At 41.3% G+C, this 57,407-nt stretch carries 63 protein-coding genes and 1 riboswitch (1 of these 64 cut by a window edge); of the genes, 36 read left to right on the top strand and 27 right to left on the bottom strand.

The genetic code is table 11. From position 1 onward, the window contains the following. The 8 genes from OCV27_RS16815 to OCV27_RS16780 all read right to left on the bottom strand — a co-directional run. Positions 1–117, bottom strand: the 5' portion of a protein-coding gene (locus tag OCV27_RS16815) for a lysophospholipid acyltransferase family protein (RefSeq protein WP_125323108.1). The gene continues 1,659 nt to the left of window position 1, outside the view; only the first 117 of its 1,776 coding nucleotides appear in the window; it begins with the start codon at positions 115–117; the stop codon falls past the left edge of the window. A 1-nt stretch (position 118) separates the two neighbouring features. Then, positions 119–571, bottom strand: coding sequence for a hypothetical protein (locus OCV27_RS16810; protein WP_125323116.1), 453 nt, complete (start codon positions 569–571; stop codon positions 119–121). A gap of 12 nt (positions 572–583) precedes the next feature. After that, positions 584–1,021 carry a YHS domain-containing (seleno)protein gene (locus tag OCV27_RS16805; RefSeq protein WP_125323107.1) on the bottom strand — a complete coding sequence of 146 codons (438 nt, stop codon included), beginning with the start codon at positions 1,019–1,021 and terminating at the stop codon, positions 584–586. Further along, on the bottom strand, positions 1,018–1,752 hold the full coding sequence (locus OCV27_RS16800; protein WP_125323106.1) for an NRDE family protein: 735 nt from the start codon (positions 1,750–1,752) through the stop codon (positions 1,018–1,020). The genes OCV27_RS16805 and OCV27_RS16800 overlap by 4 nt, the downstream gene beginning before the upstream one ends. Positions 1,753–1,755: 3 nt before the next feature. Next, positions 1,756–2,304, bottom strand: coding sequence for a DinB family protein (locus OCV27_RS16795; RefSeq protein ID WP_125323105.1), 549 nt, complete (start codon positions 2,302–2,304; stop codon positions 1,756–1,758). Positions 2,305–2,325: 21 nt separating this feature from the next. Next, positions 2,326–3,456, bottom strand: a complete 1,131-nt coding sequence (locus OCV27_RS16790; RefSeq protein ID WP_125323104.1) for a D-alanine--D-alanine ligase — start codon at positions 3,454–3,456, stop codon at positions 2,326–2,328. After that, entirely contained in the window at positions 3,440–4,039 is a 600-nt protein-coding gene (locus OCV27_RS16785) for a DedA family protein (RefSeq protein ID WP_125323103.1), read from the bottom strand. The genes OCV27_RS16790 and OCV27_RS16785 overlap by 17 nt, the downstream gene beginning before the upstream one ends. A 203-nt stretch (positions 4,040–4,242) precedes the next feature. Beyond that, a complete protein-coding gene (locus tag OCV27_RS16780) occupies positions 4,243–6,099 on the bottom strand; it encodes a hypothetical protein (RefSeq protein WP_185759837.1) in 1,857 nt (618 codons plus the stop codon). A 555-nt stretch (positions 6,100–6,654) separates the two neighbouring features. On the opposite strand from OCV27_RS16780, the gene OCV27_RS16775 reads away from it, so the two are divergent. Beyond that, complete coding sequence (locus tag OCV27_RS16775; RefSeq protein ID WP_125322447.1) at positions 6,655–7,929, top strand: dicarboxylate/amino acid:cation symporter; 1,275 nt, start codon at positions 6,655–6,657, stop codon at positions 7,927–7,929. Positions 7,930–8,054: 125 nt separating this feature from the next. Here the strand turns inward: OCV27_RS16775 and glgB are convergent, their stop codons facing one another. The 3 genes from glgB to OCV27_RS16760 form a co-directional block, all read right to left on the bottom strand. Beyond that, positions 8,055–10,202, bottom strand: a complete 2,148-nt coding sequence (glgB, locus tag OCV27_RS16770) for a 1,4-alpha-glucan branching protein GlgB (RefSeq protein WP_245986800.1) — start codon at positions 10,200–10,202, stop codon at positions 8,055–8,057. Positions 10,203–10,461: 259 nt separating this feature from the next. Next, positions 10,462–12,642: a 4-alpha-glucanotransferase gene (gene malQ / locus OCV27_RS16765; protein ID WP_125322449.1), complete on the bottom strand. Its 2,181-nt coding sequence runs from the start codon at positions 12,640–12,642 to the stop codon at positions 10,462–10,464. A 92-nt stretch (positions 12,643–12,734) separates the two neighbouring features. Further along, positions 12,735–15,188, bottom strand: a complete 2,454-nt coding sequence (locus OCV27_RS16760; RefSeq protein ID WP_125322450.1) for a glycogen/starch/alpha-glucan phosphorylase — start codon at positions 15,186–15,188, stop codon at positions 12,735–12,737. A 532-nt stretch (positions 15,189–15,720) separates the two neighbouring features. Here OCV27_RS16760 and malT point away from each other — a divergent pair. Further along, on the top strand, positions 15,721–18,429 hold the full coding sequence (gene malT / locus OCV27_RS16755; RefSeq protein ID WP_125322451.1) for an HTH-type transcriptional regulator MalT: 2,709 nt from the start codon (positions 15,721–15,723) through the stop codon (positions 18,427–18,429). An 89-nt stretch (positions 18,430–18,518) separates the two neighbouring features. Here malT and OCV27_RS16750 read toward each other — a convergent pair whose 3' ends face one another. Further along, positions 18,519–19,412, bottom strand: a complete 894-nt coding sequence (locus tag OCV27_RS16750) for a LysR family transcriptional regulator (RefSeq protein WP_125322452.1) — start codon at positions 19,410–19,412, stop codon at positions 18,519–18,521. Between the two features lie 182 nt (positions 19,413–19,594). On the opposite strand from OCV27_RS16750, the gene OCV27_RS16745 reads away from it, so the two are divergent. Continuing rightward, complete coding sequence (locus OCV27_RS16745) at positions 19,595–19,951, top strand: MaoP family protein (protein ID WP_125322453.1); 357 nt, start codon at positions 19,595–19,597, stop codon at positions 19,949–19,951. Positions 19,952–19,985: 34 nt separating this feature from the next. Here the strand turns inward: OCV27_RS16745 and OCV27_RS16740 are convergent, their stop codons facing one another. The 4 genes from OCV27_RS16740 to OCV27_RS16725 form a co-directional block, all read right to left on the bottom strand. Then, entirely contained in the window at positions 19,986–20,237 is a 252-nt protein-coding gene (locus tag OCV27_RS16740; RefSeq protein ID WP_125322454.1) for a DUF3081 domain-containing protein, read from the bottom strand. A 123-nt stretch (positions 20,238–20,360) separates the two neighbouring features. Continuing rightward, entirely contained in the window at positions 20,361–21,749 is a 1,389-nt protein-coding gene (locus OCV27_RS16735; RefSeq protein ID WP_125322455.1) for an SLC13 family permease, read from the bottom strand. A gap of 180 nt (positions 21,750–21,929) precedes the next feature. After that, positions 21,930–22,316 (bottom strand): MAPEG family protein, encoded by a 387-nt coding sequence (locus tag OCV27_RS16730; protein ID WP_125322456.1) that lies wholly within the window; start codon positions 22,314–22,316, stop codon positions 21,930–21,932. 30 nt (positions 22,317–22,346) lie between these two features. After that, entirely contained in the window at positions 22,347–22,640 is a 294-nt protein-coding gene (locus tag OCV27_RS16725; protein WP_125322457.1) for an ArsR/SmtB family transcription factor, read from the bottom strand. Positions 22,641–22,825: 185 nt separating this feature from the next. On the opposite strand from OCV27_RS16725, the gene OCV27_RS16720 reads away from it, so the two are divergent. Then, entirely contained in the window at positions 22,826–22,957 is a 132-nt protein-coding gene (locus tag OCV27_RS16720) for an entericidin EcnAB (protein WP_125322458.1), read from the top strand. Between the two features lie 391 nt (positions 22,958–23,348). On the opposite strand, the gene OCV27_RS16715 is transcribed toward OCV27_RS16720, so the two are convergent. Continuing rightward, entirely contained in the window at positions 23,349–23,621 is a 273-nt protein-coding gene (locus OCV27_RS16715) for a hypothetical protein (protein WP_125322459.1), read from the bottom strand. Between the two features lie 315 nt (positions 23,622–23,936). Between OCV27_RS16715 and OCV27_RS16710 the strand changes: the two genes are divergently transcribed. The 22 genes from OCV27_RS16710 to OCV27_RS16605 all read left to right on the top strand — a co-directional run bounded on the left by OCV27_RS16710 (position 23,937) and on the right by OCV27_RS16605 (position 36,324). Next, entirely contained in the window at positions 23,937–24,584 is a 648-nt protein-coding gene (locus OCV27_RS16710; RefSeq protein ID WP_125322460.1) for a hypothetical protein, read from the top strand. A gap of 509 nt (positions 24,585–25,093) precedes the next feature. Continuing rightward, complete coding sequence (locus tag OCV27_RS16705; protein WP_125322461.1) at positions 25,094–25,375, top strand: hypothetical protein; 282 nt, start codon at positions 25,094–25,096, stop codon at positions 25,373–25,375. Between the two features lie 262 nt (positions 25,376–25,637). Further along, complete coding sequence (locus OCV27_RS16700) at positions 25,638–25,841, top strand: hypothetical protein (protein ID WP_125322462.1); 204 nt, start codon at positions 25,638–25,640, stop codon at positions 25,839–25,841. Between the two features lie 3 nt (positions 25,842–25,844). Next, positions 25,845–26,453: an ABC-three component system protein gene (locus OCV27_RS16695; protein ID WP_125322463.1), complete on the top strand. Its 609-nt coding sequence runs from the start codon at positions 25,845–25,847 to the stop codon at positions 26,451–26,453. Then, a complete protein-coding gene (locus OCV27_RS16690; RefSeq protein WP_337969467.1) occupies positions 26,450–26,953 on the top strand; it encodes an ABC-three component system middle component 5 in 504 nt (167 codons plus the stop codon). The genes OCV27_RS16695 and OCV27_RS16690 overlap by 4 nt, the downstream gene beginning before the upstream one ends. Next, positions 26,940–28,820, top strand: coding sequence for an AAA family ATPase (locus tag OCV27_RS16685; protein ID WP_125322465.1), 1,881 nt, complete (start codon positions 26,940–26,942; stop codon positions 28,818–28,820). The genes OCV27_RS16690 and OCV27_RS16685 overlap by 14 nt, the downstream gene beginning before the upstream one ends. 555 nt (positions 28,821–29,375) lie before the next feature. Next, positions 29,376–29,555 carry a hypothetical protein gene (locus OCV27_RS16680; protein ID WP_125322424.1) on the top strand — a complete coding sequence of 60 codons (180 nt, stop codon included), beginning with the start codon at positions 29,376–29,378 and terminating at the stop codon, positions 29,553–29,555. Beyond that, on the top strand, positions 29,555–29,920 hold the full coding sequence (locus OCV27_RS16675; RefSeq protein ID WP_337969466.1) for a hypothetical protein: 366 nt from the start codon (positions 29,555–29,557) through the stop codon (positions 29,918–29,920). Before OCV27_RS16680 ends, OCV27_RS16675 begins: the two co-directional genes overlap by 1 nt. Next, on the top strand, positions 29,920–30,405 hold the full coding sequence (locus OCV27_RS16670; RefSeq protein WP_337969465.1) for a hypothetical protein: 486 nt from the start codon (positions 29,920–29,922) through the stop codon (positions 30,403–30,405). Before OCV27_RS16675 ends, OCV27_RS16670 begins: the two co-directional genes overlap by 1 nt. Beyond that, positions 30,406–31,065 carry a P-loop NTPase family protein gene (locus tag OCV27_RS16665; protein WP_337969464.1) on the top strand — a complete coding sequence of 220 codons (660 nt, stop codon included), beginning with the start codon at positions 30,406–30,408 and terminating at the stop codon, positions 31,063–31,065. A gap of 246 nt (positions 31,066–31,311) precedes the next feature. Beyond that, positions 31,312–32,118, top strand: coding sequence for a major capsid protein P2 (locus OCV27_RS16660; RefSeq protein WP_125323489.1), 807 nt, complete (start codon positions 31,312–31,314; stop codon positions 32,116–32,118). A 9-nt stretch (positions 32,119–32,127) separates the two neighbouring features. Next, positions 32,128–32,397 carry a hypothetical protein gene (locus OCV27_RS16655; protein WP_337969463.1) on the top strand — a complete coding sequence of 90 codons (270 nt, stop codon included), beginning with the start codon at positions 32,128–32,130 and terminating at the stop codon, positions 32,395–32,397. A 12-nt stretch (positions 32,398–32,409) separates the two neighbouring features. Further along, positions 32,410–32,559, top strand: a complete 150-nt coding sequence (locus OCV27_RS16650; RefSeq protein WP_185759874.1) for a hypothetical protein — start codon at positions 32,410–32,412, stop codon at positions 32,557–32,559. Continuing rightward, positions 32,556–32,771: a hypothetical protein gene (locus tag OCV27_RS16645; protein ID WP_337969034.1), complete on the top strand. Its 216-nt coding sequence runs from the start codon at positions 32,556–32,558 to the stop codon at positions 32,769–32,771. The genes OCV27_RS16650 and OCV27_RS16645 overlap by 4 nt, the downstream gene beginning before the upstream one ends. Continuing rightward, on the top strand, positions 32,768–33,184 hold the full coding sequence (locus OCV27_RS16640; protein ID WP_337969462.1) for a hypothetical protein: 417 nt from the start codon (positions 32,768–32,770) through the stop codon (positions 33,182–33,184). The genes OCV27_RS16645 and OCV27_RS16640 overlap by 4 nt, the downstream gene beginning before the upstream one ends. Continuing rightward, complete coding sequence (locus OCV27_RS16635; RefSeq protein ID WP_125323349.1) at positions 33,184–33,690, top strand: hypothetical protein; 507 nt, start codon at positions 33,184–33,186, stop codon at positions 33,688–33,690. Before OCV27_RS16640 ends, OCV27_RS16635 begins: the two co-directional genes overlap by 1 nt. Next, positions 33,690–34,298, top strand: coding sequence for a hypothetical protein (locus OCV27_RS16630; protein ID WP_125323350.1), 609 nt, complete (start codon positions 33,690–33,692; stop codon positions 34,296–34,298). Before OCV27_RS16635 ends, OCV27_RS16630 begins: the two co-directional genes overlap by 1 nt. Beyond that, positions 34,298–35,203, top strand: a complete 906-nt coding sequence (locus OCV27_RS16625) for a hypothetical protein (protein WP_125323351.1) — start codon at positions 34,298–34,300, stop codon at positions 35,201–35,203. The genes OCV27_RS16630 and OCV27_RS16625 overlap by 1 nt, the downstream gene beginning before the upstream one ends. A 12-nt stretch (positions 35,204–35,215) precedes the next feature. Continuing rightward, the gene (locus OCV27_RS16620; protein ID WP_185759850.1) at positions 35,216–35,392 is read left to right on the top strand and encodes a hypothetical protein; all 177 of its coding nucleotides are present in this window, start codon (positions 35,216–35,218) and stop codon (positions 35,390–35,392) included. A gap of 53 nt (positions 35,393–35,445) precedes the next feature. After that, a complete protein-coding gene (locus OCV27_RS16615; RefSeq protein ID WP_125323354.1) occupies positions 35,446–35,865 on the top strand; it encodes a virion protein in 420 nt (139 codons plus the stop codon). Positions 35,866–35,956: 91 nt separating this feature from the next. Next, complete coding sequence (locus OCV27_RS16610; RefSeq protein WP_125323352.1) at positions 35,957–36,175, top strand: hypothetical protein; 219 nt, start codon at positions 35,957–35,959, stop codon at positions 36,173–36,175. After that, on the top strand, positions 36,175–36,324 hold the full coding sequence (locus OCV27_RS16605; RefSeq protein ID WP_185759851.1) for a hypothetical protein: 150 nt from the start codon (positions 36,175–36,177) through the stop codon (positions 36,322–36,324). The genes OCV27_RS16610 and OCV27_RS16605 overlap by 1 nt, the downstream gene beginning before the upstream one ends. A 195-nt stretch (positions 36,325–36,519) precedes the next feature. On the opposite strand, the gene OCV27_RS16600 is transcribed toward OCV27_RS16605, so the two are convergent. After that, positions 36,520–36,939 (bottom strand): DUF3653 domain-containing protein, encoded by a 420-nt coding sequence (locus tag OCV27_RS16600; RefSeq protein WP_337969461.1) that lies wholly within the window; start codon positions 36,937–36,939, stop codon positions 36,520–36,522. Between the two features lie 370 nt (positions 36,940–37,309). Here OCV27_RS16600 and OCV27_RS16595 point away from each other — a divergent pair, with 370 nt between their 5' ends. From OCV27_RS16595 to OCV27_RS16580, 4 genes are all read left to right on the top strand, one after another. Then, positions 37,310–38,023: a ribonuclease T2 family protein gene (locus OCV27_RS16595; protein ID WP_245986902.1), complete on the top strand. Its 714-nt coding sequence runs from the start codon at positions 37,310–37,312 to the stop codon at positions 38,021–38,023. 887 nt (positions 38,024–38,910) lie between these two features. After that, positions 38,911–39,174 (top strand): hypothetical protein, encoded by a 264-nt coding sequence (locus OCV27_RS16590; RefSeq protein ID WP_125323498.1) that lies wholly within the window; start codon positions 38,911–38,913, stop codon positions 39,172–39,174. Between the two features lie 25 nt (positions 39,175–39,199). Beyond that, positions 39,200–39,382, top strand: a complete 183-nt coding sequence (locus OCV27_RS16585; RefSeq protein ID WP_185759871.1) for a hypothetical protein — start codon at positions 39,200–39,202, stop codon at positions 39,380–39,382. Then, positions 39,379–40,017: an ankyrin repeat domain-containing protein gene (locus OCV27_RS16580; RefSeq protein ID WP_337969460.1), complete on the top strand. Its 639-nt coding sequence runs from the start codon at positions 39,379–39,381 to the stop codon at positions 40,015–40,017. Before OCV27_RS16585 ends, OCV27_RS16580 begins: the two co-directional genes overlap by 4 nt. A 125-nt stretch (positions 40,018–40,142) precedes the next feature. On the opposite strand, the gene OCV27_RS16575 is transcribed toward OCV27_RS16580, so the two are convergent. After that, a complete protein-coding gene (locus OCV27_RS16575) occupies positions 40,143–40,514 on the bottom strand; it encodes a YybH family protein (RefSeq protein WP_125322138.1) in 372 nt (123 codons plus the stop codon). 100 nt (positions 40,515–40,614) lie between these two features. Here OCV27_RS16575 and OCV27_RS16570 point away from each other — a divergent pair, with 100 nt between their 5' ends. Both OCV27_RS16570 and OCV27_RS16565 read left to right on the top strand, forming a co-directional pair. Continuing rightward, positions 40,615–41,481 (top strand): LysR family transcriptional regulator, encoded by an 867-nt coding sequence (locus tag OCV27_RS16570; RefSeq protein WP_125322139.1) that lies wholly within the window; start codon positions 40,615–40,617, stop codon positions 41,479–41,481. Between the two features lie 103 nt (positions 41,482–41,584). Then, positions 41,585–41,875: a hypothetical protein gene (locus OCV27_RS16565; protein ID WP_125322140.1), complete on the top strand. Its 291-nt coding sequence runs from the start codon at positions 41,585–41,587 to the stop codon at positions 41,873–41,875. A gap of 52 nt (positions 41,876–41,927) precedes the next feature. Here OCV27_RS16565 and OCV27_RS16560 read toward each other — a convergent pair whose 3' ends face one another. Together OCV27_RS16560 and thiD are read right to left on the bottom strand one after the other, a co-directional pair. Then, on the bottom strand, positions 41,928–42,680 hold the full coding sequence (locus OCV27_RS16560) for a phosphatase PAP2 family protein (RefSeq protein WP_420919495.1): 753 nt from the start codon (positions 42,678–42,680) through the stop codon (positions 41,928–41,930). Between the two features lie 252 nt (positions 42,681–42,932). Further along, on the bottom strand, positions 42,933–43,766 hold the full coding sequence (thiD, locus tag OCV27_RS16555) for a bifunctional hydroxymethylpyrimidine kinase/phosphomethylpyrimidine kinase (protein ID WP_125322141.1): 834 nt from the start codon (positions 43,764–43,766) through the stop codon (positions 42,933–42,935). A 98-nt stretch (positions 43,767–43,864) separates the two neighbouring features. Beyond that, positions 43,865–43,979: riboswitch (TPP riboswitch) on the bottom strand. Between the two features lie 139 nt (positions 43,980–44,118). Between thiD and OCV27_RS16550 the strand changes: the two genes are divergently transcribed. Next, positions 44,119–44,949, top strand: coding sequence for an HDOD domain-containing protein (locus tag OCV27_RS16550; RefSeq protein ID WP_125322142.1), 831 nt, complete (start codon positions 44,119–44,121; stop codon positions 44,947–44,949). Between the two features lie 7 nt (positions 44,950–44,956). Here OCV27_RS16550 and OCV27_RS16545 read toward each other — a convergent pair whose 3' ends face one another. Further along, positions 44,957–45,415, bottom strand: a complete 459-nt coding sequence (locus OCV27_RS16545) for a VCBS domain-containing protein (RefSeq protein WP_245986774.1) — start codon at positions 45,413–45,415, stop codon at positions 44,957–44,959. 278 nt (positions 45,416–45,693) lie between these two features. On the opposite strand from OCV27_RS16545, the gene OCV27_RS16540 reads away from it, so the two are divergent. Then, complete coding sequence (locus OCV27_RS16540) at positions 45,694–46,797, top strand: DSD1 family PLP-dependent enzyme (protein WP_125322143.1); 1,104 nt, start codon at positions 45,694–45,696, stop codon at positions 46,795–46,797. Positions 46,798–46,887: 90 nt separating this feature from the next. On the opposite strand, the gene OCV27_RS16535 is transcribed toward OCV27_RS16540, so the two are convergent. Continuing rightward, positions 46,888–48,765 carry a PhoX family protein gene (locus OCV27_RS16535; protein WP_125322144.1) on the bottom strand — a complete coding sequence of 626 codons (1,878 nt, stop codon included), beginning with the start codon at positions 48,763–48,765 and terminating at the stop codon, positions 46,888–46,890. A 462-nt stretch (positions 48,766–49,227) separates the two neighbouring features. Beyond that, on the bottom strand, positions 49,228–51,108 hold the full coding sequence (mrdA, locus tag OCV27_RS16530; RefSeq protein WP_125322145.1) for a penicillin-binding protein 2: 1,881 nt from the start codon (positions 51,106–51,108) through the stop codon (positions 49,228–49,230). A 263-nt stretch (positions 51,109–51,371) separates the two neighbouring features. On the opposite strand from mrdA, the gene OCV27_RS16525 reads away from it, so the two are divergent. Beyond that, positions 51,372–51,806, top strand: a complete 435-nt coding sequence (locus OCV27_RS16525; RefSeq protein WP_125322146.1) for a universal stress protein — start codon at positions 51,372–51,374, stop codon at positions 51,804–51,806. Positions 51,807–51,835: 29 nt separating this feature from the next. Here the strand turns inward: OCV27_RS16525 and OCV27_RS16520 are convergent, their stop codons facing one another. Next, positions 51,836–52,609, bottom strand: a complete 774-nt coding sequence (locus OCV27_RS16520) for an AraC family transcriptional regulator (protein ID WP_125322147.1) — start codon at positions 52,607–52,609, stop codon at positions 51,836–51,838. 102 nt (positions 52,610–52,711) lie between these two features. On the opposite strand from OCV27_RS16520, the gene OCV27_RS16515 reads away from it, so the two are divergent. Then, positions 52,712–53,848: a multidrug effflux MFS transporter gene (locus OCV27_RS16515; protein WP_125322148.1), complete on the top strand. Its 1,137-nt coding sequence runs from the start codon at positions 52,712–52,714 to the stop codon at positions 53,846–53,848. Between the two features lie 62 nt (positions 53,849–53,910). On the opposite strand, the gene OCV27_RS16510 is transcribed toward OCV27_RS16515, so the two are convergent. Further along, on the bottom strand, positions 53,911–55,584 hold the full coding sequence (locus OCV27_RS16510; protein WP_125322149.1) for a DUF342 domain-containing protein: 1,674 nt from the start codon (positions 55,582–55,584) through the stop codon (positions 53,911–53,913). Between the two features lie 124 nt (positions 55,585–55,708). Further along, a complete protein-coding gene (locus OCV27_RS16505) occupies positions 55,709–57,403 on the bottom strand; it encodes a fused response regulator/phosphatase (RefSeq protein ID WP_125322150.1) in 1,695 nt (564 codons plus the stop codon). Between the last annotated feature and the right edge of the window lie 4 nt (positions 57,404–57,407).

Raw genomic sequence — 57,407 nt, 5'->3', positions numbered from 1 at the left:
CAGCTCATCTTGCGAGTATAAAGCATCTAGAGTCGACAGACCTGTCGCCCACTCCACCATACTTTCGCCAATACCAAAAGGCGTTTTACGGGGTAACCGGAAAGGACTTTTCTGCATATTACTCTCCTTTGACTAACAAATTACGCGTAAACGAACCTTCAGTCTTAACGTCTCGGATAAATAAGAAAACACCGCACGACCATACAATACAGGCCATACCAAACAGTAAACCACCATCGTCTCCGACAATCTCGCCCATAGCATTAAATTCAGGCATCACCACACCTAGTGGGGTGAAGAGATGGAAGAAAATTGCTCCAGACATAATTCCAGCACTCATTGCTGCGCCTACGCCATGAAAGCGGGTAAATAGCAGCACTGAGGCTATCAACTCAGAAATACCGACCAAATAGCCTCCATATACCCCAAACCATTCAAGGCCAGACCATTCTCCTAAGGTGCCAAAAATATGATCTGTTTCATAAGAACCAGAGAACTTAAAGAAAAGTGATTGAACAAACACAAAAGCGATAAAAGCAGCAGGAATATGTTTTACCGGAGAGATTTTCATCATTAAAGTCCTTTATTTAATAAGGTTTGGCCAATTCACATTAGCTTGTTTGATATGACCTGCACGGTCCTTATCCCACATATTTTTTACGTCTGAGTTGTAATTGAGATACAATTTTCCATCAACAATCGCCCATTTTTCAGGGTCTGAAGAAGCAAAATCATTCTTGGCAGAGACCGCCCATGCACAGTAGCCACCATACTGAGGAGCATAAGCTTCTGGGCTGGCTTTAAACTTGTCTAAGTTCTCCTGAGAGGAAAAATACCAATCTGCCCCTTGATACTCAAATTGCCATTTATCATCCCCTTTTACAGGTTTTCCTTCGGTAAAATACGCCACCGTATCGTAACCACTTACCGCCTTATTACTAAAATATCCGGTAGAGATTTTATCTGCAGACCAAGAAGGCCAACTCACACATAATATAAAAAGGGCCAATAGCTTCTTCATTTAAAAACTCCTTGCTCGGTCATTAAACATGTTTTTTCGATTTCAAAATCAACACCACTATTGTTGTCAATGGATTGATAATACATTTTCTGGTGATCTGCGCAGGCAGACACTGAGGTAAAACTTACCGTTCTGGCATCATCTCTTGCCATTAAAGGCGAAAGGTGCGGATGATCGTTATCAAAACTCATGTGAAAACGAGTACCCAGTTTTTTTACTTTTGTGGTCAAACGTAATTTTTCATACAAATCAATTCTGTATCTACGCGCTTGTTGATAATGCTTAGCCGATGATACAACGGGTGCACTAATAATAGAGTGTTCCAGCTTCTGACCATCCCATGTCCATGCATTTACTTGCTTAGAACCATCAAGATCGAAAGAAACGAGAGTAAAAGGAGCAAAAGACGTTAAATCCATCGCCAATAAACCTGCTCTAACCGCTCGAGTAGAATCACTACTCGCCAATTTTTTTACCACGACACCTCGACTGGTAAGCGTACCTTGTGGAACACGCCCTTGATAATAATTGAGCAGGCATATGGTCACAGCATGTTGATTGGTGGATATCCAACTCCCGCCACCAGCAGAGTCAATCGGCATGACACAATTTACATCATCAATAACAAACCCTTGAGGCTCAATTGCGGCTAGGCGAGTACGCTGCTCATCACGGTTAAAATAAACTTCATAATAACTATTATCATAATATGACCAAGATAGTGTGCACATAAATTATTGTGCCCTCTGATATGTGGCAGTTGCTGGTGCAAGGCCAAATCCAGTATCGGATGCAATGCCTCGCAGGGAAGCTGTGACTTTGATCATTGCAAAATGATGAGTCGCATGGAGCGCAGCAAAGGTCAACTCACGAGCTAGGGAAGATTGAACTTCTTCTGCACCAGTTTGAGACAAGAGTACTTCCGTCTCAACTGTCACGGTTTGATCGAGACGGTTTGCTGGTAACACAAATAGCCATTCGATCAACTGTTTTATCTCATCCTTAGCTGTGCTTATCTCTCTTTCTACGCAATGTCCTCTTCGCCTGACATTGTAATCAATCTTGTCACAATCGAGTCGAATGGCATGAAATAAGTCAAGCCAATGGCGATAATGCTCTCCTATAGAGCTATTCATATGAGGGGCTGCAACAGAAGTATAGTCTTCAGGAGATAGTCTATCCAAAAACTCTAATCCCTGATTAAGAGTCTCAAGACATCCAATAATCGTTTGTGAAGACAGAGATTGACTCAGTTCGGCTACAGCAGTCGGTTTATTTTTCATAATTTGCCCTAAACAATGCGATTAATCTGTCATCGGATAAAGTTGAGTCAACAATTTTTCCTCACGCCATGCTTGCCATAAGGCCCCCAAAGAGGGCGTCTTATGGCCTTGCTTCTTATGTTTCGAACCGATTTGATACAGCAAACGATACTGTTGAAGCAACGTACTAAATATGTGTGACAAGGATGTGTCGCTATCCCAAATATGGGCAGCTTCACTACTTGCACCATTGATTTCTAAAATATCGAAATCGGAACCACACATTAACAGTTGGATATCTTTAAACTTCACATCTAAACGGCCATAGTTAAAGCCTTTGAAGTCTCCCAATATCTGATCTAACTTTTGCTCAAGCTCTGAAGTGATAAACTGATTCCCATTACGGAAAATACATCCTCTGGAGTGGCTACCCGCGAATGCCAACTGAAATTCATCCCCTTCCGGAATAACAATATCCAAAGTCTCCTTGTGACGAGGAAGGTATAAATGCTGTAACTTTCCTGCCCTTGGACAAACTTCTATCAGTTGTTTGAGTGTAGACTTTCCATCACCTACGACATAAGGAGAATACTTCAAGGTAATAGAGATGACTTTACCGCTTTTTTCACCTGGCTGGCGAACATAAAAAATGCCTGCCTCAGCGCTATAGTTAGATCTCTCTTGCAACAAAAAACGGCCCTGTTTCGGGAAAGTTTCAATATAATCTCGCAGTTGTTGATCGTTTTTAACCAATTTGACCCCAACGCCACGACAACCCAGATCTGGCTTAGCCACAAGCGGGTAGTTGAGCGCTTTATCTTTCATTTTTGATTTTGCCAAGCTAAATAATTGCTCTTGTTCAATATCGGTTTTCTCTATAGAAATGAAAGGTAATATCCATTGGCGAGTGATCTCTCCTGCGGCACCAAAAATATCGTGTTTCGATTCTCCGACCATGCCACTGAGTTTAATTGCTGGATTGGCGATTAAAGGGAGAGCCCAGTCTCTGTGATACACACTTAAAGCGGCACTTTGTGCCACAACTGGTGCATAGACAAACCATGCGGGTAAAAACTCAAACGGCGAGATAACCCTCTTAGGGGCAGGAAGCACTGGCATTCCGCCGTTAACCTTCCCTTGTGGAATCATTTGAATACTAGCGAGCGTTGTCATACATACCTCTTAATAAGGTCGCTGTAATAATTTTGTTTAACATCCACATTAAGCATAGCCCTACAGGTATCAGCGCCCAGATAATGTGGCTATCTTTGAGCCAAGCCACATTACCTAAATGATAAAATGAGCCAAATATTAAAACGGTCCAAAGCGATGTCGCACCAATAACGGCGGCTAAAAAGCGCAAGATTGGAATATCGAGAAAGCCACTTAGGGTAAAACCTACGGTGCGCAGCCCTGGAATAAACCGAACAACAAATAAAGTCACAAATGCATTTTGGTGCATTTTTCTATTTATCAGTCGCACCCGCCGATACTGAAACATCCGATAGCGTAAGAAGCGAACACGTTGAGCACTTTTACCGATGAAATATAAACCCAAATCTCCAGTAGCAATACCAACAAAAATCGCAAACAAGGCGGCACTCATCGGCATCAATTCTTGCACTGCAAGAGTCGCTGCCGTCACTATGGCTAAGTCTTCAAGTAAATAAGAAAGTAAGATGATGCCAACAAACAGCACCCAAATAGAGGTATGTCCAGCGTACAACCACGCTTGTATCTCATTTGCTAACTCCATCCCAACCTCGATTTCTCTCTACAAACCGCTATACAACTTATCGCCCAGAGAAGTCCTATAGCACAGCGTCATGGTTTAATAGATAGAAATACCACTAATAAAATTTCACCTAAAGACAATTTAGTTGAAAAAAAACGCCATGAATAGAAAAATCATGACGTTCTTCGATATTTATTAGCTCAAAAGATAATCTAAAATGTCACTTAAGGGCAGTCATTACTGGCAGCGCTTGGGAAACGCCACACTGAGTTATAACCATCACCTTCAGCAGGGTTTGGCTCATTTCCTTGGGTCCACCATTGGTTCTGATATTCCATGCCCTGATAAGTAACCGTGGTACAAGATCCATCTGGATATATTGTTGATGCATTCCATTTCTCACCATCAACAGGTGGTGGTGGTGTACCACCATTGCCATTATCACCACCATTATCGTCACCAGTAAGCTCTCCGCTAACCGCACCTAGGTCTGCCGTACGAGACTCTAATTGTTCAAATGCCTGATAGAGGAAATCAAATAAAGCGCGACGCTGAGATTCATCGGACAACGAGTAGGATTTATCTAGCGTCAATCCTGCATTTTGTACGGCTTGATCAAATGCTTGTTCTGCTGTTGCTTCTGCAATTAGAATTGGTGATTGATCTTGCTGAGCTTTGTATGATATTTGAGCAAATATTTTAACAAATACAGGCTCAAGATCAGCCACTGTCAACTGCTGGTTATTCGTCATATTAAGACCAGATGCAACCAAATCCTTTCCAAATAACTGGTCTGCATAAAAGGATACTTGACGTGGATAGCGATACCACCACTCTTCTCCTGAAGCAGAAATCTTCTGCTTGTACTCTTCTGGACCTAGATCATAGCTATTTAAATACGGCAGCTCTGAGGTAAAGTCGAAGTTGCTACCATCGCCATAAGCATCAACACAAACATCAAGATAATCACCAAATGCATCGCTATAACTTCCAGCATTATAAATGACATTGATCAAAAAGTCGGTCAAACGAAGTGCATTAGGATCGCTGATAAATGCATCGTCTTTTAGTGCTGTATTAAAACAAGTATTCCACGCTTCTTGGTTCTGATACCAACTTTGACCTGCTAAAACTTCTAAGCGATTAACATCATTAAACTGAAAGTAAGTCGCTGCGATTGGGCCGAAGTAAATATCCTCTAGAGAGTCAGGCCCGACTAAACCACCTTGAACGCCACTGTCTTGGGCTTCAATAGTGTAACCCAAGCCTTGATATAGCGCATCATAGTTAATTAGCCCTAAAGACCCTGGTGTCGACGTATCCGGTAAACGCTTGTTGTAGTCATTAATTTGATAAGGGCCACCTTGCCCCACAGCAAGCAACTGACTCGCATAATTCGGCTCATGAATAGCTTGTTTCTTGGCTGATGCAGAATATTCTGGATTGATTCTAGAATCTGAGAGCCCAGCTTCTTGTAGCAATTGGGACAAAATTGAGCCTACTAAATACTCCTGATTGAAGTGAACTTCAGGGTATTTTTTTTCAACAAGGTAAGAATATAAAGTACCCGCAATCAGGTTAGAAATAACCACATCAGTCGCATATGGCGTATTTAGGTTGAAAACATCAATTGTCGTCTGCGTATCATCATAAGGAAAAGTAACATGATGGATAACAGCATCTTCAGTCGGTAAAACATCTGTCCCACCCTCAGATCCTCCACCATTGCCATCACTTGGTGTACCATCAAAAACCACATCCCCAACAAATTCAGGCCATTGCTGTACTTCTTGGCCCGCAGCATCTCCACCGGTCACAACGAAAGAACCATTACTCCATATAGACTCGCCAACATTAACACCCTGAACTTGAGGCTTAGATTTAAACATCATTTCATAACTGCTTAGTTGACTGGTATCTAAACCACCTTGATCGTTAGCTGTTGCTTTATACTGACAATACCAACCCGGAGCACAGTTGTCGGGCTTAAAAGTTAATGTTTGCTCTATTGTATCCGCCACTACGCTCCATGATGGAAGCAAAGCGACACCTATTAGTACACTTAGTTTATTGAATCTCATATATAACCTATCTATGTTTTATATCCATACAATCACATATCCAAACAAGTTATTTTACATCGCAAAACAACCTTATTAAAACTAGCAAGGTCAGATCTAATATCATAATAAAATTTTATTAAATCCCTGATTAAAGAGCATGAAATAATCTAATAACAATAATTCATAACTTATCAAGACAAGTTTATTTCCAACGTTAATAATGTCATTTTTGTTAAAATTAATAAGTTTGAATGGAATGATAAATATGCTCGACAGCTAAGCGACAAAAGGGGTATAGCCGAACCTACCATGTAAGATAGTTTTGGCAATTAAAGGTGGGAAATTGTGCAAATATATGGTTAACCACAAGCAAACTGGGGAATATGATAATAAAGATAGGCTTCCCAAAAGATTACGTTTGAATAACAGCCACTCTCATTTTTCTTATAACTTTATCTTTGGCTATGTAACCAAAGTCTACTACCCAATAGGCGTATTTTATTTTACTCTTCGTCTCTTATTCGCACCTGCCTCATGTAAGGCGGCATTCTAAATAGATACAAGGAACAAGGCATGGGAGCCTTTTTAAAACAATCATTAACTACCCAAATTGTTATTGCTGCATTATTTGCTTGGGCTGCAACTCAATTACTGCCGGTTGAAAAAAACACCTTACTAGTATTAAGTGAACCGCTTTCACTGATAAAGCTTGTTTATCTGGGATTGCTAAAAGCCATTGTTGGTATAATGGTCATGTTTAGCCTTATTGAAGGTATAAGTAACATAGGAAGCCTAGTACGACTTAAGCAAGTAGGTTCTGTCGCAGTCGTGTACTACCTAATCACAACCACAATTGCTATATGTATAGGTCTGGGCGCTGCTCTAATGATGCCAGAATGGACACCACTGACCTCTGCACCTCCGGCTGCCGATAGTTTAACCCTGATTGACGATTCATCCGCTCAAGGGGTTAGCATTTTAAATAAACTGCTTTCCATGGCACTAATGAATCCGATTGCAGCCTTGTCAGGTGGTAATTTACTTGCCATAGTAACCTTTTCAATACTTATCGCAATTGCGCTACTTGCTACACTAGACAACTCTCACCCAGTCTTTGAACTTGTCAAAGGAGTAAATCAGAGCATATCTACTCTAGTTAGAGGTATTATTCGCTTAGCTCCGTTTGCAGTATTTGCTATCGTTTTCGAATTAACGATTGAATCAAACAGCACTCTATTTAGCCAGTTACTTGAGTTTGGTTTATTGGTATTTGGGCTCACCATGATCCACAGTTTAGTGGTACTGCCAGTAATTGCAAAGCTTGCAACAGGTACATCACCTATCCCACTATTTAAGGCTCTATCAGCACCTATGTCGATGGCTTTAGCCACTTCATCAAGCTCCGCCACACTACCTCTTAGCCTGCAGACAGCTAAAGAAAAACTGGGAGTATCCGATTCCACCAGCAGTCTAGTGTTACCGATGGGAGCTGTGATGAATATGGATGGTACCGCTCTATTTGAAGGTGTAGCCGCTGTATTTTTAGCTCAATTATTTGGTGTTGATCTGTCAACAAGTGGCATCGTGATGATTTTCATCATGGCAATGGTATCATCAGTTGGTGCGCCAGGAATGCCATCAGGTTCAATGTCTGGCATGCAACTCGTTCTTTTGGCCGCAGGGATCCCTCTTGAGGCAATCGCCATCCTTCTCATCATTGAAAGACCTTTGGATACATTTAGAACTGCGGTTAACGTGCAAGGTGATTTAATTGGCGCTATGGTCGTCGATCGCTGGAGCAAAAAACATTCAATAGAAGAGCATAAACATACTCAGCTTACAAACTAAAGAAATGGATGTCCAGCTGGTATAGCGTATTAGAAATACTATCTAGAATACACTGAACCATCTCTGATCCTAAACGCCCACTAACTTTAAGTTAGTGGGCGTTTACTTATCTATATAGAGAGGGGTTATTTTAACTTATAGAATATCGTTGCCAAAGGTGGAATGCGCATCAGCAAAGATTGGGGCTGGCTTTCACTTTCAACGAAATCTGTCACTATAGAATGGTTAATCTCGTAGCCACTTCCAGCGTACTGGATATCATCTGTATTGAGCAACAATTGATATTCACCGGCAAAGGGGACCCCAAGACGAAAGCTTTCATGCGAAACAGGAGTGAAATTACTGATAACTAAGATACGTTCTCCCTTATCGCTTAAGCGCTCATGGGCCAGAATTGAGGCTTGCGCTGCATCTTGAAGACGCCATTCAAAACCAAGCGGCTCACAATCAAGTTGATACAAAGCAGGCTGTGATGCATACAGTTTATTGAGATCACGGGTTAATGACTGCACTCCCTGATGGCGCTCAAAATCAAGCAAAAACCATTGTAATTGATCTTCATGATTCCACTCTGCGGTCTGGCCAATTTCAGCTCCCATAAAATTGAGCTTTTTACCGGGCTGCGCATACATATAGCCTAAATAAGCCCTCAGATTGGCGGTTTGCTGCCATTCATCTCCTGGCATTTTGCTATGGATAGCGCCCTTGCCATAAACAACTTCATCATGCGATAGCGATAAAACATAGTTCTCGCTATGCGCGTAAACCATTGGAAAAGTGATGGTGTCATGGTGATACTTTCGATGCACAGGTTGCTCTTTGATATACGATAATGAATCGTGCATCCAGCCCATATTCCACTTGAATCCAAAACCTAGCCCTCCCATAAAGGTTGGGGCAGAAACGCTCGGAAAGGCCGTCGATTCTTCAGCGATAGTCATGACATTGGGAAAATATTGATAGACTTGTTCATTCATCCATTTCAAGGTAGCGATTGCATCATAGTTTTCATTTCCTCCATCGACATTTGGAATCCATTGATCATGACTGCGTGAATAATCCAGATACAACATGGATGCCACCGCATCGACCCGTATTCCATCGACATGAAACTGTTCAAACCAATATAAAGCATTAGAAACTAGAAAACGGCGCACATGTTCTCTACCTAAATCGTAAATGTAACAATTCCAATCTGGATGCCAACCGCGACGAGGATCCGGATCGTGGTATAATGGTGTTCCATCAAAATGAGCTAAACCATGCTCATCAGATGGAAAATGCGCCGGAACCCAATCAATCACGACACCTATTCCTGCCAAGTGGCACTGATCGACAAAATATTTAAAGTCATCCGGCGAACCAAACCTACTGGTCGGCGCAAACAACCCGACAGGTTGATAGCCCCAGGAACCATAAAATGGATGTTCAGACACAGGCATCAGTTCTACATGGCTGTATCCCATATCTTTCAAGTAGGGTATAAGCTGCTCAGCGAGCTCGCGATAGGTAAGAAAGTCGCCTTTTTCATTTCGTCGCCAAGAACCTATATGCAATTCATAAAAGGATAAGGCCTGTTTTGTTTTTTGAGTGACAGGACGGTTTTGCCATTGTGAATCTTGCCATTCATATCGACTATGATCGTATGTCAATGAAGCAAATGACGGATACTGGTCTGCATACGCACCCCATGGATCTGCCTTATGTGGTAAACCTTCTCCATTAGGGCCTTTTAGTTCAAATTTATAGTGGGCACCTTCTGCTAAATTCGGGATAAATATTCCCCAAATACCGTAATCTAACCTTTGCAATGGCGTGCGGCGACCATCCCATTGGTTAAACTCTCCAACTAGACTACATGCCGATGCATTTGGTGCATAAACGAGAAAGCGTACGCCATGGATAGATTTACCCGCACGCTGTAAAGTAACAAATTGGGCCCCCATATGGTGATACATTTGTTTGGGGGTATGCAAATCCTCATAATCAGCATAAATGGCATGGTATTGGTATGGGTCATCAAGGATTTGTTCAGAGTCTGGCCAACTTACCGCGAGTTGATAATACGTTTTGCTTAAATCTCGCGCGTGACGCAAAATAAAGCCCGATGAGCCCTCGCGCTCCAGTGCTAGACGGGTTTCACCATCTAGAATTACTTCTACCTTATCTGCACCTGGCATCCAAACTCTCAGGTACCCTTGCTTTGGCGTTAGAAATGGCCCTAGAAATGAAAATGGTTCAGCGCAAGATGCACTTGAGAGTTGGTTGTACATTATACTATTTTTATCTCTTATTGCCGTTTTCAAGTAATTCTCTCCTAGCCTAACTTTCTGAGCCATTAACTCATTCTACTTATTTTCTAATTTAGCTGACTGCTGCAAAGAGCACTATATGGTGAATATGGGCTCAAAGCGAAAGGTAAACAATGTCTCGTTTAATACATGTAAGCCCGCTCAAAATGCGGGCTTCTTATACAATGAAAAGTGTGAAGAACGCTTATATCCAAAGTTTGCTCACACCCACACGGCACTTTCAATTAGCTTGTTTCGCACGCGCTTTAGTTAACTTGCTAGCAATACGATTCACGCCTTCTTGGGCAAAAATTTCATCAAGGTTCATTGAAAGTTTACGCCGCCAATTTGGGTACTCATCGACTGTTCCAGGAATGTTGACTGGCTTATCCATCTCTAACCAATCTTCAAGTTGAACACTAAGTAAAACAGAAGATCCTGCCGCAACATGCTGTTGGAGTCCTTCGGCGAGATAAGAGTCCATCGGGACATATTGTGCATCACCCCCGACCCCATCGGGTAAGTATCCATGCCATGCTACGGAATCAAGAATCCCTTGTTTACTCTTCAAGCGACCAGTAAATAACCCTTTTAGTTGCTCTTCATCTGGGTATAAGCCCAACTCTTGACCCATTTTAAGATCGTCACAGTGCCAAAAACCACGAAGCGTAGGCATATCATGTGTACACAATGCTGCCATCGACTGCTGAGTATAATGTTGTGGTGAAAGGTACCCTCCATCTTCTTTTGATGTTTCAAAGAAAAAGACCTTATAAGAGTGCACACCTGCATCACTCAACAGTCCCTCGATCTCATCAGGTACAGTACCAAGATCTTCACCAATCACACTGCATTTATGTCGGTGCGACTCTAGTGCTAGAATTGATAACATATCCTCAACCGGATAATAGAGATATGCCCCCTGAGTCGCCTTTTTATTTCTTGGGATCCACCACAAACGTAAAAGCCCAAGAACATGGTCGATACGTAATGCACCACAATGCTTCATGTTAGCCTGTAACAGCTTGATGAAGGCTTCATAGCCAGTTGCTTGTAACATTTGAGGATTAAGTGGGGGTAATCCCCAATTTTGCCCCAAAGGTCCCAATTCATCAGGTGGCGCACCAATACTGACATCCATAACCAAGTTACCATCATCAGCCCAAGTTTCAGCACCTGAATCAGCAACACCAACGGCCAAATCACGATACAGTCCAACTGACATCCCTTTTTCTTCTGCCAGTGTCTGAGCTTCATGGATTTGCATATCTGCAACCCACTGTAGATACATATACAAATGAACTTGGTCTAAATTTTCAGCCATAAATTTGTCAACGGCCACACTATCAAAGCAACCCAGTTCTTGAGGAAAAGCTGGCCATCCCCAAATATTGGCATCTTGAGCATGTAAAGCTGCATGCAATGCATCAAAAGTCGCTTGGTGCAACAAACTATCACCACCTTCTTCAACAAAAGCCAGAAAGGCTTCAGCTCGTTCGGTGCATTTATTAAGATGGCGAGTTTTAAATTCACCATAAAGTAGCGGTAACACACTCAATTTAAGCTCAGCCACTTCCGTATAGTTAACCCAATGAGATTCACGCACTTTCTGCAGGCGCTGCTGAAACTCTGCACTGCCAACTTTCTGCTGAGCCTCCACAGACAAAGAAAATTCGGCAACAGAGCTCACATCAATGTACATAATATTTAACCAACGTCGGGACGATGGGCTGTATGGGCTTGCTCCCTCTGGATTGGCAGGAAATAAGGCATGGACAGGGTTTAATCCAACAAAATCACCTCCTCGTGATGCGATATCTGACACCAACTGTTTTAAGTCCCCAAAATCACCCATTCCCCAATTATGCTGTGTACGAAGCGTATATAGTTGTACACTCGGACCCCACATCTTTTTGCCGTTTTCAATTTCTTGTTGTTTAAAACAAGACTTAGGGGTAACAATTAATGTCATCGTATAAGGTGATTTTCGACGCTTACGGGTCATCGTGAGCTTGTGATATCCCCACTCAAGATCATTGGGTAATTCAAAAACTAAAGGCCCACCTGTACTTCTCTCATCGCGAACAATTTGTGATTGTAGGTACCCTTCTAATACTTGCCCTTGCTCCGTATCTAAGCGCCAACTGAACTCACTTTCACGGGCACTTGCCCCCAAGTTCATTGCTACGTAAACAGGGTTACCATCATGAACAACCATTACTGGCTTTAAAACATCGTTCTTATGTTTTTTTTGCGCTGATTTTAGGAGCCTTTCATCACTGGCAGTGTCATAGCCTAAAGACGTCAGTAAATCTCGAATAGTTTGCTCTTCAACGTCTGTCTCTTCTCCCCAAGCGCTTATATAACTACTCGAAATATTTGCCATTTCAGCCACTTGGTTTAAAATATTTTTTTGTGTCATCGCAATCTCCGAAGAAGTCTCTACCTTCCATGTGTTGAGTTGTGATTAATGAGCAAAGCCAAGACATATCATGCTTGGCTTTGTTGATGATGCTAGCGTTTTACCGCTTCTAGTTGCCAAATATTGTTTACATAGTCCCGAATGGAGCGATCGGAACTAAATTTACCAACTAGAGCTGTATTGAGTATCGCTTTTTTGGCCCAGCCAGCTTCATCGCGATACTGTCTATCCATGTCCTCATGCGCTTGAACATATGAAGCAAAATCGGCAAGACACAAATATGGATCACCACCATCTAATAAACTGTCATAAGTAGCGCGTAATTTCTCTGGTTCACCGGGCGTAAATTCATCACCGAGCAGAAGATCTAAAGAAGCTTTGAGTAATGGATCGGTATGATAATAATCGAATGGGTTATAGCCTTGGGCGAGTATCGATTCAACTTCATCGACCTCAAGGCCGAAAATGTAAATATTATCATCGCCCACCTCTTCTCGAATTTCGACATTCGCCCCATCCATCGTCCCTATGGTCAATGCGCCATTAAGCGCCATTTTCATATTTCCGGTACCAGACGCTTCTTTACCTGCTGTTGATATTTGCTCAGAGACATCAGCGGCCGGAATAATGATTTCAGCCATACTCACGCGATAGTCGGGAACAAACACAATTTTTAGCTTATTACCGATTCGTGGGTCATGATTGACTTTGTCAGCTATTTTATTGATTGCATAGATAATATCTTTTGCTAAATGGTATCCTGGTGCCGCCTTAGCAGCAAAGAAGATCACACGTGGAACCATGACAAAATCAGGATCATGCAGTAAGCGATGATATAGTGACAAAATATGTAACATGTTTAGATGCTGGCGCTTATATTCATGCAGGCGTTTAATTTGCACATCAAAAATAGCATTAGTATCTAGCTCTATCCCTAGATTATCTTTCACCCAATTGGAAAGACGTTGCTTATTCTGCTTTTTAACCGCCATAAACGCTTTCTGGAACTGGGCATCATTTGCATACTGAGCGATTTGCTCAAGTTGCTCTAAATGCGCAGGCCAATCGTGACCTATTTTACTTGAAATAAGTTCAGACAAACCCGGGTTACAGAACTTCAACCATCGACGTGGGGTGATACCATTGGTCACATTCTGTAACTTAGATGGATATAGTTCATCAAAATCAGGGAACAAATCACGCTTGACCAACTCAGAGTGAAGGGCCGCAACACCATTGACCGCATAAGAGCCAATCACGCTTAAATTGGCCATTCTCACCATACGATGAAAGCCTTCTTCAATAATCGATAGCTTTTGCTGCTTCATGACATCACCTGGCCACTTGTTACGTACCTCTTTTAAAAACAGATGGTTAATGTGATATATGATTTCCATATGTCGCGGTAACAAACGCTGAATTAATGACTCGCTCCAAGTTTCCAAGGCTTCAGGAAGCAGGGTATGGTTGGTATAGGCAAATGTCTGGGAGCTTATAGCCCAAGCTTCATCCCAGCCTAAGTCCTTCTCATCAATTAAAATGCGCATCAACTCGGGAATAGCTATTGTAGGATGGGTATCATTTAACTGAATGGTTTCATATTTTGGTAAGGACTTCAGGGTATTCCCCGCTTCCTCATGACGGCGTAAAATATCTCTTACCGAGGCAGCAGAGTGGAAATATTGCTGCATAAGACGCAGTGTTTTTCCTTTCTCATGGTTATCGTTTGGGTACAATACTTTTGTAATGTTTCCAGCATCAATCAAGGCGTGCTGAGCTTCAAAATAATCACCATTGTTAAAGCTTGCTAGTGAGAACGGTGCTATGGCTCTACATTCCCACAAACGTAAAGGGTAAACTGTGTCCGATTGATAACCCACAATAGGTAGGTCCCATGGCATAGCTTTTACCGACATACCCGGGACCCAACGCCGCTTCTCTTTGCCGTCTTCTCGATAAACTTCAACATGACCATAAAAGCCAATCTCTTGAGCAAGTTCAGGGCGAGCAATTTCCCACGGATAACCTTCTACACAGCGCCACGCATCTGGCGCTTCCTGTTGATGTCCATCTTTAAAAGATTGTTTAAATAAACCGTATTCGTAATGAAGACCATACCCAACGGTTGGAAATTCCTGAGCCGCAAGAGAGTCCATGAAGCAAGCAGCCAAACGACCCAAGCCACCATTTCCCAATGATGGGTCTCGTTCCTCTTCCAGCAGATCAGTTAAACTCTGGCCCAATTCAGCCATAGCAATACTAATTTGCTCGTAAAGACCAAGGCTAATTAAATTGTTCCCCGTTAAACGACCAATCAAAAACTCAAGAGACAAATAGTTAACACTTTTAGCATTATTGATTTTGCTATCTTGTTCAGTTTGCAGCATATCAAGAGTTGTCAATTCAGCCAAAGCTCTTCCCATCGCTAGATACCAGGCTCGGCTGCCTGCTCTCTCTTCAGTCGTGGCATAAGTCGAGGTCAAATGTTTCTTCACACTTTGCTTAAATGCTGCCGTATCAAAATTTTTCTGTTGAGTCGGTTTCATTAGAGAAATCTCACTTATCGGGTTTAATCCATTTGAGCGATATCGTGCAATGACGCAATAACTGAAACATCCTCCCAATTAAAGAACCGTTCAGGAGGAGGATACAGGGCGTAGAGTTTCCACAGGTATAGCCTCAGTGATCTAACTCTCAAATCAACCCAACATGAAACAACTGGTGGTGATAAAGATCACATCACACGACGGTTTAACCTTAATCTGTGTTTGTGAATCGTAAATACTAAATTTTTAATAAATTGATTAATATGTTCTTTCGATCACATATTGCATTAGCTAAATAAGTAAATTTCATCGAAATAAGTGTAAAACAGTCTATAAACCATAGTATCAAATGCAAGCATGGGTGATTAAGATCACAAATTAAGGGCGTAGATAAATTTAAAATGTGAAATATACGAAAATATGATGGTTGATCAATAACTGCCTCTATGGTTCTCAAGTAACATCGATATCATTATCAGATGCACTCCAAAGATAAATCGATATTATGATTATCGGAGAACAGGGGAAAAAGATGTGGATTCCTTCTAAGTTAACCCGACCAGGACGGCTACACAACGCCATTATTCGTCCAAGAGTTCTAGATTTATTACAAAATGCTCCTTGCTATAAGCTGATACTATTTCGTTCGCCAGCAGGATACGGCAAAACGACAATGGCATCACAATGGCTGGTAGATAAGTCGAATGTTGGTTGGTATAACATTGATGAGAGTGACAACGACACTTTTCGGTTTATGAATTATCTATTGCGGGCGCTGAACAAGGCGGCTCACAACTCTTGTACAGCCTCACAAAAGCTGGTAGAAAAACGACAATTTTCATCGCTTCACTCTCTTTTTAGTCAAATTTGCGCTGAACTTGTTCATTATCAACAGGAATGTTATCTCGTTCTCGATGATTACCACCTTATATCTAACAACGAAATCCACGAATCACTGCGCTTTTTCATCAAACATATGCCAGACAACCTCACTTTGGTTGTCACCAGCAGATCCACCCCTCCTCTTGGCACCGCCAACTTACGAGTTCGCGATCTAATGATAGAAATGAGTGATGAACTACTCGCTTTTGACAATGAGGAAACCACTCGATTCTTCAGATCCAGAATTTCAGGAGACATTGATAATACTGTTGTCAATCATTTACGCGATTATGTTGAAGGCTGGCCATCTGCATTACAACTCATCGCTTTGCAGGCTCAACATCAACATAAAAGTTTGGCCCAATCACTTGAATCATACTCACAATTTAACCATAGCCACTTATGGGATTATTTAGTTGAAGAAGTGTTTGATCAACTTGAAGCAGACACACGTCTATTCTTATTGCAATGCTCTATTCTCGACCACTTCAATGATGTTTTAGCGGCTGAGATCACCCAAAGAAAAGATGCTCTTAATGTTATTGAATCGCTCAATCGCTATGGATTATTTATACACCCACTCGAAGGAGAGCAAAACTGGTTCCGCTTTCATAATTTGTTTGCTGAATTCCTCTCTCATGAGCGAACCGCACGTATCCCGCATCAAGAAGAAGAGTTGCATCAAGCAGCGGCGCAAGCATGGTTAAAACTGTCATCTCCTCATCAGGCACTTCATCATATTCAAAAAACAGGCAACCTCCAGCTGACGGCAGATATTGTATGCAACTATGGCTGGGAAATGTTCAACCGTGGTGAACTGCAAACATTAGAAAATGCTATTAATACACTCTCTCCAGATCAGCTCTATAGTGAGCCTAAATTATGTATGCTTCAGGCTTGGTTGGCACAAAGTCAGCATAGATACAATGATGTGGGCGATTTATTATCCGTCGCAGATGAACAAATGAAGGCATTTAATGTATCTCTAAGTACGAAACAAAAAGGAGAGTTTAATGCCTTGCGTGCTCAGGTGGCGATTAACCAAAATGAACCTGAAAAAGCGCTTGAGCTCGCTGAACTATCTTTAGGCCAACTCAATAGTAACACTTATAGGAGTAGGATCGTCGCCACTTCTGTGATTGGTGAAGTTAACCATGTATTGGGGTATCTAAACCGTGCGCTCCCCATGATGCAGCAAACAGAAAAACTGGCTCGCCAATATCAAGTTTATCATCAAGCGTTATGGGCGATGCTGCAACAAAGTGAAATTCTTATTGCACAAGGCTATGTTCAAGCAGCGTTCGAAGTTCAAGAAAATGCCTTCAAATTGGTGGAAGAACACCAATTGCAACAAGTCCCTATGCACGAATTTTTGCTCCGCCTTCGCGCACAGGTTTTCTGGTGCTGGAATCGCCTTGACGAAGCTGAAGAATGCTCTTATAAGGGGCTAAATATACTATGTGATGCCAGCCAAAGTAAGCACCTTCATTGTTATTCCATGCTTGCTCGCATCTCCATTGCTCGAGGAGAGATAGATAAAGCCAGCAAGTTCATCGATAAAATTACCCATTTATTAAAACAATCTATTTACCATGTCGATTGGACAGCCAATGCGTCATTATCATTAATTTTATTTTGGCAAGCACGAGATGATATGGAATCCATGCAACACTGGTTAGAAACAACACCAAAGCCAAAAGATGCTTGTAACCATTTTACTCAACTTCAATGGAGAAACATGGCACGAGCTCAAATCAATTTAGGTATGTTTGATCAAGCTTCTGAAACCCTGAGTTTTTTACAACAACAAGCCAACAGTAATCAGCTAGTCACAGATAACAACAGAAATTTAATTGTTGAGACTGTTCTCGCAACGGCCCAACACGATGAGTCAAGGGCAAAGTTACTTTTAAAACAAGCTCTAGAACTAACAAATCAAACAGGAATTTTAGGTAATTTTCTTATTGAGGGAGCACGAATTAGCTCTGTACTAGACAAGCTAGTGACTAAAAATGAACTCAGCGATCTTGAACGTCATCGGGCTCAACAATTACTTAAGGAAATATCTTGTAGTCAAAGAAGCCGATCCATACACTTCGACGAAGAATTTGTAGATAAATTAATCCACCACCCCAGTGTTCCGGAGCTCGTACGTACTAGCCCCCTTACTCAACGAGAATGGCAAGTGCTTGGCTTAATTTATTCTGGTTTTAGCAATGAGCAAATAGCGCAAGAGCTCGATGTTGCTGGAACAACCATCAAAACTCACATTCGCAACCTATATCAAAAACTCGCGATTACTAATCGCAAAGAAGCCATCACTACCGCTGAAAATTTGTTACAGCTAATGGGCTACTAAGATCCAACTCAACACGCTTAACTGATCAAAGGAATCTATGATAAGGAAATCAAATTCCGCTTAATCAGAATTAGGTTATTGGATTAGATCTATTCTTCCAATGGCAGATCAGCCATTTGTTGCAATGAATAAGCGGTGGTAGGGTCAATATCCCTAACTAATTCTTCAACCTGCTCAATAGCCTCAATAGAAGAACTTGCTTTACGGTAACTTAAGTAAATAGGACGATTCCACTCATCAACCCCGCTGACCTTAAAAAGCTGACCACTGGTAATAAATGGCTCGACAAGTGATGTGGGTAAGTAAGCACTTCCACCTTTTTCCAAGATAAAATCAAGCGCAATACGCGCCGTTGACGTTCTCAAATAAGGTGCTGGGATCTTAGGATGCCTCCCCGCATGTTCTGAGGCAAATTTGGTACCCCAATCAACGTAGACATATTTATCTTCAAAAACCGTCCCTATGTGATGTTCATCAGTAGATACCAGCACCAAAATGATGTCGGCAACTCGCTTACAATGCAGTTCATCAGCTTTAATTTGATCGAATGCAAAGGCCATATCCAAGGTTCTTTCCTGTAGGCTGCGATTAAGAGATTCACGGCCCATGACTTCAGCCATAAAACCATAGCCACCAAATGCATCTGTAACGATACTTAAGCAATTTTGTAAATATGCATCCCAAACATTAGGTGTACCACCCATTGTTAACTGTAGCGCTTTACCACTCTCAAGTGATAGTTCCAACTTAGCCTGCTGAAGCGTCGCGACCATAACCTCAGCATACCCCACCAAACGCTCTCCAGAAGACGTCAACTTGATATTATTCCTATTACGGATAAAAAGTTGGGTATCAAAGTAATTTTCTAACTGTTTGATACGAGCACTGACTGCCGCCTGAGTAATATAAAGATTCTCAGCGGCACGCCCGAAATGGCGGACATTAGCCAATTCTAAAAATGTCTTGAAGACTTTAACATCCATGAAAAGACCTCGATTAGGACCAACATTAATGGGTTCAACATACTTTCTACTAGATAAACAGATTTACAACCTTAATAAAAGTGTTTAATGGACACGATAAAAAGGTTTTGTTTTTCTTTTGCTAAATTTACGCCTACTTTTCGTTTTAGTTCAACTAAATAGGTTAACAGAGGCGACCTACTATGTCTGACACTCTATTTCGTCATGGTAAAAAACGTTTTTTTGACAATAAAAAGTTCCCACGCGGCTTTGCTAAATCTGGTGATTTTACGCTTGCCGAAGAACAAATTCTAACCCTTTATGGTGACACTATGCTGGGTTTAGAGACCGGCCAAATTAAACCAGAAAACGCTGAGGAAAAACACTTCATCAAAGTGCTAGAAAATCCCTTAAAAGCCAAGTCGAAGATAGAGAGAGTGTGGCTTAAGTATGTACAGATAGCTAGAGGCAGAAAGCGTTTCCATACCTTAACTGGTCAAAGTAAACCGGAAGCCGCTGAAGATTATCCCAATAACAGTACCTTAGTCGAAGAAGATTAAGTTCGAATAGAAAGCCCCTAGATAGGGCTTTCTGTTATTTGGCTAACATAGCGACCTTTTTAAGGAAGCTATCACGCAGATGTTCCTGATCATACTCAAGGTTATAGGTATTATGAAACCCAATTTTGAGTTCAACACCGTTACCTCGTAGATAAACACTATATCCGTCATAATCTGAGTACGCTTCCACACCCTCGTAAATCTTACCATATTCCGTTGGCGTACCTTTTGACATTACCGTTTCATAAGCATGCAGTACCTTAGTCAGTTCAAGTTCATTTTTCATCCAAGCGCTCTCTTTACTTTCACCTTTTCAGTATGTATTGTTCTTCAAGGTTTAGCCATTGCAAGACCTTAAGGAAAGTCAAAAGTAGGGAAGATTCCGTGGCCATCGAACTCTGTCAGATTACTAAATCCAAAACAAAGTGGCTATAAGAGTAAGAATGACAATACAAACCAAGTTCAGAACGATACCAACTCTCATCATCTCACTCTGTTTGATATGACCAGATCCAAACACAATCGCATTAGGTGGCGTGGCCACTGGCAACATAAAAGCACAAGAAGCTGCCACAGCAATCAGTACCGAAAGCACCACTGGTGGTAAACCAAATGCTTGGGCAACGCTAGCAAAAACAGGGATAAGCAAAGCAGCACTTGCGGTATTACTGGCAAATTCCGTAAGGAAAACCACAAAAGCGGCGATGATCGCGATAATAAGAACAATGCCAATATTTGAAATCAACTCACTCAGCACATTCGCCAAAAATACACTGGTCCCCGTCGCTTTGAGTACATTACTCAAACATATACCACCACCAAACAGTAACAACACGCCCCAGTCCGCTGTTTTCTCAATATCTTTCCAATGAACAACCCGAGCAAAATTGACTGCTATCACAGCGCTCAAGGCCACGATGGTATCAAATTTTGCGTAACCGCCGATCATGGCATTAATCGGCTTACTAAAAATCCAACAACAAACGGTTAAAGCAAAGATCGCTAAAGTCACCATTTTTCCTTTGTCCCAAGTGACAGGGGTATGTTCTAACTCAAACTGACCAGATAAATTAGGTTTTAAAACATAAAACAATACCGCAATCGCAATGGGCAACAGCAGTAGCGACGCTGGAAGACCGTAACTCATCCAATCGGTAAAAGTAAGGCCAACTTCTGCTGCGGCAATCGCATTTGGCGGGCTACCCACAACAGTCGCTATACCACCGATACTAGCGCTGTATGCTGTTCCTAACAGCACAAACACATAGGTTTTATGGCCACTTTCAGAATTAACTTTACTCAGCACGCCTAAAACAAGTGGTAACATCATTGCCGTTGTCGCTGTATTGCTAATCCACATTGATAAGCCAGCTGTTACACCAAAAAGCATAAACACAGCGATGCTCATCTTCCCTCTCGCAATCACTAAGACTTTATCCGCAATAACTTTATCTAACCCCTGACGATGCATTGCAGCAGCAAGAGCAAAGCCACCTAGAAATAGAAAGATAATTGAGTTTGAAAAGTTATTCAAAGCTGTCTGGGTATCAAAAATACCAAACATGACCGCCATAACCGGAACAAGAATAGCGGTAACGGTGACATGTAACGCCTCAGTTAGCCAAAGAATAGCAATAAAAACCAGCATACTTAGGCCAAGCACAACTTGAGACTCAAAAGGCAAGGTGAAATATAAGGCGGTAAACAAGGCAATGTCTGCAAGTACAATTAAGCTGTTACGGTTAAACAGCCATTCGCTTGTATTGTTGGGCAAGGGGACGTTATCGTTTCGATTCATTATACTTTTCCTCATCAGGACCAAATGGCAGGTCGAATGATCCCATATAAAATGGGGGAAGGAGTTTTTTTGTTATAAAAACGTTAACCGTCTCAAAACATAAAACGGCTGAAGTAAAACGCAAAAAAAGTTTAACAGACAAGTAAGGAATAAGGACCAACGTATGTTCACCCTGAGTTGCTACCATAACTGGCTGTATGGAAGATAAACCAAGTTTAAAGCAATCAGTAATGCCATCGACAAAAACGTTAACTTCATGCCTTGAATTCGGCCCTTTAAGCTCTCTGCCAATATAGCTTTAGCATGTATCACCCGACCGACAACAAACAAGATAGCAATAACATGAATCATCCAAGGACTAGCACCATTGAACTCAACTAGCACCAGCAAAATTAGAGTAATAGGAATGTAATCAACCGCGTTGCTATGCGCACTACGAGCAACTTGAAGCGCATTAACGCCGCCATCGGCATACGCAACTTTAGCACTTCGGCGTTGTTTAATTACTTGAAAAGAAAGCCAAATCATTAACACAGCTAATATCGAAGCATACAGTGCTGAAATCATAAATATTTATCCTACATAAAGGGGATTGTATTAACAAGACTCATTAATACAGCATTCAGCTTGAAGGAAGCAAATCACCTCTGAAAGATTTTGGTACTCGGCCACACAATACAATATTCGCCCTTCTCGGCGCTGAGTAATAAGGTTTGCAGACGCCAAACTCGAAATGTGATGAGACAAAGTAGACCCTGGAATATCCAACATATCTTGGATAACCCCAACAGCAACGCCTTTCTTACCCGCTTTAACAACGCACTTATAAATAGATAAACGGGTTGGGTGGCCAAGTTCTTTAAGCGCCTTTGCAACTGCTTCAAGTTCCATTAATCATTCCTAAAAAAATCATTTCTATAACAGTCGAAGTATAAACCGATTTCAATTGGAACAGCTAGGTTATTCACTATTGCGATAGCTTAGACTTAGTCTAAAGTACAAAGAAAGAGCAAATGCCTGTTTGTCTTTGTCATTTTTGATATAGTTAACAACAACTGAACAACTTAAGGAAAAAAATGAAAGTTGCATTTATCGCCATGATTATGCTTATTGCTGGCTGTTCAAACACTTGGCAAGGCGTAAAAGATGACTCATCCAAAGTATGGGGTGATACCAAACAAGCCATCCATGAAGCGACGAAAGACTAGTATCAGCAGTATTTACACCAACTATCCTACCTATTTTGGCAAAAAGCCTACGTTCTCGGTCGGGTGGGTTTTGATCAAATATAACTAATCTGATACCTAAAACTTACAAAGTACATAAAGTGGGAGGCATAGCGCCGTTCTTGGCTCAAATGAACTTACTTACTTTTGCCCTGTAAATCACTATGAAAACGTCAGAAACTTACAAGGCAGTATGGAAGGATTAAATATCTAAAATCTTCGCCAAGAACGTTTGAGCTGCTCTGAGGGCTGTTTTTGATGGCTAACTTGCACGTTTAACATAATAGGAATAATGCGCACTAAAGGAGGCAAAAAATAAAGGCATCTTTTCTAATTAAATCAATTAGATACCTTTACTTTTGGTCTCGGGTTATCAAGCTATCTTTTTGTTGTGCGTAACACGCTCAACAGCTTCAATTACTCGCTCATTCTTGGAACGTTCAGCAATGATTGATAACAAAACTAAATCTACATCTAAGTTTAAGATTTCTGCTATTTCACACGCTAGATCATCATTCCAAACGCCGCCTTTACCAATTTGGTTGACTGTATAGTGGCTAAGTTCCAAGTATCTAGCAACAGACCTGTTGCTAAGTAATTGTTTTTCAACCTTTAAGCGATTTAGTAAGTCCAATGAACTAATCATTTTTCTACCTCCGAATGCAAGCATAGATGGTCTATAGTGTGGATGTCGAGCCCTTCCATCCAGCCGTGAATTAGGCTTTAATCTCTACGTCTGAGTTGAACTAAGTAATTGAGATGCTTTGCTGATACGAAGACACGTCAAGTCGGGAGACTTTGCGATCATCCTTTTGGCCCCCTAAGTGATTCGAAGCGCTATGGGGGCTACCTGAAAAAGGAATCGTTATCTCTTAATTATTGACCAGGTTTATTAATAAAGGATCAGAAACATGTCAATCCAACGTCAAACTACCAAATTATTCGAGGTAGCTTAAACAACATGAGCTACGATCCATTTGTGCATAACGAACAACAAAAGAAGAAGCGCCAAGAGCGCCCTTTTTGTCGTCTGCATTATTCATTAATGGCTCGAATCATTAACAATCCATCTTCGTCTACAGCATTCCTTACTGAGAACGGCCGCACAAGCCAAGAAACCATGATTAACGATGTTGCCCGTTTTATGTATGTTTTGGTTAACGAAATGTGCATGACGACCGGAAAAATCGGCGTTGATACACAAAACGGCTTTCTCCTTCGTACTTGGGGCTATGTGTCTAAAGAACTCAATATGCCCGAATGGCGCGTTAAACAGTGCAAAGAGTATGCAGTGAAAAAAGGTTGGATCACATCGGTTCAACCTCGCGAGCGTTACACAGGTAAAGACAACTTAGAGAAATGGCGCGGCCTTGCTTCTATCAAGAAAGTGACTGACAAATATTTCGCTGATTTAGGTATATTACAGAACCGCTTAGAAGCGAAAGCTAAAGCACGTAAATATCTTAAGAAACGCGCTACACAGTGGAAGCGCCCCATTAAGTACATTCTCACGCCAATCACCCTACTTGCTCGCCGCCGTAAAGAGCGTGCACAAGCGAGCGATACAGGCCCAAATCAAGCGCCTACAACGCCCCCTATCCCCATATAGATAATCTTGCTTCTATGCCCCTTAGTTGGGGCTTTTTTCGTTGTTGTTAACAAAAACACAGTCAATATGTGACATTGTAACATATTTTATTGAGCATTATTACACCTAATGATTCTTTGATCACTAGCGCTGTGAGACTAAAGTCACATTTCTGTTTCTATCTACTACTCCTAGATATGCTCTGAGTTCTCACTCTGTTTTTACGCTCCTAATAACTACTTTTCATAGTCTTCGACTAGAACGGATAGTAATGAAAATAATGAATATTAAGGAATACATCCTGAAGGATGTAGAAAGGAAGCGGCTCTACTTGTCAGCAAGCTGACTGGAGCCTTTAAGGCTGCACCACTTCCAACACAGTCGATTGACACCATACACGCGGTAAGTATGACCTTCGTTTATCGCTTCGCGATGGTCTAGCAAGGTGAAGGGTGAGATTTTAGGCCTAAGCCACAACGCAGCATATATGCACGTGGTATCTTAATGCTTTGTTGTGTGAGAGTTTATTGATGACGAATTCAAAGACGTTGTACTGCATATCTGATTGGCTAACTTACTTTCTTATCCGTGCCGACTCCCCACAAGCTGCACTGAAAGAAGCCTACAATCGAGACTACAAACTGTTAGATAATAAGGCTGTAACTGAAGATACAGTTGTCAATGCTATGTGTTGTGAATATAAGGGATATGTTGAAACTGTATTGGAAGGAACACAAATGGATGCTGATAGGGTTCTGTGGCTTGATTCCTATGCGGAGACGCTCAGGTTTCAGTTATTATCGTCTAAATGACATGAGTAAGCTTCAATTGCTAGAACAAAATTGCCCCATTTCAATTTAGACTGCTTATTCATTATATATAGTATGGGCAATTTGACGTAATTTTTTCTAATCTGTGTAATCTCCAAAGAAGCTTGGTCGATTCAGCCATACATCTATATAGTTAATCGCGTGGTTGCATATATTGAGAAGTAAGTAGGCTTTTTAGGCTTGTATATTTGTGACGAAGATTAAATCCTTGTAAAGTTTAGGGAAAAATCACGAGGATATTAGAGTGGAAGAAGCTTTAAAGTGGGTCAGTGATAATTTCGATGTTTTGTTTTCTGGCTTAGGTGTTTACGTTGTTAGCTCGTTCGTAGCAGCTATTGTTGCTATTGTTGGCTATTTCTTCTTTAAGTCTAAAGCGTCTTCTAACAAAGTAACTATGAGCAACATTAGCGCTGGTGGTGACGTTGTTGGTAGAGATAAGAAAGGGTAATAAGTGTCGGTATTGGATTCAAATAAAGCCTCTTTCGACAAAGTTGCTGCTGGGGGGCATGTCGGTGGACGAGATGTTCATGATAACTCTACCCATATAACGCATAATCATGCTGCTCCAGTTATGTATCGTCAAGATCGCAGGCTGCGAGAGCTTGTTGAAGAGCATGAACGAGAGATTCAGAAGGATGAACTGTACAAAGTATTTTCTGGTCAGCTCAATAACTTTCTGGAGCGAAAAGTTGAAGTGAAACTTCGAGATCTAGGGCAAAAGCTCACCGATGGGAACAGAGATTATCTTTTAGATTACGCTATGGATGTAAAAGAGCGTGTATCAATGAAGATAATGCAGTTCTCGCACTACAAATCGGCTCAAGAACTCTATACGTACATTCTTACTAACATCAGAACCACGTTTCTCCATGAGATTTCACCATGCATCAAATCTGGTGACTTTAAAGACTACCAGATCAATGAGTTAGTTGAAGATAAAATCATCCAGCCTGTGTTAGAAAGTGTTCATGGTTGTAGCCTCAATATTGACAAAGATGAGTTGTACGGAGTGCTGTATATACTTACAGGCAACTGCTATATAGAGTGGGATTTAAAGTGATTATTTATCATCCAAGAAACGATCTTTACCACTGTATGTTTAGGTTTATCAGCATCGCAAGTATGCAAGATTTAGAGGATTTTGACTCGGTAAGGCTGCGTATTTACGATCTGTTTTACCTATTCCCGCATCTTGTTAAAGATATTGAGTTTCCAAGAGCTAGAGGAATCGCTGCGTTGAAGCGTAGCTTTGGCTCAATCGAGCAACCATACGAAATTCTACCAGACAAGAAGCGACTATTTTCAGAGATGGGTGACTACCATATACAAGCTCTTCAAATACTAAAGGCAAAGGGTCTTTTTGAGGAAGAAAACGGTAAGTTGCGGATCTCTGAGGGGTTCTATAGTCCGTCAATTCGAAGGCTGATTAACGACAACTCTAATGAGTCTACAGAGCTATTTTGTAAGCTATTCCAGACCCTTAATACGATTGAGGTTGTTGGTGAAAGTGGACTTAAGAAAAGAACAGGCTTAATGGAATACAGATATGACGCAGTATAAACCTTTCCTATTGGTCAAAAGGCTAGTCATTACGAAAGGCAATAGCATTGCCTACGATGAAAAGTTCACGGCAGGTGTGAACATTATCAGAGGCGTAAACAGCTCTGGTAAGTCTACGATCTCGGATTTTATATTTTATGGGCTAGGTGGTGATGTAACCAAGCTCAAGAATGAAGCGAAGCAGTGTAGCTTTGTTTTTGTAGAGACATCCCTAAGTGGTAATCTGTTCACCTTGAAGCGAGAAATCTCAGAGGGTGGTAGAAAAGGGATGGATATCTTTAGTGGAGGCTATGAAGCCGCTTCGGTTGCAGCTGTTACTGATTGGACTCGCCACCCTTATAACGCCAATACAAAAGAGAGTTTTTATCAAGCCTTGTTCAAAGAGCTTGGTATGCCGTATTCAAAGTCAGATGACAAAAACAGCATCACAATGCACCAGTTGCTTAGAATGCTCTATGTAGACCAGATGACTTCACCAGATCGACTATTTAAGTTTGATAAGTTCGATTCACCAAACAAGCGTCAAGCTATCGGTGAACTTTTGATCGGCTTGTCTGATTTTGAACTCTACGAGAAACGGGTCAGATTACAGAGCTTGAAACTAGCATTGGAAAACCGAATCAAGGAGATCAAAACCATTCATTCATTTTTGGGTGATACAATTAAATCTGTTAGTGAAATAGATGGTGAGATAGAAGAAAAACGCAAAGAGATAGATGCTCTTGAGCTAGAGGTTGAATCGTTTTCTAGCCCATCAGAAGATGGTAGTACAGAAGATGAAGTGCTTAAAAGACTAATTGTTGAGGTTCAGGAAGCAAGAGGAAAGTATACGGCAAGTCAGCAAGAAATAGCCAAAACGTCATTTGAGATCAATGATTCTCAAATGTTTATTGAGTCGCTGAGCCGAAGAGTTACAGCTCTTAAAGAAACTCAAGATGCGATCAATGCTCTGTCTGACTTTGCATTTAATCACTGTCCAGCATGCCAAACAGAAGTTAAAGCGCAACCTACAGGTTGTTCTTTGTGTGGCACGACAAAACCTGAATCGGATAATGATATTGATCCTACTTTTAAGGTTAGGAAAGAAATAGAGTTCCAGATTGCCGAGTCCCTTCTTCTAATAGAGAAGAAGCAAAAAAGGCTTGATGAGCAAAGGGTTGAATCGAACCAGCTTGAAACTAAGTTAGGTGAGTTGGAACGAGACTTAGAGATTATTCGCAAACCTCAAAGATCCGTAAATATACAGTTAAGACAAAAGCTTAGTGAAATCGGTGGTTTGCGTAACGAAATCAGATCACTTAACAATAGCAAGAAAGAGTTTGCTAAGCTCTACGGGCTGTATGATGAGCGAGATACGTTGCAGAAAGACTTCACCAAACTAGACGATGAAATCGCTAGGTTAACTCAGCGTATGGAAAGTGACCTTAAAGCGAAGAAGATAAAGCTATCAGAAGCGACGCTAGATGTTCTTAAAGCTGATGCAGGACACGAAGAAATATTTGTTGATGGTAGCAAGGTTGAGTTCGACTTTGCTGAAGATCGAGTGACTATTGATGAAAGAGCCTTATTCTCGGCTAGTTCGATGGTATATCTAAAGAACGCATTCAGACTAGCTATGCTCAAGTGCTCTTGTGAAGATCCTTCCTATCTGTATCCTCGCTTTTTGCTTATGGATAACATTGAAGATAAAGGTATGAAAGAAGAGCGCAGCCAACTCTTTCAGCGTGAGATCGTGAAATTATCCAACTCTCTAGATGTTGAACACCAAATCATCTTTACCACTTCCATGATTGATAGCGACCTCAACCAAAGTGAGTACTGTGTAGGTGACTTCTATAATATGCAAAATAAGACCTTAAAAGTATGAACCTTTGATACCCAAACTGACAAAGAGACAACCTTGAATTGTCTTTTTGTTGTTTTCAGCCCTGCAAAGGCATATTTTCTTATCCCACCTAACTCTGACAACGCTTATTTACGTAAACACTCTAACTCACTTTTGTCCAATTCGAGGATGGATTTAAAAAATCTTGGGATTGAGATATGAGTCTATACTCACAATCTTGGTTAGTGTAATATTGGCTCTGATGATTTCGTAAAACCTCCCGCTTGTTTCTATTAACGTCAGTTAAGGTAACGAGCTATATGCCATATAAACATAAAAAATTAGTTGTCCTTCCCCTATTCCTATCTGTATTGCTTATCTGCCTCTATCTCTTCATACCGATAGAGTTCATTGATTTAATCATTTCCTTTATATCAAAAGGGGTCTATCTCCTACTCTTCGCCATTATGTTTTTCTTGGGCTGTTGGGCTAACAACAGCCCACGGCCGTCTAAAACAGAAAAGCAGAAGCTTGACGTCATCGTTTACGCTTGGGCTTTTGTCGGCCTGTTCTCCGTCATGATTGAGTGGTGATTGCATGGAACAGAAAACACTACAAAGCGAAACCACGCGCTTGCTCAACGAAATGGACACCGAATCACAAGCCTATAAGCCGCCTATGGGGTTTGGGTTTGTTAAGCCTTGGTTGACTAAAACGGTTTGGCTATTTAAGGCCTTCAATCGCCGCTTAAATGCATTGGAAAAGGAACGCGGATAATGGAAAAGGAAATCTTAGGCTATGTCACTTGCCGCACGTGTATGACGCCCAAAGCCATTATGCAAGGCTCAGGTAAGCGCAAAGAGTATGTATATGGCCGCTGTGAATGTGGTCCTGACAATCGTTGTGGTAAGCCAGCACAACTAGAAATGAAAGGCTTTAAAACTCTTGAAGAGATCCAAGCTGATATTGAAGTCCTCACCCACCCTAAACCGGAACCACAATCAGAGCCAAAGCCCATTGTGAATGAGCAAAAACCGCATAGTGAATCAAAGCCAATGGGAACGGCGGCATGTATGGGTATTGGGGCGGTAACAGGGTTTGTATTAGGTGGCATGATTAAAGTATTTAAGGCGGTAGCGTAATGGACGAGCAAGTATTAGAAAACAATCAAATTGACGTGGAAGACATCGAGCAGTTAGAGCAGCACAGTGAGCTAGACGAAAAAGCATTATTAGCAGAGCTTAACGGCGACGACTTCGATCCAGATAGCGTCATTAAGCGCAAAGATCCCAAGCAAGCGGCAGCACTCGAAGCAGGCAAACAGACTGCAAGCATTGTACTTGGTGTATTTGAGCAAGGGCTTAAAATGTTTGGTCATCAGTCGTTTGAGTTTGACCCTGATGGCGCGGAAGGTGTCGCGCAAGCAGCCGCCCCTCTTTTTGTGAAATACAACGGTGAGCTTCCCCCTTGGCTAGCCGAGTACAAAGAGGAAATTGCATTTATTGGCGCTGCAGGAGCACTTGGCTTTAGCTCATTCCAGCAAATCAAAGTCCTTAAAGCCTTTGATAAAGCGAAAGAGATTGAGCAAATGGAAAGTGAATCAGAGGTAACGGAGGAAGCGCAATAAATGCAACCTATTAACCCGAATAATGCCCTTAAAAATGGTCATGTGTTTGCGGTTGGGATGAGTGGCAGCGGCAAAACGTCCGCTGCTAAGAAACTCTTTATCAAGGCGACTGATCAAGTCGCCATTTTTGACCCAATGGGAGACTATACCGGAAAGCTGGCGGGGCGCGTGGTGCGCGGCTATAGCGATATCAAAGAGTTCGCCGCCGCATCGATTGCTGGGCGTAAGACTAAGCAAGGCTTTAAGATTGCCTATCAGCCCACTTTTGAAACCACAACCAAGGACTTTGACAAGTTTTGTCAGGTGGCTTGGGCTATGGGGAACGGAAAGCACACTAAGGCGCTTAACATCATCTGTGAGGAAGTAGCAGAGCACAGCGACAATGCGGGTAAAGCGACAGGTTACCACGGCAAGATATTGCGCTTAGGGCGCAAGTTTAACTTACATACCATTAATCTATTTCAACGTGGCCAAGAGGTGTCAAAGACCATCATTGATAACTGTCAGTATGCGTGTGTGATGATGCAAAAGACCAAAGCCAGTGCTCAATATTTGGAAAAAATGACCGGAATACCCGCTGATGAGATTGACCAACTCGACAGACTTGAGTACTTGCTGCAGGACGGTAAGCAATTCAAAAAGGGAGTGATTCGCTGGTAATATGTGAACCAAATCAAACTTATTGCCAACCCATTCACAATAACTATTAGGTATCGATTGTGAATCTCTTGCTTAAGTGAAAGCCGTCCAATGTTGGGCGGTTTTTTATTTGGAGCAAACAATGAAATTAGATGCTAAGAACATCGGCATTATTGCGGGCATTGCGGCACTGGTCGCGGCTGGCGTGGTTTGGGCGTCAAACAACGTTGATGCCGTTGAAGACACAATCGGTTAAGGGGTTGTGACATGAATTCAGTAATGAAAATCAACTCCTTTACGGGCATTAAGTGGGGTGAGAAAGCGATCGTGACCCTATCTACGGGGCCAGTCTATGAAGAAATCTTTCTGGAAACGAACCTCACACCTGAGCAAATAAAGCGTGTCTCTATTACGCTCAATGCTGATGAAATCATCACGCTAGATGGTCAGCTTATGAAATCTCTAGAAGCGTACAAAGGTATGCCGTCTATTGAAGGTTTCTATCATATCCCACTGGCTGACATTACGGCCAAAACCAAAAATGGCATGCGCTATACGGCCCTTGTGACAGAGACAGGCGATAACATCACGTTAGAAGTCGAAATCGTGGATAAACCCGCTGACGATTCGCCGGATGTGCAATTAAAAGGTCATGCGACGGTCTCCCCTGCGCAACCTGCAAGAATCGTTGTTCCCATGATCCAAAAGCAGACCATGCAAGCGGGTTCAACGGAAAACGAGTTTCTAGATCTAAAAAGCGGTCCATTGGTGCACGTTCGCCGCATGCACTTTTTGAGCGCTGAAATTAACGGGCTGGAAATTCACAAAGACTATGTGAAGCTTTACGACTCAACGCGAGCGGTAGAAACCATGCGCGCAAAACGTAATCGCCGTTTTTGGCAAGCGGGCGTGTTTCACTTTGACCCCATTATGCGTGGCTACTATCTCGACGAGCTATTCCCCACTTACCACAGCAATGAGCTAAAGCTCACTGTAAAAACGGATTCAGCGGTTGGCACGATCCCAATCTTGGTTGAGTCGGTCAAAGTGGTGCGTCCTGATCTCATTCAATAAGGGGGCGTTATGTCTTTATGGGATGACTTGAGCGACTTTGGTTCTGGTGCACTTGATAGTGTTGGTGAAGGGTTTGACAGCCTCGTTAAAACCGCCACGACCTCAGAGCAACAAACTGTGAATTCAGGCACCACGGCGCAGACAGTCAAACAGGCTGACAACCACGGCAACAAGGTTACGCCAACAGCTCAAACGAAAGATAACACCCTACTCTACGCGAGTATTGGGCTAGGAACGTTATTTGGCTTTGGGTTGTTATTTGTCCTGGCTAAAAAATAGGGAGAGCTGGCCATGCCATTGATATGGGTTGCTCTTGCCGCTGGCGGTGCGGGGTTTGGGGGCGGATTCTTTGCGGGATCGGCGGCAACGAAAGTGATTAAGTTAGCCGCTCTTGGGGGCGGCGGTTATATCGCCTACAAGGTAATTAAGGGGGGCAAATGATACCGAATGGGCTAACTAATAGCGGTTCAATGCCTATCAGTGCGGGCGGTGGTGCAGCGGGTCCTAGTCAAGCCGACGCTAGAAACTCGATTGGCGGTATCCGAAACGGTGCGATCAACTTTGGTGGCAGTGCTTGGCAAAGCTTAGCGAGCAATGCCCCGCTAATTTTACTTGGGATTGGTGCGGTGATATGGGCGGTGAAAAGAAAATGAAATTCAATTTGATTCGCCCTAACCGCCCTGACCTATCGGCGCAATTTAAGCTCATTAAACGTGCGTTTAATGGAGTGGATAACGTTAAGGCTGAGTTTGAGTTTTGCTGTGATGCGGTCATCGATAAACGAGCGAGCTTGTATCACCTAGTTAGCCGCAAGCAAGGCGTATCATTGCGGTTTGTCGGTTACGTCACCAGTGACAATGACTATTTGATTTTAGCGATGACAGGCAAAGGCTTACAAAACGGTGCGCCCGCGATCATTGAGGCAGTTAAATCTCAAGGTTATCGCGCTATCAAATATCACACGGTGCGCACGGGCATGACTCGAATTCTTAAAGGGTTTGGGTTCGTGTTAACGAGCCAGTCAGAGCGTGACCGTGTGTTGTCTTTGAATCTGGAGGGGTGCTAATGGGCGGCGGCGGTTCAAGTTCAAGTAAAAACACCACACAAACCACCAACACCAACGGTACAAGCGCGGTTAGCGGTGACAACCTTGGTGTAATGATTTCAGGTGTTAATGGCAACATTGGCAGTGTCACCATGACTGACCACGGTGCTATGAAAGCAGCCGAGAATATGGCTAAGGCGGCAATGGCAAGCAATACGGAAGCCATGAAGCAAGCGGGTAATCTCAGCTCAGAAGCGATAAAAAGCAATGAGCGGGTCATTGATAAGTCCTTTGACTTTGGTGAAAAGTCATTGAATGCGGTATCAAGGACCAACTCAGAAGCCATTGATGCAATGAAAGTGCTGGCTGCACAAAGCAGTGAAAACACACGCACGGCGCTAAAAGTGGCAGAAAAGGCGAAAACTCATGAGCAAACAGGCACGGCCCCGCAAATGACGAAAATTGCACTGGGTGTGTCGGGTGCGCTTGCTGTGGGTATGGTGGCGTTAGCATGGAGTAAGAAATAATGGAATTACAACCAGGGACACAGACGCCAATATCCGTTGGTGGCAAAGGCAAATATTTGATTGTGCGCTCGACCAGCGCCCCTGTCTTTATCAGTGCTGACAACCTGAGACCGCAGCGGCTGGAATCGGGCGACCGAATCAATGTGTCTGAGTTCGATAAGATGTTTTTAGAGCACAAAGCGCCACAGACCGTGACCTTTGATTATCAAATTTCAGATCTTGAGGTACGGCCCGCCTCAACCAGTGGCTTAGTGGTCCAGCGCATTATTGAGCCTATCGAGTTTTCGGCAACGGTGCACGTTGGTGATGGGCTAAAAGTCGAACCACTTTCACCTGACGCCATGACCACTAAGCCAGATGTTGAAATTGCGCCCAATGCAAAGGTGAAAATCTGTAATAGCGGTTTTCGTCAAGTGTCGATCCAAGTCATTAGTGACAAGGTAACGAGTTTGCGTATTGGTGATTTTAATATTGCCTCAAATCGCGGGCTTATGGTGATGGGGAGCAAGCATGCGACAGGCTCCCTATCGTTGGAATATTCAGGGGAGCTTTATGCCGTCAATACCAGCACGTCAAACGCTCGCCTATCCATTGTGGGGGTAAATTAATGCACGTTAGTAACCCATTTTTTAACACGAAAACGACGATTTCAGACGTTGACCAACTGGCCGACCGCTTGCTGGCGTTGTCTGATATAGATGCTCAGGTGATTAATGATTTACTGAGTCTAACCCAACAAGACGCTTCACTACTGAACAAGGTCAATCAACAAGCGTCTTTGATTGACCAACAGGCAAGCTTACTGACTCAGCAAAGCAAAGATATTGCTGAACTGAAAACGGACGTAAACCACGCGCAAGCCCTAGCCAATGCAAGCAGTGAAAACCTATTGATTAATCCTCGCGGCAAAATCAATCAAGCGGATGAATCAGACGGCGTACTAGCAGCGGGTGTGTATTTCTGTGACGGTTGGAAAGCAGGCGAAAACGGTGCCGAAGTGTATCGAGATGCAGACGGTTTTCGTTTGCTCAGTGGCTCAATTATTCAGCTTGTGCCAAACATCGGCGAACCCAATCAAACCCTACGCGGCAATATGACTACGGTCAGCGGTGCTCCACAAATCAAAATCAATAGTGGTACAGATACCGCCCAAAATGATAGCAGAGATTACATTCAGTTTGAGGTTGTTGGAGATAACACCAAATTTACACGTTTGATTCTCGCTGAAAGTAAGAGTTTACCGATTTACCACCAACTCAGTGATGAGCTAACACCATGCTTGAGGTTCCTGAGAGTATTTAAGGGACGTACACATAGATATCTCAACCTCATTTCAAGAAATGTTCAAGATGACAAGGTGCAAGTATTCCATATGGTGCCTGCTGCGTCATGGTTAGGGTTATATAACGCGAGGACGATTGTCGGGACAATAGACGGTTTCCAATGGGATAACGCTTCAGACACAAGCGCGGCACTCTATGTTGATGATTTGAAACTAGATGCTAGGCCATAAGGATTGGATATTATGAAATACGCAAATTTAGAAAAAACGGCTGTTATTTGTCAGCACCCCGCGAATGAACAGCAATGGACAGTCCCACGCGGCCACCGCTTTTGGGCTGAGTTCGGAATTGACCTTGCGGAGCAAGAAAACCGAATTGAAGAGGCCGACCCACAACCTCAACTTGAGCAAGTGCAGTAATGCGCCCGCTCTATCTATCTCTCACACTAGGAGCCGTTGGAGGGCTTATTTATATGGCATACAAACAAACATTGCCTCGCGGCGTTCGGAACAATAATCCGTTAAACATCCGCGAAAGCAAAGGCGATACCACGCAGTGGCAAGGTGAATCACTGTTAGACACTGACAAATCATTTGAAGAATTCACTAACCCCGCGTATGGGTTTCGCGCAGGTGCGCGAGTGCTTCGTTCTTATGAGCGGCAAGGCTTCAGCACGTTAAAAGAGATGATCAATCGATTCGCTCCCTCTCATGAGAATGACACGGACAACTACACCAAGTTTGTGAGTAAGGAGACAGGCATAGCGCCCAACCAGCGCGTTAATGTGAATGACAATGACCAATTAGCCAAATTACTGCATAGCATGTCACGTATGGAAGTGGGCGATTATTATTCGCTGAAAATGGCGCAAAAAGGAGTGTCATTGGCATGACAAAAGAAGACTGGAAAAAGCTAGGAATCACCATTGTAGGCGGCGTTGCTGCGGCTTACACCATTAAATTTTTAAAAGCGAGTAAATTACTATGAAAAAACTATTAGAGAAAATGGGTATCAATTTAGATGAGCCTTCCACACAGAAAGGTCTCGCACTGGTTGGGGCGGGTGCGGCACTGGCGTTAGGACATCCAGATCTATTAACCGCAAGCGTTACACAGGAAGGCGTTCAATACGGTGGCCTTATTGGGGTTACTCTACCCATTGCTATTGGTTTATGGGAAACCATCCGTAAAGAGTTTCAATAATGGATTACCAAGCACTAGTGATTTTTGCAATCAGCTCTTTGTGTTCAGGTATTGGTGTTGGGGTGACACTCAAAACAGATGTGAAGTGGTTGCGACTCATGCTTGAAAAGATAGATGAGCGCGTTACAAGGCTTGAAAACAGTAACTAAGCATATGGAGAATATGGAACAGCGATTGTGAAGATCAATAAACATTGGCCCTTGGTTGTGCTCCCTACTCTATTGTTGATGTCTTGGTATGCTTATGCACGAACGAGCAAAGAGAAAGCTAGGTTAACACCGGTTCCCCCACCTACACGGTCAACGATTGCGAATTTGGGTAATTTAATTGACCAGTTCTAAAGCTTATGAAGAGTTAACAGGGCGTTTTACGCCCTGTTTAGTTTTTAATCTATAACGTTTCTTTTTTTTGCGCCTAAATTGGATGACGTTTGAGGTCGTCTTAAGACACACTCTGATATCCAGTTCCATCAAGTCATAAGCCGTTAATTCCCTACCGCCTGGCGTAAATAATTTATCCCCACGAATTTTGAAGCCTCTCCACTCTTTAGACGTTGGTAAATAACCACGATGCATGATGAGCAGTAGACGCACGACTGATAGTGGCCATGTGCCTTTTTTCTTCCAGTTTTTGATTGTTTGGGGAGTGACGCCGAAATAGTCGGCCGCTTCTTTAATCGAATCAAAATGCCAAAGTATTAAGTCTGATACTTGGTTGCCGTACAGATTATTTTGGAATAGTTCTTCTTTTATTTGTCTTTTCATATGATCCATGTCTCATTATTATTAATGAAGCAAAAATCATATTTTTCATAGTGCTCAGCCACAAATGCTAATAAACTAGGCATTAATAAAACTTTCCTAATCTGTGATAATAGTTCAGCGATACCCCTTTTATTAATATAACTGTATATTAATCAGTGTCTTATCTTTTACATAAGACAGCATAATGAACACCTCATATCGAGTGAATTCTTGTAATTTTTGTGATTATGGTTTTATATTCCTGCTTGATTCACAATGAGGGGTAATAATGAATGCAAAATTCGTAGGTCACATGTTGGTAAAATTGGGGGCACTTCTTAGAAACAAGTCAAAAAATTAATTAATGTCAATATATTTTGAGGTGTTTAACGTGAAAAAACTGATTTTATTCTCCTTGTTGTTTTCGTTTGCAACATTTAGTTATGCGATAGATGAATTTGAAGTTTCTGTTGAGAATGCACCTAGCGGCGTGTATGACATCAGTGTCATATCTATGACTTGGATGCCAACATTTTGTGAGTTTATATCCAAAGATAAAAACATTTGTAACAACGAATTTAAGTTACATGGCATTTGGCCTTACTACACCTCAGTAGAGGATAAGGACAACATAATAAATTATCACCCTTCAAATTGCTTTAAATCAAAGGGCTGTTCGTCGACGAAAGACTGCGAAATTACTGCTGATACGATATCATTTCTTTCAAAAGACAAGGACATGCAGAAAATTTATCATAAAAATTTAAATCTATGGTCGCATGAGTGGAGGAAACACGGCACATGCTCAGGTTTAAACCAAAAAGAATACTTCGAGCAAGCTAACATTTATATACCTAAAGTTTTGGAGAGTTATAAAAATATAGAAAAGCTTATAATGGAAAATAAGAATTCTCTTGTGGATGTAGAAGAAATATATAATGTTTCACCTAGAAACGTATCATTGAGATGTCTACATGTGGATGGAAGAAATTACTTGTTCGAGGTTAATTTCTTTTTTGATAAATCAGGAAAAGCTCTTAACAAGGTCAGCTCTCAAATTGGGGATAAGTGCTCTGGAAGCATTGATCTACGATGGTTAAATTGATGTATTTTTGAGTGAAACCAAAACAAAGTTGCCGATTCTGGTGCTCTTTCTGAATGTAAATGTTTTCATTTTAGTTAGATAATTGCTTTGTTTTTTGGGTAACTTTACACGAATAAGTTATCTGTATAATATTCGCTATGATTTAACGTAACTGCACTTAGTGTGCACATAAAAAATCAACCTTTTTGCTAGTGCGATTTTTCTCATCGCACTAGCACTTCACCAAAATTTTGCCATATCTCTAGTTATTAATGATTTGCTAATGTTAGATTTTCCGAAACTAATAATTGTCCAAAATCTATTCAGCATCAATATAAAACGAAATTAAATTAACGATATATTCTCGTTAATTTATTGCTCTAATTATTGTTAATCTAGATATTAAGACATGAGTTTACACCTAATATCGTTCAATAATCGAGCTTGGAAATCATTATGAAATTAAAAATATGGTCATGGCTCAAAGCATTTCATTTAGGCTCAATTATACCACCCAATCAACTTGGTGATTAGTAATAAAATACTAACTTATATCGTATTTCCCACTAACATCATACGTACGAAATCAAAGCCCATTCAGTATGTTTACGCATACCTAGAATTTTTCCAGAGACGACATTTTACTTGGCTAATCATCGAAAAATCTGCCTTTGAAAATAACTAGTTCAGCGTATCACTACTTTAAGTCATGACCAACTCTTAAAATATAGAGTTATCAACAAAAATTATTGACTATTTAAAGTACAACTCATTCTTAAAGAACGCATCAATAATGCAATATTGTTTTTTTATTTCAATAATTAGTTTTTGTTTTTTTTAGTATTGATATACCAAAGAGAAAAATGGATAATTTATCGGTACGCTTTAGGCAATGGTAAGGCGATGTAATGAGCGATGATATGTTGATTTCCCAAGGAAAAGCTCAGATTATGGTATCGCTCGGATTTATATCTTGTGCATCTGTGATAGAAGAAAAGCTTGGATTTAGTGTCCAGTTTTTAACTCCAGATAAGAAGTCCGTGTATATGTCAGATTCTCATGGCATGAAAAAAAACTTTAAAAGTCTAGATTCATGTTCAAAAGCATTAAAAAAACTGGGTATTTTTATATTTCAAGTTGAATTAAAAGATGATACGAATTATCGCTTATGACGTCGACACTCTAACCAGAAATCACATGGATGATATTGAAATGGTGATCTCAGATAGGGTGATATACTTCCAAGGAAAACTAAAAGATCAACATTTTGTGTTTGTGACCAAACGTAACGATATTGCAACCTTTAAAAGCATTAAAGCCTGCAAAGATTTCATTAGCGAATTTCTTCCAGATAAAAAAATCACCGTGAGAATGGAATGAATGACATAATCGAACAATGCCAAAGAGACAAAGGATCGGTGACGCTTTTTAACTTATTTTTCAATCCTATTAAATCTCTTGATAACCAAGAATCCGAATTATTTATTGACATGATAAACAATGGAGAGATCAGCAATATCCGTGATTCAATAGATAATAATCTTCTGCATTATTCATTGATGATTGATTCACCACTTTCATACTCAATAGCTAAAAGATTGCCAAATTTAATTACTCAAAAAAACAAACTAGGTCAACTTCCTTGTCATTTTGGGGCATTTCACAATAATCTAGATTTAACTAAGTTTTCACCACAACAAGGAGCACTGCAAGATACTAGGGGCTTTACTCCTCTGCATATTGCTGCTGAGTTGGGTAACCAGAACCACATAAAATCAATGCTAGATTCTATTGAAGAAAAGAATGTATTTAATGCCTTTGCTCTTCATTGGGCGTTAAAAAACGACGAAAAAAACAGCATTAAAAGAGTGAACAAGTTGATTTTTTCGAAAGCACTACTCCAAAGCGCCAATTCAGTCCAAATGAAAACAAAAAACGCTATAGGAATGACCCCTAAAGATTGGATGGAAGCAACATGCTCAAACACAGAAATTGACTTTATAATATTCAAGTGAGCATTACTTTGAAATGATATGGCTTCCTTCTTAAACTTTTTATTGATAGTTAGTAGTAAACAGTCATCAGCCAAACCTTCACTTCCTTCATTTTATTGTAACGGGGATTATCCCCGTTACTGGTACTATCGTTCACCCAATACTTCAAACTCATCAAAAGACAAGCGGGCAACACCATCTTCGCAAATGGTCCATACCTCTTTGTGCACAGCGCCAAAGGCTTTATTCATTGTCCACTTTGAAGACAATACAAAGCTATTGTCATCGACTTGTTGCCATTCAATATCGCTATACACCACATCTGAAAAACCCTGATCGATAATATTTTGCCAGAAGTCTTGAATCTGTTCACGACCTTCAAACGTCCCAAAAGGCTTAGCGACCATGATTGCACTTGGGGTATATTGCTCTGCACAACCTTTCGCGTCTTGGTGGTTAAATGCCATTTTCCACGCTTGACTACCCGCGTTACATAGATTCTGAGTTGATGATTTCATTTAATTTCTCCTTGCTAGTTTGATGCAATCAGTGTATTGCTAAACTTAATGTGTAAAAACAGATAAATAAGAAAAGACTGTTTTCAAAAAGAGAACAATAATGAATAAACAAAGACAAATGATGATCTTTAAGACGATTGTAGACTCAGGATCGATTTCTAAAGCTGCTGAAAGGCTCGAATTATCAAAATCGGTGCTCAGCAATCACCTTAAGCAACTCGAAAATGAGCTAAACATAGACTTGCTAAAGCGCACAACACGTCGACAATCACTGACCCTCGCTGGTGAGCAATTCTATCAGCATTGCGTCGCATTGAACGACGTAATGTCTCATGCTTGGGAGGATATTCACCAATTACAACAACAACCACACGGAAAAGTATCTATCACTGCACCAGTGGCCTTGATGGAACTTATTGTCATACCGGCTTTAAGTAGTGCATTTTCTTCTTACCCAAAAGTGTCACTAAATTTAATCGCAGATGATCGTCAATTAGACTTACTCCAGCATGATATAGATATTGCAATTCGGTTCGGAGAGTCCCCAGATAGCACTATTAAACAAAAGCGAATTGGCCGTTTTCAAGACGTACTTTGTCAATCAAAACACACCTGCCAAAATGCGGCTGAAGCTAACTATATTGCGAACCACTGGCAAGCAAAAGATATAATCCATACTCTTAACCACAGGGAAAGCTCCTCAACAACTGAGCTATGTTATACAGCCCATCATAGAGCAAACAACATCAACCAAGTGGCTAGCTTAATTCAACATGGAATGGGAGTTGGCCTACTACCAGACTTTCTGCTAGATCAATACCCAGACTTAGAACCTTGTTTTAAAGAGCACTACTTAGCTATAAATAATGTTTATGCCCTGCACCCTTATTCAAAATCGCCGCCAGTTTCTGTTGTTCATGCGATCAATGCTGTTGAGAAAAGACTGAAATCCGTGACGGAGTTTTGAACATCTGTTTAACCTAGATCAAGCTTGAAAATTATTTTTACCACATCCAGATCTCTGTCCTACAATTGAAAAACTCATCAATAAATCACTACGGGGGTTATACATGATTTCAACATTCAGAGACTACGAACTACAAGACAGCAATCACTTTCATGCTCATATAGAGGTCAACCCAACAGGGGTATTAGATGTTGATATTATTGAAAAAAAAGAACATCATCAAACTGATCTTTACGATATAAGCTTTGAGAAACTAGCCGGAAAGACACGTCTAAAGGGAAAAGGGGCGCAACATCAGTGGCAACTGGATCTGGATGATAAGGATGCGATTGAACTCCATCACCTTATCTCTCAGGCTAATGAAGAATATGAGACACTCATGCGCGATCTATAACACAGCTTACCATTGTCAGGAAAAGTACTTTCTTTTCCTGACAATTGCTCTCCTAGCCCTCACCTACTCTAGCTTTAAGACAACGGCTCAAGATTTTATCACTCACTTTCTCTAGCTTTACACTAAGAATATAAACTAACAGTACAAAAACGACTGACCCCAACAGGTCGATCGGCCTGTGCATTCCAAGCCACAAGCGGCTATATGCTACCCCCATTGCCCATGTACTAAGTGCGAGCGTAAGAAGATAGCGACCATTTTGAAGAAACAAATTACCAAAAAAAGCCAAACATATAGCGACGAAAATCGTATGGCCTGAGGGAAAAGAGTAATCTCGCTCTCCCTGCCATTGATTGATTCTCCAAGTACTCACACTGCCTATCAATTCATCAATCACTTGCTGCTTTTGCAACGAACTTAAGTTATAGAAGTGCGAAGATTGGGGAATCAAGAGGTTTTGCGTCAATACTTCAGTGTATGGACGTGGGCTTTCTGTAGCTTGCTTGAGGGCCGTTTTACAAATGAAACCTACGGTAAGAATCAAACCTAAATGGAACATCTTCTTCATCCACAAAGCTCGGTTGGGGATAAGTCTCCACGTAATAGCAGCTAAGACTACGAGAGAAACAATAAACCCTTTTGGTCCTGCAGAAAATGTTAAGACAGTAAAACTAAAACCAGTAGATGCGGATACGGGACTAAATAAGTCAATATCATTGACCATTACACTCAGAGCCATAATCCCTAAGAAAAATATTACTAGAAGTGTCACACCATATTGCTTATTCGAAAAAGAATGCTTCACTAGTAAAACTCCGCACCATACTTTGAAGAGGGTGAATAGTAATCGAAGCAATAGGGATGATTTATCAGATCAATGTCAAATAAGTGAAAGTTCACGCTAACATGTTAAAGTCATCACACAAAACTGTTAAAGCATTCAATAAGTTAAATCTTATATGGCATCCATGAGATCCAAAGCTTAAAACTTGCACTTCTGATTTCATTTTGGCACTGTTTTTACATCTAGTACTAAGTACCATTCAAGAAAACACTATCACCGAACATTAGCGTGACCATCAAAAAAATGATGCACGGGGCCGCGCCCTCTGCCCACCTTAAGCTCATCAGCATTAGCAATTGCTTGGGAGACGTACTGCTTCCCTAAATAAACAGCTTTATGCAGCTCATGACCTTGAGCTAGATATGATGTAATTGCTGCAGAAAGTGTACACCCAGTCCCATGAGTGTTGTTTGTTGAATAACGACTTGAACGCAGCCATTCAACACTATCAGATAATATGAGTAAGTCAGAGCAGTTATTTTGGTCCGATTCCATATGACCCCCTTTAAAGAGCACCGCGTCAGAACCGAGTCCACGCAAAGGCTCAACCATATTTTTCATCTGATTGTTATCTTTCGGACCCTGACTTCCTGTCAAGGCTGCCCCTTCAGGCAAGTTAGGGGTAATTAAATCAGTCATTGGAATCAATTCTTCTTTCAAAGTCATAATAGCTGAATGCTCTAATAACCTTTGACCACTGGTTGAAACCATTACAGGGTCTAAAACCAAGTTTTTAGGTCGGTATTGCCTAAGCTTATCGGCAACTAGCCTAATCATTTGGCCATCCACTAACATACCAACTTTAACCGCAACAACGTTGAGGTCGCTCAATACTGCATCTATTTGGCTTGCTATGTGTTTAAGAGGAATAGAATGGACAGCAGTTACACCTAGCGTATTTTGGGAGGTGATGGCCGTAATAACAGAGCATGGATAGGTTCCTGTAGCAGACATCGTCTTAATGTCTGCTTGAATCCCAGCTCCACCGCTACTATCAGAACCAGCAATGGTGAGTACTACGGGGTGGCTGCTGCTTTTACTTAACATAATCGTTCCTACTGCTAAAGGTCAGGAACTCTTTGCTGGCTGCAGGTCTCGCTTGTCAAATAAGAGACTATACAAACTGAGCACACCATGATGTTGTCTACCCATTGCAATTAGTTCCCTACGCCAGTGTTAACTGAATCAGGTTCTACGGGTCTCGCAATGCGATCTCAGCTTTCAACTTTACTGCCAAATTTAGCTCCCCGACTATCTATGCTAATGCTATCAATAAATAGAACTCACGAACACTCAAATTAAAGCCAGCAATTCAATTTTATTACTCAAAACCAATAATCTTGTCTCAAACGGACATGCTATTCTTTACTAACGTCTATAAGCTTAAGAGGGTATAAAAATGGCTCAAGAAGCTCTGTTATCTCGCATCAACGAACTACCTCGCATCCACAAAGTGCTCCAAGACTTACTTAACATGGTCAATCAGGATGAAGTGGATTTCGACAAACTTTCGCAAAAGATTTCAACCGATCAAGTGCTTAGTGCTCGACTGCTACGTATGGCTAATTCAGCCCATTTTGGTGGGAATACGTCTGTATCTTCCGTTCATCAGGCACTTTTACGCGTAGGAACAGGCCCAGTAAGAACATTAGTCGTCGCATCTGTATTATCTAGCGCCTTTCCAAAAGTCAAAACCTTAGATCTTAATCAATATTGGGAAGATACTTTCGAAGTCTCTGTCATCGCGAGCAAAATCGCTGAGCAAGTACAAATGGACACCCATGAAGTCTTTACTACAGGTATTCTTCATAATATTGGTGAGCTAATGATTCATACGCTAGTGCCAGAGGCTGCTGCTGAAATCGCAATAAGGACACAAAATGGGGAAGACGCTATATCCGTACAGGAAGAAGTGCTTAATATCAGTGCTCCAGCTTTAGGCGCAAAACTGGCAAAAACGTGGAAATTCCCGGCCCCAATGATTGATGCTATTGCAAATTTTAATGAGCCAAGAGATGCTGAACTATCTCCCCAAATGGCCACCACAATTCATTTGGCCCTCTCCATACATAGGGATTGGGACGGGCTCATGAACAACGAATCCAAACTAAAATATATGGCTGAACATCCAGATTCTAGACTACTCCAAATACCCGCTGAGTTCGCTTCAACAGTCGAGCAATTCAGAGGAAATGGCCGCGAGTTAGCAACTCAGCTAAACGCAGCCTAGAGAAAACCTAAAAGCCAGTCGCTTCAGTGAGCACTTTTTTTACGGTTGCACCACCATGGGTGCCCACTAAGGTTAAGAAAACCGTCAGCAATTGGCCTTGTTCAGTATATAGGGAGAAATGTTCCATTTTTTTCTCACCAATTTTTAGAAACTGCATCTTAATATTGTATACCGAATAGCACCAGCGTCCGTGACAATCGATAGTAAGGGATCCCAAGGTTTCCTTACTGGCAACCACACTATCAATATCAAACAAAGTATATGGGCAGGCATTTTCAGGTAGCTCGAACAATCCCGAATCTACTAATAGAGGTAAATCACTATCATCAGTCCAATAATTGTCTTTAAGTTCAGACCTTGGTGCAATTGAACTATTAGGATGGCGTGATGCATTATCTGCAAACATTCGTAGCCCAGAGATATTGATACTACGCTGGTTGGTGTGAGAATTCAGTGAATGAGCCATGACTCCTCCTGTGATTCTAAATGCATGGACAATCTCAATTACGCAAGCGGTATGCCATAAATTAAGCCATAATATTTTCGAAAAAGCTTATACTGTTCATACAGATAGCTGCTATGGCATTATTAACACAATCCCGCTTTCAAAATGAGTCGCAAAAAAACAAATCTCTTATTTTGTTAACGGCAGTAAAGGGCGATAGTTTAATATTAGGCAAAGCCATACCAATACCACAAATCTTTATGCCTCCTAAACCGCAATAAAATAATAAGTGTCAGACTATGAAATTAGAAAACCTAGATACACCAGCTTTGTTTATTGACATAGATACCGTTGAAAATAACTTAGCAGAAATGCAACGTAGAATTGATAAACTCGGCTTAACACTCAGACCTCATACTAAAGCACATAAGATTCCACAACTGGCACAAAAACAGATTGATTTCGGTGCCAGAGGAATATGCACCTCAAAGCTCGGTGAAGCTGAAGTCATGCTCGAAGGGGGCATTAAAGACATTCTAATCACAACCCCTATTGCAGGTGATACAAAGATTCAGCGTCTAATAAAACTCCATACTCAATACCCAGATGCTAAGTTGTATCAAGTTATCGACCATCCCCAGCATGTTGATGATATTGCCAAGTTTGCCCAGCAATCTAAAGTAGAGGTCAACCTTTTAATTGAAGTGGAAAGCGGCCAGCAAAGATGTGGCGTTACAGTCGGCCCAGAGTTATTGAATCTAATTAAAAAAATTATTCAAGCTGAAGGGGTTAATTACTTAGGTATACAGGCATACAGTGGTCACCTACAGCTTATCAAAGGTTTTGAAGAAAGACAGCAGCAAGCACGTTCGGCCGTTACTTCCCTTTTTGATTATATAGAAACTGAGCTTAAGCCTCGTAACCTAACACCACAAATAATCAGTGGCGGAGGCACAGGGACTTATCAAGCATACCAAGGCTTAGATTACACTGAGATACAAGCAGGATCTTACCTGTTTATGGATTCATCATACTCCAATATAGGAGACGAAGAAGATCAGGATAGAAACTTACAATTTACCCCTGGATTAAAAGTTATCAGTACCGTGATAAGCCACCCAACACCAAATCGCGCTGTTATTGATGCTGGAATGAAATCACTTTCAATCGATTTGGGGATACCGACAGTCGATTTTCATCAAGACATCACTTATCAGTGTGGTGGCGATGAACATGGTATATTGCACCTCAATTCGGACCAAACGCTCAGTATAGGTCAAACCTTAACCCTTACTCCAAGCCACTGCGATACAACACTAAATAACTTTGACTGGTTACATATTGTGAAAAACGGACTGATTGTAGACAAGTGGCGAATTCTTGGGCGCGGGCGCTCAGATTAAGACGTATTAACCTCCACGGTTAAATATTATCAAAGAAAGGAGCATCACTGCTCCTTTCTTATTCATAGCGATGCAGCCACACCAAAGCCGCTACGCACCTATCACACCACCATCTTCACGAGTAATAGCCATAATGGTTGATCTTGGCTTACTGTTTCCACCAGCAGGAAAATGAGACGGCGCACCGCTATCACCTGGATGCTGAACCCCTATAAACATTGTTTTGTAATCTTCAGAGAAAGATAAGCCCGTAATTTCACACGCAATAGGTCCAGTTAGAAAACGGCGTACTTCTCCGGTAACAGGGTCTGCGCAGAGCATTTGGTTATTACCTTGGCCAGCAAAATCCCCTTTATTGGAATAATCGCCATCAGTTTGAATCCACAAACGGCCAGCTTTATCAAAACCTATACCATCTGGGCTATTAAACATATTATCTGAAGTAATATTTTCGCTACCTGCATACAAATTCCCCTTATGGATACTTGGGTTACCCGCAATCAGATACAAGTCCCACTCAAAGACCTCAGCAGTATGATCTCCTTTTGCTGGTGCCCAGCGAATAATCTGCCCATAGTTGTTCTTTTTACGTGGGTTAGGACCTCCAACTGGCTGGCCTTCTTTTACGCCTCGATGCTTATTATTAGTTAGAGTGCAAAAAACAAATTTCTTGTCGGGGTGAACCGCGACCCACTCTGGGCGATCCATAGTTGTTGCACCAACATGAGTTGCAGCTCGACGTGCAAATGTGACGATTTCAGCCTGATCATTAAAGCCGTTGGTTTTATTAAGACCATTTTTGCCAAAGGTTAACTCCAACCACTGGCCATGACCTTTCAATTTGTCTTTGTCCATATCAAACTTAGCGACATACAAAGTCCCTTCTTCAAGAAGATTTCTATTCTCTTTGTCATGACCTAATTGATACTTGTTCTTTGAAACAAACTTGTAAAGATGCTCTCCACGTTCATCGTCCCCCATGTAAACCACCACATGGCCATCATCATTGACAACGACAGCCGCATTCTCATGCTTAAAACGGCCAAGAGCCGTTCTTTTAAGGGGTGTAGATGCAGGGTTATGTGGATCAATTTCGACCACCCAACCAAAGCGATGCGGCTCATTAGGGTGAATAGCAATATCAAAGCGTTCATCATTGTTGTGCCATTGATATTCACTTTGTACTGGTGATATTCCATAACGTTTGTGATCATCAGATACATCTACAGATTTGACACTGCCAAAATAGCCATCGAAGTTCTCTTCACAAGTAAGGTAGGTTCCCCATGGAGTTTGCCCATTAGCACAGTTTGCAAATGTTCCAAAAGGCTTAGTACCTAAGGGATCTAGTTTAGTTTTCATCAAACTATGTCCCGCAGCAGGGCCAGTTAACCTCATTTCAGTATTGGCTGTAATTCGGCGATTGCGAGTACCATTCTTGTCTAACTGCCATTGACTGCCTGATTTTGTAATCTCGAATACCGTCACCCCATGGGCGGCTTGCGACTTGGCAACATCATCTGCTGTCATCGATTTACCACCATGATCAAATAGGTATTCGTAGTTGGTATACTCGTTATTTACCGCTATTACCGCCCGATCTTGGCTGATGGGGAATAAACTCATACCATCATTATTATCGCCAAACTGTCTTAATTGGGCTTTAGAATCTTGTTTGCCACTTGAGTCGAACTCAGGAGCATCCGCAAAAAGAGGGTCACCCCATGAAACCAAAGGTGTCGCTCTGTAACCTTTAGGAACAATAAGGGTGTCGACTGTCGAAGCGGAAACCGCAGAGAAATTCAGTAAAGTACTCTTCTTGTTAGCTGCAAATGCTTTAGCAATCGGATTAAGTGACAAAAAGCTACCGGCTCCAACAGCAGCAGTCCCTGCCAAAAAACGTCGACGAGATAGCCTCGCATCTATCATTTGACTAAATTGAGACTCTTGCTCTTCGTGGTTTTTCATTGCGATTCCTTATGTATTTTTTTAATCTTTGGTCAGGATAGACTGAAAAAATGACAACCAAGTTAAACTATTGTTTCTTTTGTAAAGTACGTGCGAGCTGTTTCTATAATAATTACATTACAATTCCATTAAAATGAGGTGTTTTTCACTTTCATAACAAAAACTTGCTGAAATATGTAAAACCACACTTAGTCAAGTGGCAATCCTTGAATATGCTCACTAAAGTAAATTTGTTCATTAAGTACTTGATTTAATGACATCAAGAAAAAACACGTTGCTACATGGGGTAATTTGATGAAAAAAATGAGAAGAGCTCAACTTCACCGTATTCGCATTCAGTATTGGAAAGACGTAAACAAAAGTGCGTCCAAGAAGTAAATCATTGGTAAATATTAAAATGGAAAAGCTGGCGTTATTGTCAGCTTTTCTGTAACAAACAGTTAAACAACTATATCTCTTTATCTAACCCTTCCGTTTTATCAGCAAGTAATCAAACACATTTCTAACAAATGGTGCCCCAACTTTAGAACCGCCATTACCATGCTCAATAACAACAGCTGTGACGTATTCTGGGTTCTCGCATGGAGCAAAACCTGTAAACAAACCATGGTCGAGTAAATCGTGGCTCAACTCTTTTGAGTTATAAACCTCATCTTTTTTTAAACCAAATACCTGTGCCGTGCCAGACTTTCCACCACTACAATATTGGGCTCCTTTGAACACTCTGCGACCAGAACCTCTTGGGCCTTCATTTACTAACCGCATTGCATTAAGTGATATGTTCCAGTAGGTATCTTTAACTTGCTTCATTTCATTTTTTGTTGGGTAGTCGACAAGTTGTGCAGCTGCATAACTCTGTCCGTGTTCAATCACCGCCTTAAGTAAGTGGGGTGGCGTCACATCACCATGATTCACTAACACCGAAGTCGCTTTAGCTAGTTGAAGAGGCGTTGCCGTCCAATAGCCTTGGCCAATACCGATAGGCACAGTATCACCTTTGTACCATGGCTGGTGGTGACGACGTTGCTTCCACTCTCTCGTTGGCATATTGGCTGCCGTCTCTTCAAAAATATCAACCCCCGTTCTCTGCCCAAAGCCAAACATGCCCATCCAATCAGATATTCTGTTTATACCTAGGTCATAAGCGATTTGGTAAAAAAATGAATCCACCGATTCTTCAATCGCCAAAGTCACGTTTACATCACCATGCCCCCAGCGTCTCCAATCACGCCAAGCTTTAGAATGGCGACTGGACCCTGGTATCTGCCAACTACCATGGTCGTTACGAATAGTCTGTGGATTAATGACTTGCTCACTTAAACCTGCAATGGCGATAAACGGTTTTACCGTTGATGCTGGCGGATAAACTCCTAAGGTCGCTCTATTGAGTAATGGATGATAAGGGTTTTGCAGTAACTTACGATAATCAGCACTAGAAATACCGTCAACAAATGGGTTGGGATCATAGCTTGGGCTAGAAGCCATTGCGAGTACACTGTTATCTTTTGGATCAAGGACAACCGCACTGCCTTGTCTATCTCCAAAAAGTTGATAAACATGATTTTGCAACTCAACATCAATATTAAGAACGAGATCTTTTCCAGCTATTGGGGGTACATATTTAAGAGTTCGTATCACACGCCCACGGTTATTGACTTCTACTTCTTCGTAGCCCTGTTGCCCATGCAAAATTTTTTCATAATATCGCTCGATACCAAGTTTCCCAATCGTTTTGGTTGCCCGATAATTGCCGATCTCTCCCTCTTCTTTTAAACGTTCCAAGTCGCGATCATTGATATGTGCTACGTACCCTACCACATGAGTTAACGATGCTCCGTAAGGATAATAGCGTTTCATTTCTGCATTCAGTCTAAAGCCTGGAAATTCATGCTGATGAGCCGAAAATCGAGCGACTTCTACTTCACTTAAACCACTTTTTATTGTCTGCAACTTATGCCCAGTAGGACGTAATTGCGTTAGTTTTTCCTGTTGATCTGGCGATAGTTCAATATAGTTTGATAAATGAAGGATAGATCCACGTAAAGATGCCACCTTGTTAGGGACAACTTCCAATACGTAAACTGGAATATTTTGAGCCACAAGATTACCGTTTCTGTCATAAATCAATCCCCTAGGCGGAGAGATAGGTAATACTTGGATACGATTATCGTTTGCTCGTGTCTGATAGTACGAAAAATCTTTTACTTCAAGCTGGTATAAGTTTGCAACAAGCACAAAACACAACAATACCATAGTGACAAAGGCTACAACTGCCCGTCGCTTGAACAAACTACGCTCAAAGTCATAGTTGCGCAGGCGATTAATACATCGATTTAACTTCATAGGATCTTAAAAATGTAGCCAGCCAAGAGTAAGACCGACAATAAAAGGTGTACATTGTTATCATTGACGCAACTTTAACAAATCTACGTAAAAGTTATGTGCCGAAAGTGTCAACTATTGAGATTTAACTTATTTTTATCGTTTCAATCACAGCTATTTCAGCAATAAAAATCAACTGGCTGCATATTCGAGATCATGGGAGCAATATTTTTTAGCTTTTAACTTTATGATGGGAGTGTCTGGGATAATAGAAGGAAATGAAGATGAGATACCAACATATTTTAGTTGCTTTAGAGCTATCTAGTGAAAGCAACCTACTGATTGAAAGAGCAATATTTATGGCTAAACAGCACAACGCTGATATCTCCTTTATTCACATTGATGGTACCCATGGAGAGATCTATCCGGATCTCGTTGACATTCATACCGACATTAATGTCAGACCTGTCAGTCAGCTCGCTATGAAAAAATTAAGATCTTTCGAAGCTAATGTCGATTTTCCTATCCGACATTTTCTCGTCGGAACTGGAAATTTAGCCAATAAACTTTCCGAAACAATAGAAAACTATCATGTTGATTTATTGCTGTGCGGTCATCATCAGGATTTTTGGAGCAAAATTATTTCTTACTCCCGACAACTGATTAACCGTTCCCCTGTGGATATCCTAGTTGTTCCTATTTTAGGAGAAACCAATTAGCTCTTGATTTCTAAAACTAAGAAAAGGTCTTAATAAACGTTACCTTTTATAAACTGCAGTGGTGTCTGGCCAGTATGCTTCTTAAAAAATGCGATAAATGCACTATCTGAAGAAAATTCTAACCAGTATGCGACATCGCTAACTTGAAGTTTACGACACAATAGTTCTACCGCTTTTAACTTACGCCACTGCTGCCTCCAATCTTGATAAGGCATTCCTGTCTCTGCTTTGAATATACGTGTAACTGTCTTTGGGCTCAAAGCTACACTTTCGGCAAGTGATGCTAAGTTTGGGGCAAGAAACTGCTCATTAGATAATTGAAGATGGAGGTAATGTAAGCGACGATCTTTAGGTAACGGTAAATGACAAAAGTACTTCTCACTCGCATAAAACTCTTCCCAAAACAAGTTACAACAGTTTCTCGTTTCATTCCTAGATTCACCTACTGACCAAAATGACATTTTATTAATCAATGCTTTTAGCAAATCGCTAACAATTATTGTTGTGATTTCGGTAGGACACGAATAATAATTACTATCAAAATATAGCGAACGATATGCTACCACATTATTCATATAAGCTCGGTGAAGTGTACCGGGAGGAATCCATACAGCTTTAGTCGGAGGCAGCACGCAAATCGAGTCCTCTAAAGCAAAGTGCATGCAGCCTCGTGGGGCATACAATATTTGGCCTTTAATATGACTATGCATACCTGAGTCATGACGACCAAGATCCGCAGCTACCCCTACTACGGTATCTTCTACGCTATCCGGATCAAAATGGGAATGCTCATCGATTAACAAATTTTGTCCTTATTATGATGTTTTGTGTATTAATCTTGTTAATAGAGTTAGCTTACTTCTCTGTATACTGCACGCCAAGTTAAATTTATTTGAGAATGTATCATGCGCAGTAAACCTTCCATGTGGTTGATGTTCATCTTGCTTATGTTTCCACAAATTGTCGAAACTATCTATAGCCCAGCTCTTCACTCTATTGCAACGTCTTTTAATGTTAGCGATGCTCAGGCCTCTCAAACTTTGTCTGTCTACTTTATTGCATTCGCTTTCGGGGTTGTTTTTTGGGGAATTGCCGCAGATAAGTGGGGGCGCAGACCTACAATGTTATTAGGCATAATTGTGTATGGTCTATCTTCAATGATTGCACTCCTTACAGACCAATTTACTCTGCTAATAATTGCAAGAATCATCGCAGCCTTTGGTATTGCCGTAGGTTCAGTCGTAACACAAACAATGCTTAGAGATGTGTTCAATGGTGAGGAACTAGGGAAAGTTTTCAGTTTAATGAGTATGGGAATTGCATTAGGCCCAGTCTTTGGAATGGCTATTGGTGGTCAATTAGTTCATGCAGGAGGACATCAATATGTGTTTGCTACCTTAGTCAGCATGGCAATGCTGCTTGGGCTTTACTGCCTAGTAAAACTACCTGAAACACAGCGAACCAGGATACCTTTAAAACTTACTCACCTATGTTGTGAGATGATAAAAGATGGGCATATATGGTATTCAACCCTGATGATTGCCTTCTTCAATATTGCGTTGTTTTCCTATTACCAACTGGGAGCATTTTTGTTTTCTAAGCTAGGGTATACCGCTACACAATTCGGTTACAGCGGAGCAATCTTAGGACTTAGCATCATGCTGGGTAGTTATATAAATGGGCGTCTTTTGAAACAGAAAGTGAGCCAAACAAAGCTAATGACTACAGCTGTTGTATTACTCATAATCGGTAGTGTGGGTGTATACTTTACTCTACAAAGCCTTTATTTCGTTTTAATGATGGGGTTAGTCGTTGTAGCGTTTGGCATTGCCATCCCGAATATTATCAGTAACGCTTTAAATGATTACAAACAATTCTCAGGAAGTGCTGGGGCAATACTTGGGCTCATTTATTATCTTCAAATTGGAATCGGACTGACAATTTCAGGTTTGACGGAAAACTTGGCTATCACTTTGCTTATGTGCTCTACATTTGCACTTACAACGCACTTCATCAAGTGTCGTCAACTATATAGAAGATGACTAGAGATATACAAAACGCAGTAACCAACACCAGGTTGGTTACTTTCAATATAAGTAAGTTATTAATCTTGCTCCAATGCTTCTTCATCCATAGCTGAGGCACATTTGATCTCATACTGAGTAAAGCTAAAAGTACTGGCGCCATGAGCACGTTTTGTGATCACTTTTTCTTCACCATATTGCACTGTCACGTGTGTATAAACCTTGTGCTTAACCTCTATAATGTTTTCTTCAAGTGCTTCTTCCAACTCCATTTCAAGTCTGTCTCTAGCCATTTTAGCTTTTTCTAATCGAGCATTAGATTCTTTCTTTAACTTATCAATATTCTCTTCGTCTTCTTCTGTTCGTTCTGCTTTGGGGCGTTTTTTAAATTCGAGTTCTTTCCTAACCACATTCATGGTTGCTTCTTGGGCTGCTGTATATTCTTCTTTATATTTCTGCTGCCGCTCCTTAAAATTTGCATAACGAGCGAATGCATTCACATGAGTCGCAGTATCACCTTCGACTCCTAAGTTTATACAAGTGATCTTGCCGCCAACCATAGCACTACCACCACTGAGTGTTCCTTGCTTTTCTGCCGCATCTGACACTGTAAGATCTTTACCACAACGTAATCCATTTCCCATACAATGTATTGAAAGTTTAATATTTTCAGCCGCTTGCAAATCAGAAAATTGTGCATAGTTTGCCGTAATAGACCCACCAGATTTAACCTTACAGGTTTTTTCAGCATCACCTGAAACATTATGCCCAATAATGCCTTTGGCAACTTCAATATCACCCTGCGCCTGAACGTCAGCTGATTCAATAAACCCGCCTACTGTTAGATTTCCTGTGGTGCGAACGACCATGTCAGATTCAATATTTCCCGTAACAATCACATTACCTTTAAATTTTATATGACCAGTTGCGACACCAATCGAAGGGAGACAAATTGCATCTTCAACCTCAACTGAACGCTCTTTGATCATTGGCATTCCAGACACTGAAGCAATAAGTACGTTGGGATCATCTGCAGAAATTTCAGATCCTTTGGAGGCTTTAAGGACGGCATCACTACCTGGTTTTGGTGGAATAGACTTCCCTTGTACTGTTATGCCAGGAACTCCCTTAGTGGCAGGTATCCTCTTCATCAAACGCGCGTTAGCTTCAACCGTGACAGTCTCACCGAGATTTAACATGTCGACTTTTCCACTTTCATCTTCTGTCGGTGCTAACACTTGCTTAGTCACATCTTTAACTAAAGGAATAAACTTGGCATCTTGGCCTTGAACTGGGTTTTTACCTTTCGCAACTGGCTGCGTAAATGTCTGACCAGGCTTGAGTTGGTGGCTCATTACTAAAACTTTCTTTAGTGCGAGCTTATTAATTCCTTTAGTGACATGAGCATGGGCTAGTGCATGAACAATTTGAGGCCCCTTTAATGGTGAGCCACGAAATGCTCCTGTCACCACCATACTGGCGAGCATATCATGATCAGATAAAATCACCTCTACCACTGCATCTCTGACTTCAGCGATCGGAAAGCCTATCAGCGCTTCACTTTTACCTTCATTTGCACAATTAATAAACCGATTCACTTCTTCGGTCAGTATACAAAAGTCGGTAGCGCCAATATTGTTTAGCTCTTCCTCAACACCGTTATCGGTAAGTTTACCTTCAAGATTTATATCCTGTGGTAACTTAGCTATAACATGTTGATCGTCTTCAGATAAGCTGACTAACTTGTCCCACATTTACAGCCTACTTTTTTTTATCCCTTTAAGTTTAGTTTATATAATCCTGCTGGAATAGAATATTTAATTTATAGCAAAGTAGGGGCTCGGTCACTTCTCACTTACTTTTACACTGTAAATATCATTAATCAGAACTGGGGAAATGGTGCTTCGAGTCCAAACGATAGATGGCGGTCACACATTTACCCTGCTTTGAATATTCCAATGAATCACATAATTCTGATGCAAGTACGATACCACGACCATGTGTCAAAGATTTATCACTTCCAGTTTTTACCTTAGCGTGATCAAAACCTTCTCCATTATGCTCAAGTGTCATAATTATCTTTGTGTTACCCGGTTGATAGTCAATAGATAAAGATAACCAATATTTATCTGACAACTCTTGAAGCTTTTGTTCGCGCAACTGATAAAAAGTAAAAAAGCCATCTGGCTCCTCTTTAATCCGAGAATCCATATTAAGCAACCCATGCTCAATTGCATTAGCAAATAACTCAGATAATACTGAACAAACTAAATCAAGATGTGCCCCCGACATCACACCTGTCATAAACTGTCTTACTTCACTCATTACAGTGACTGACTTTAGTATAGAAGCAGGGAAGGTTATTGTAGATTGAGATTGAGTCTGACTTAAATAGGAATTGTTTTGTTGAGCTATTCTATCGTTACTATTAGAAATCGGAAACGTCATCGCCAGTATTGATAAGTCATCACCAACATTACGGCTAGAGAAATTTTTAACCGATTCAAATACTGTAGGGATGATTGCTCGTCCAGACATCAGCGCTTCTTCTAGTCGCCCCTGTCCAAATTGCTCTCCAATTCCATTATCTGCTTCGACAACTCCGTCGGTATAACAAACGATCCTCTGATCTGGCTCCATCTTGTAGTGTATAAGTTCAGCTTCAAACTCATGCTCCTTTAGCACTCCTAGTGGCATATGAGTTGATACTAGTTTACGTACAATGGTGCCATCTTTATCCAATAGATAACCATCAGGCAACCCTCCACCCCACCATGAAACCTCAAAACCGTTTGCTCTAACTTCAAATACACTTGCGGCTAACATCATGCCCATAGGTAAAAATCTTACCAATACATCATTAAGCTCGCGGACAATTTCTCCGAGAGATAAGCCTTTCGATGCCATAGAGAAAAAAGCTCGGGTGGCAGGGATAGCTGAAATAGCAGCAGGAAGGCCGTGACCTGTTGCATCCGCTATCATGACATAGACACCACCATGAGGCCGATTAGCAACCACGATCATATCCCCATTAAAGACCGTCGAAGGTGTGGATTTATAGTCAATACCATAGATATTCTTTAACTGTGAACCCATTTCGTCCATCAAATTGGAAAAAATAGATTCTGCAATCGCGTAATCGTAGCGCACCTGCTCGTGGAAATAGCTAAGCTCGTCTCTTTGCTCTCTAACTTGGTTGTGTATTTTTACAATACGATAGTGAGCCTGCACCTTAGCTATCAAAACACTACGCTCAACTGGCTTAGGAATGAAGTCATCACCAACCGTCAAGCATTTCTCAAAAGAGTCATGATCATCTAGCACTGTGAGGAAAATAATCGGCATATGTGTTCCGGAAAAAGCCTCACGGATTTCCTTAGCCGTTGTAAAACCATCTTTAACTGGCATCATAACATCAAGAAGAATTATGTCAGGCAACAGCGGCATTTTCCGCATAGCATTGATAACTCCTTCACCGTTTTCAAAAGTGGTTACTTTTTCTGTTATGCCACTTAACATAAACCGACACAACTCTCTATTTGTCGCGTGGTCGTCAACTATCATGACATGCATACAG

It is taken from the genome of Vibrio pectenicida (assembly GCA_024347015.1).
In the GTDB taxonomy this organism is placed as follows: domain Bacteria; phylum Pseudomonadota; class Gammaproteobacteria; order Enterobacterales; family Vibrionaceae; genus Vibrio; species Vibrio pectenicida.
This window is presented reverse-complemented; position numbering and strand designations above follow the sequence as displayed.

Bases quoted from the DNA above. Each gene is read 5' to 3' on its own strand.
- OCV27_RS16790 (WP_125323104.1), bottom strand. From the start codon at position 3,456: ATGACAACGCTCGCTAGTATTCAAATGATTCCACAAGGGAAGGTTAAC.
- OCV27_RS16810 (WP_125323116.1), bottom strand. From the start codon at position 571: ATGAAAATCTCTCCGGTAAAACATATTCCTGCTGCTTTTATCGCTTTT.
- OCV27_RS16535 (WP_125322144.1), bottom strand. From the start codon at position 48,765: ATGAAAAACCACGAAGAGCAAGAGTCTCAATTTAGTCAAATGATAGAT.
- OCV27_RS16575 (WP_125322138.1), bottom strand. From the start codon at position 40,514: ATGAAATCATCAACTCAGAATCTATGTAACGCGGGTAGTCAAGCGTGG.
- OCV27_RS16665 (WP_337969464.1), top strand. From the start codon at position 30,406: ATGCAACCTATTAACCCGAATAATGCCCTTAAAAATGGTCATGTGTTT.
- OCV27_RS16640 (WP_337969462.1), top strand. From the start codon at position 32,768: ATGAAATTCAATTTGATTCGCCCTAACCGCCCTGACCTATCGGCGCAA.
- OCV27_RS16610 (WP_125323352.1), top strand. From the start codon at position 35,957: ATGAAAAAACTATTAGAGAAAATGGGTATCAATTTAGATGAGCCTTCC.
- OCV27_RS16590 (WP_125323498.1), top strand. From the start codon at position 38,911: ATGAGCGATGATATGTTGATTTCCCAAGGAAAAGCTCAGATTATGGTA.
- OCV27_RS16745 (WP_125322453.1), top strand. From the start codon at position 19,595: ATGTCTGACACTCTATTTCGTCATGGTAAAAAACGTTTTTTTGACAAT.
- OCV27_RS16750 (WP_125322452.1), bottom strand. From the start codon at position 19,412: ATGGATGTTAAAGTCTTCAAGACATTTTTAGAATTGGCTAATGTCCGC.
- OCV27_RS16715 (WP_125322459.1), bottom strand. From the start codon at position 23,621: ATGATTAGTTCATTGGACTTACTAAATCGCTTAAAGGTTGAAAAACAA.
- OCV27_RS16615 (WP_125323354.1), top strand. From the start codon at position 35,446: ATGGCATACAAACAAACATTGCCTCGCGGCGTTCGGAACAATAATCCG.
- OCV27_RS16785 (WP_125323103.1), bottom strand. From the start codon at position 4,039: ATGGAGTTAGCAAATGAGATACAAGCGTGGTTGTACGCTGGACATACC.
- OCV27_RS16580 (WP_337969460.1), top strand. From the start codon at position 39,379: ATGAATGACATAATCGAACAATGCCAAAGAGACAAAGGATCGGTGACG.
- OCV27_RS16605 (WP_185759851.1), top strand. From the start codon at position 36,175: ATGGATTACCAAGCACTAGTGATTTTTGCAATCAGCTCTTTGTGTTCA.
- thiD (WP_125322141.1), bottom strand. From the start codon at position 43,766: ATGTTAAGTAAAAGCAGCAGCCACCCCGTAGTACTCACCATTGCTGGT.
- OCV27_RS16680 (WP_125322424.1), top strand. From the start codon at position 29,376: ATGGAACAGAAAACACTACAAAGCGAAACCACGCGCTTGCTCAACGAA.
- OCV27_RS16775 (WP_125322447.1), top strand. From the start codon at position 6,655: ATGGGAGCCTTTTTAAAACAATCATTAACTACCCAAATTGTTATTGCT.
- OCV27_RS16735 (WP_125322455.1), bottom strand. From the start codon at position 21,749: ATGAATCGAAACGATAACGTCCCCTTGCCCAACAATACAAGCGAATGG.
- OCV27_RS16730 (WP_125322456.1), bottom strand. From the start codon at position 22,316: ATGATTTCAGCACTGTATGCTTCGATATTAGCTGTGTTAATGATTTGG.
- OCV27_RS16760 (WP_125322450.1), bottom strand. From the start codon at position 15,188: ATGAAACCGACTCAACAGAAAAATTTTGATACGGCAGCATTTAAGCAA.
- OCV27_RS16725 (WP_125322457.1), bottom strand. From the start codon at position 22,640: ATGGAACTTGAAGCAGTTGCAAAGGCGCTTAAAGAACTTGGCCACCCA.
- OCV27_RS16655 (WP_337969463.1), top strand. From the start codon at position 32,128: ATGTCTTTATGGGATGACTTGAGCGACTTTGGTTCTGGTGCACTTGAT.
- OCV27_RS16685 (WP_125322465.1), top strand. From the start codon at position 26,940: ATGACGCAGTATAAACCTTTCCTATTGGTCAAAAGGCTAGTCATTACG.
- OCV27_RS16570 (WP_125322139.1), top strand. From the start codon at position 40,615: ATGAATAAACAAAGACAAATGATGATCTTTAAGACGATTGTAGACTCA.
- OCV27_RS16780 (WP_185759837.1), bottom strand. From the start codon at position 6,099: ATGAGATTCAATAAACTAAGTGTACTAATAGGTGTCGCTTTGCTTCCA.
- OCV27_RS16720 (WP_125322458.1), top strand. From the start codon at position 22,826: ATGAAAGTTGCATTTATCGCCATGATTATGCTTATTGCTGGCTGTTCA.
- OCV27_RS16710 (WP_125322460.1), top strand. From the start codon at position 23,937: ATGAGCTACGATCCATTTGTGCATAACGAACAACAAAAGAAGAAGCGC.
- OCV27_RS16675 (WP_337969466.1), top strand. From the start codon at position 29,555: ATGGAAAAGGAAATCTTAGGCTATGTCACTTGCCGCACGTGTATGACG.
- OCV27_RS16705 (WP_125322461.1), top strand. From the start codon at position 25,094: ATGACGAATTCAAAGACGTTGTACTGCATATCTGATTGGCTAACTTAC.
- OCV27_RS16550 (WP_125322142.1), top strand. From the start codon at position 44,119: ATGGCTCAAGAAGCTCTGTTATCTCGCATCAACGAACTACCTCGCATC.
- OCV27_RS16545 (WP_245986774.1), bottom strand. From the start codon at position 45,415: ATGGCTCATTCACTGAATTCTCACACCAACCAGCGTAGTATCAATATC.
- OCV27_RS16660 (WP_125323489.1), top strand. From the start codon at position 31,312: ATGAATTCAGTAATGAAAATCAACTCCTTTACGGGCATTAAGTGGGGT.
- OCV27_RS16515 (WP_125322148.1), top strand. From the start codon at position 52,712: ATGCGCAGTAAACCTTCCATGTGGTTGATGTTCATCTTGCTTATGTTT.
- OCV27_RS16795 (WP_125323105.1), bottom strand. From the start codon at position 2,304: ATGAAAAATAAACCGACTGCTGTAGCCGAACTGAGTCAATCTCTGTCT.
- OCV27_RS16525 (WP_125322146.1), top strand. From the start codon at position 51,372: ATGAGATACCAACATATTTTAGTTGCTTTAGAGCTATCTAGTGAAAGC.
- OCV27_RS16585 (WP_185759871.1), top strand. From the start codon at position 39,200: ATGGATGATATTGAAATGGTGATCTCAGATAGGGTGATATACTTCCAA.
- OCV27_RS16740 (WP_125322454.1), bottom strand. From the start codon at position 20,237: ATGAAAAATGAACTTGAACTGACTAAGGTACTGCATGCTTATGAAACG.
- OCV27_RS16540 (WP_125322143.1), top strand. From the start codon at position 45,694: ATGAAATTAGAAAACCTAGATACACCAGCTTTGTTTATTGACATAGAT.
- OCV27_RS16625 (WP_125323351.1), top strand. From the start codon at position 34,298: ATGCACGTTAGTAACCCATTTTTTAACACGAAAACGACGATTTCAGAC.
- OCV27_RS16630 (WP_125323350.1), top strand. From the start codon at position 33,690: ATGGAATTACAACCAGGGACACAGACGCCAATATCCGTTGGTGGCAAA.
- OCV27_RS16565 (WP_125322140.1), top strand. From the start codon at position 41,585: ATGATTTCAACATTCAGAGACTACGAACTACAAGACAGCAATCACTTT.
- malQ (WP_125322449.1), bottom strand. From the start codon at position 12,642: ATGACACAAAAAAATATTTTAAACCAAGTGGCTGAAATGGCAAATATT.
- OCV27_RS16620 (WP_185759850.1), top strand. From the start codon at position 35,216: ATGAAATACGCAAATTTAGAAAAAACGGCTGTTATTTGTCAGCACCCC.
- OCV27_RS16800 (WP_125323106.1), bottom strand. From the start codon at position 1,752: ATGTGCACACTATCTTGGTCATATTATGATAATAGTTATTATGAAGTT.
- OCV27_RS16510 (WP_125322149.1), bottom strand. From the start codon at position 55,584: ATGTGGGACAAGTTAGTCAGCTTATCTGAAGACGATCAACATGTTATA.
- glgB (WP_245986800.1), bottom strand. From the start codon at position 10,202: ATGTACAACCAACTCTCAAGTGCATCTTGCGCTGAACCATTTTCATTT.
- OCV27_RS16650 (WP_185759874.1), top strand. From the start codon at position 32,410: ATGCCATTGATATGGGTTGCTCTTGCCGCTGGCGGTGCGGGGTTTGGG.
- mrdA (WP_125322145.1), bottom strand. From the start codon at position 51,108: ATGAAGTTAAATCGATGTATTAATCGCCTGCGCAACTATGACTTTGAG.
- OCV27_RS16645 (WP_337969034.1), top strand. From the start codon at position 32,556: ATGATACCGAATGGGCTAACTAATAGCGGTTCAATGCCTATCAGTGCG.
- OCV27_RS16805 (WP_125323107.1), bottom strand. From the start codon at position 1,021: ATGAAGAAGCTATTGGCCCTTTTTATATTATGTGTGAGTTGGCCTTCT.
- OCV27_RS16670 (WP_337969465.1), top strand. From the start codon at position 29,920: ATGGACGAGCAAGTATTAGAAAACAATCAAATTGACGTGGAAGACATC.
- malT (WP_125322451.1), top strand. From the start codon at position 15,721: ATGTGGATTCCTTCTAAGTTAACCCGACCAGGACGGCTACACAACGCC.
- OCV27_RS16635 (WP_125323349.1), top strand. From the start codon at position 33,184: ATGGGCGGCGGCGGTTCAAGTTCAAGTAAAAACACCACACAAACCACC.
- OCV27_RS16600 (WP_337969461.1), bottom strand. From the start codon at position 36,939: ATGAAAAGACAAATAAAAGAAGAACTATTCCAAAATAATCTGTACGGC.
- OCV27_RS16505 (WP_125322150.1), bottom strand. From the start codon at position 57,403: ATGCATGTCATGATAGTTGACGACCACGCGACAAATAGAGAGTTGTGT.